Source organism: Streptomyces inhibens (assembly GCF_022221585.1).
Classification (GTDB): domain Bacteria; phylum Actinomycetota; class Actinomycetes; order Streptomycetales; family Streptomycetaceae; genus Streptomyces; species Streptomyces inhibens.
Genome location: NZ_CP084681.1, coordinates 916417 through 973863, shown reverse-complemented (window position 1 = coordinate 973863; position 57447 = coordinate 916417). Strand labels below are relative to the sequence as shown.

Annotated in this window: 48 protein-coding genes and 4 pseudogenes (1 of these 52 only partly in view); 28 read left to right on the top strand and 24 right to left on the bottom strand. The window is 68.1% G+C overall.

Going from position 1 to position 57447, the window contains the following annotated elements:
- Window positions 1-343: 343 nt before the first annotated feature.
- Window positions 344-613, top strand: coding sequence for a transposase (locus KI385_RS04640; protein WP_238570951.1), 270 nt, complete (start codon window positions 344-346; stop codon window positions 611-613).
- A 335-nt stretch (window positions 614-948) separates the two neighbouring features.
- On the opposite strand, the gene KI385_RS04635 is transcribed toward KI385_RS04640, so the two are convergent.
- Together KI385_RS04635 and KI385_RS04630 are read right to left on the bottom strand one after the other, a co-directional pair.
- Window positions 949-6288, bottom strand: coding sequence for a tetratricopeptide repeat protein (locus KI385_RS04635; protein ID WP_238570950.1), 5340 nt, complete (start codon window positions 6286-6288; stop codon window positions 949-951).
- On the bottom strand, window positions 6285-7088 hold the full coding sequence (locus KI385_RS04630; RefSeq protein ID WP_238570949.1) for a hypothetical protein: 804 nt from the start codon (window positions 7086-7088) through the stop codon (window positions 6285-6287). Before KI385_RS04630 ends, KI385_RS04635 begins: the two co-directional genes overlap by 4 nt.
- A gap of 297 nt (window positions 7089-7385) precedes the next feature.
- Here KI385_RS04630 and KI385_RS04625 point away from each other — a divergent pair, with 297 nt between their 5' ends.
- Entirely contained in the window at window positions 7386-7919 is a 534-nt protein-coding gene (locus tag KI385_RS04625; protein ID WP_238570948.1) for a Pycsar system effector family protein, read from the top strand.
- Between the two features lie 11 nt (window positions 7920-7930).
- Here the strand turns inward: KI385_RS04625 and KI385_RS04620 are convergent, their stop codons facing one another.
- Entirely contained in the window at window positions 7931-8638 is a 708-nt protein-coding gene (locus KI385_RS04620) for a Crp/Fnr family transcriptional regulator (protein ID WP_238570947.1), read from the bottom strand.
- Window positions 8639-9115: 477 nt separating this feature from the next.
- Here KI385_RS04620 and KI385_RS04615 point away from each other — a divergent pair, with 477 nt between their 5' ends.
- Window positions 9116-9409, top strand: coding sequence for a peptidase inhibitor family I36 protein (locus KI385_RS04615; RefSeq protein ID WP_238570946.1), 294 nt, complete (start codon window positions 9116-9118; stop codon window positions 9407-9409).
- Window positions 9410-9777: 368 nt separating this feature from the next.
- Here the strand turns inward: KI385_RS04615 and KI385_RS04610 are convergent, their stop codons facing one another.
- The gene (locus tag KI385_RS04610; RefSeq protein ID WP_238570945.1) at window positions 9778-10518 is read right to left on the bottom strand and encodes a DUF6333 family protein; all 741 of its coding nucleotides are present in this window, start codon (window positions 10516-10518) and stop codon (window positions 9778-9780) included.
- Between the two features lie 264 nt (window positions 10519-10782).
- Window positions 10783-11583 (bottom strand): serine/threonine-protein kinase, encoded by an 801-nt coding sequence (locus KI385_RS04605; protein WP_281066973.1) that lies wholly within the window; start codon window positions 11581-11583, stop codon window positions 10783-10785.
- 119 nt (window positions 11584-11702) lie between these two features.
- On the opposite strand from KI385_RS04605, the gene KI385_RS44505 reads away from it, so the two are divergent.
- The 4 genes from KI385_RS44505 (at window position 11703) to KI385_RS04590 (ending at window position 16734) form a co-directional block, all read left to right on the top strand.
- Window positions 11703-12140 carry a class I SAM-dependent methyltransferase gene (locus tag KI385_RS44505; protein ID WP_425356867.1) on the top strand — a complete coding sequence of 146 codons (438 nt, stop codon included), beginning with the start codon at window positions 11703-11705 and terminating at the stop codon, window positions 12138-12140.
- Window positions 12100-12327: a class I SAM-dependent methyltransferase gene (locus tag KI385_RS04600; protein ID WP_238570943.1), complete on the top strand. Its 228-nt coding sequence runs from the start codon at window positions 12100-12102 to the stop codon at window positions 12325-12327. Before KI385_RS44505 ends, KI385_RS04600 begins: the two co-directional genes overlap by 41 nt.
- Before the next feature lie 571 nt (window positions 12328-12898).
- Complete coding sequence (locus KI385_RS04595; protein WP_238570942.1) at window positions 12899-13369, top strand: hypothetical protein; 471 nt, start codon at window positions 12899-12901, stop codon at window positions 13367-13369.
- A complete protein-coding gene (locus tag KI385_RS04590) occupies window positions 13366-16734 on the top strand; it encodes a tetratricopeptide repeat protein (protein WP_238570941.1) in 3369 nt (1122 codons plus the stop codon). Before KI385_RS04595 ends, KI385_RS04590 begins: the two co-directional genes overlap by 4 nt.
- A gap of 150 nt (window positions 16735-16884) precedes the next feature.
- On the opposite strand, the gene KI385_RS04585 is transcribed toward KI385_RS04590, so the two are convergent.
- From KI385_RS04585 to KI385_RS04575, 3 genes are all read right to left on the bottom strand, one after another.
- Window positions 16885-17160: a hypothetical protein gene (locus KI385_RS04585; RefSeq protein WP_238570940.1), complete on the bottom strand. Its 276-nt coding sequence runs from the start codon at window positions 17158-17160 to the stop codon at window positions 16885-16887.
- Between the two features lie 150 nt (window positions 17161-17310).
- Window positions 17311-17940 carry a hypothetical protein gene (locus KI385_RS04580; protein WP_238570939.1) on the bottom strand — a complete coding sequence of 210 codons (630 nt, stop codon included), beginning with the start codon at window positions 17938-17940 and terminating at the stop codon, window positions 17311-17313.
- A 1705-nt stretch (window positions 17941-19645) separates the two neighbouring features.
- The gene (locus KI385_RS04575) at window positions 19646-20209 is read right to left on the bottom strand and encodes a GNAT family N-acetyltransferase (protein ID WP_238570938.1); all 564 of its coding nucleotides are present in this window, start codon (window positions 20207-20209) and stop codon (window positions 19646-19648) included.
- Window positions 20210-20360: 151 nt separating this feature from the next.
- Between KI385_RS04575 and KI385_RS04570 the strand changes: the two genes are divergently transcribed.
- Window positions 20361-20909, top strand: coding sequence for a helix-turn-helix domain-containing protein (locus tag KI385_RS04570; protein WP_238570937.1), 549 nt, complete (start codon window positions 20361-20363; stop codon window positions 20907-20909).
- A gap of 14 nt (window positions 20910-20923) precedes the next feature.
- On the top strand, window positions 20924-21523 hold the full coding sequence (locus KI385_RS04565) for a transposase (protein WP_238570936.1): 600 nt from the start codon (window positions 20924-20926) through the stop codon (window positions 21521-21523).
- Window positions 21524-21586: 63 nt separating this feature from the next.
- Here the strand turns inward: KI385_RS04565 and KI385_RS04560 are convergent, their stop codons facing one another.
- Entirely contained in the window at window positions 21587-22246 is a 660-nt protein-coding gene (locus KI385_RS04560; RefSeq protein WP_238570935.1) for an HAD family hydrolase, read from the bottom strand.
- Window positions 22247-22908: 662 nt separating this feature from the next.
- On the opposite strand from KI385_RS04560, the gene KI385_RS04555 reads away from it, so the two are divergent.
- The 3 genes from KI385_RS04555 to KI385_RS04545 all read left to right on the top strand — a co-directional run bounded on the left by KI385_RS04555 (window position 22909) and on the right by KI385_RS04545 (window position 25400).
- Window positions 22909-24159, top strand: a complete 1251-nt coding sequence (locus tag KI385_RS04555) for a competence protein CoiA (protein ID WP_238570934.1) — start codon at window positions 22909-22911, stop codon at window positions 24157-24159.
- Between the two features lie 144 nt (window positions 24160-24303).
- A complete protein-coding gene (locus KI385_RS04550; RefSeq protein ID WP_238570933.1) occupies window positions 24304-24729 on the top strand; it encodes a hypothetical protein in 426 nt (141 codons plus the stop codon).
- Window positions 24660-25400, top strand: coding sequence for a phosphotransferase family protein (locus KI385_RS04545; RefSeq protein ID WP_238570932.1), 741 nt, complete (start codon window positions 24660-24662; stop codon window positions 25398-25400). The genes KI385_RS04550 and KI385_RS04545 overlap by 70 nt, the downstream gene beginning before the upstream one ends.
- A gap of 75 nt (window positions 25401-25475) precedes the next feature.
- On the opposite strand, the gene KI385_RS04540 is transcribed toward KI385_RS04545, so the two are convergent.
- Window positions 25476-26276, bottom strand: a complete 801-nt coding sequence (locus tag KI385_RS04540; RefSeq protein ID WP_238577560.1) for an IS5 family transposase — start codon at window positions 26274-26276, stop codon at window positions 25476-25478.
- A gap of 234 nt (window positions 26277-26510) precedes the next feature.
- Between KI385_RS04540 and KI385_RS44155 the strand changes: the two genes are divergently transcribed.
- Together KI385_RS44155 and KI385_RS04530 are read left to right on the top strand one after the other, a co-directional pair.
- Complete coding sequence (locus KI385_RS44155; RefSeq protein ID WP_342593433.1) at window positions 26511-27497, top strand: endonuclease domain-containing protein; 987 nt, start codon at window positions 26511-26513, stop codon at window positions 27495-27497.
- On the top strand, window positions 27469-27738 hold the full coding sequence (locus KI385_RS04530) for a hypothetical protein (RefSeq protein ID WP_238570931.1): 270 nt from the start codon (window positions 27469-27471) through the stop codon (window positions 27736-27738). The genes KI385_RS44155 and KI385_RS04530 overlap by 29 nt, the downstream gene beginning before the upstream one ends.
- A gap of 448 nt (window positions 27739-28186) precedes the next feature.
- On the opposite strand, the gene KI385_RS04525 is transcribed toward KI385_RS04530, so the two are convergent.
- The 6 genes from KI385_RS04525 to KI385_RS04500 form a co-directional block, all read right to left on the bottom strand.
- The gene (locus tag KI385_RS04525; protein ID WP_425356866.1) at window positions 28187-29338 is read right to left on the bottom strand and encodes a substrate-binding domain-containing protein; all 1152 of its coding nucleotides are present in this window, start codon (window positions 29336-29338) and stop codon (window positions 28187-28189) included.
- A 70-nt stretch (window positions 29339-29408) separates the two neighbouring features.
- Complete coding sequence (locus KI385_RS04520; protein ID WP_238570930.1) at window positions 29409-30449, bottom strand: ABC transporter permease; 1041 nt, start codon at window positions 30447-30449, stop codon at window positions 29409-29411.
- Window positions 30446-31981, bottom strand: a complete 1536-nt coding sequence (locus KI385_RS04515) for a sugar ABC transporter ATP-binding protein (protein ID WP_238570929.1) — start codon at window positions 31979-31981, stop codon at window positions 30446-30448. Before KI385_RS04515 ends, KI385_RS04520 begins: the two co-directional genes overlap by 4 nt.
- Before the next feature lie 170 nt (window positions 31982-32151).
- Entirely contained in the window at window positions 32152-35007 is a 2856-nt protein-coding gene (locus KI385_RS04510) for a SpoIIE family protein phosphatase (RefSeq protein WP_238570928.1), read from the bottom strand.
- A 253-nt stretch (window positions 35008-35260) separates the two neighbouring features.
- Complete coding sequence (locus KI385_RS04505; protein ID WP_238570927.1) at window positions 35261-36229, bottom strand: cyclase family protein; 969 nt, start codon at window positions 36227-36229, stop codon at window positions 35261-35263.
- Between the two features lie 136 nt (window positions 36230-36365).
- Window positions 36366-37883, bottom strand: coding sequence for a glutamate synthase subunit beta (locus tag KI385_RS04500; protein ID WP_238570926.1), 1518 nt, complete (start codon window positions 37881-37883; stop codon window positions 36366-36368).
- Between the two features lie 408 nt (window positions 37884-38291).
- On the opposite strand from KI385_RS04500, the gene KI385_RS04495 reads away from it, so the two are divergent.
- The gene (locus tag KI385_RS04495) at window positions 38292-38741 is read left to right on the top strand and encodes a DUF2871 domain-containing protein (protein ID WP_238570925.1); all 450 of its coding nucleotides are present in this window, start codon (window positions 38292-38294) and stop codon (window positions 38739-38741) included.
- Here the strand turns inward: KI385_RS04495 and KI385_RS04490 are convergent.
- Window positions 38683-39165 carry a carbon-nitrogen hydrolase family protein gene (locus tag KI385_RS04490; protein ID WP_238570924.1) on the bottom strand — a complete coding sequence of 161 codons (483 nt, stop codon included), beginning with the start codon at window positions 39163-39165 and terminating at the stop codon, window positions 38683-38685. The genes KI385_RS04495 and KI385_RS04490 overlap by 59 nt on opposite strands.
- 145 nt (window positions 39166-39310) lie before the next feature.
- Between KI385_RS04490 and KI385_RS04485 the strand changes: the two genes are divergently transcribed.
- The 6 genes from KI385_RS04485 (at window position 39311) to KI385_RS04460 (ending at window position 43907) form a co-directional block, all read left to right on the top strand.
- Complete coding sequence (locus KI385_RS04485) at window positions 39311-39598, top strand: FCD domain-containing protein (protein ID WP_238570923.1); 288 nt, start codon at window positions 39311-39313, stop codon at window positions 39596-39598.
- A gap of 355 nt (window positions 39599-39953) precedes the next feature.
- On the top strand, window positions 39954-40136 hold the full coding sequence (locus tag KI385_RS04480) for a hypothetical protein (protein ID WP_238570922.1): 183 nt from the start codon (window positions 39954-39956) through the stop codon (window positions 40134-40136).
- Between the two features lie 58 nt (window positions 40137-40194).
- Window positions 40195-41199 (top strand): DUF2278 family protein, encoded by a 1005-nt coding sequence (locus tag KI385_RS04475; RefSeq protein WP_238570921.1) that lies wholly within the window; start codon window positions 40195-40197, stop codon window positions 41197-41199.
- A gap of 427 nt (window positions 41200-41626) precedes the next feature.
- On the top strand, window positions 41627-42223 hold the full coding sequence (locus tag KI385_RS04470; protein ID WP_238570920.1) for a TetR/AcrR family transcriptional regulator: 597 nt from the start codon (window positions 41627-41629) through the stop codon (window positions 42221-42223).
- 199 nt (window positions 42224-42422) lie between these two features.
- On the top strand, window positions 42423-43448 hold the full coding sequence (locus KI385_RS04465; RefSeq protein ID WP_238570919.1) for an IS630 family transposase: 1026 nt from the start codon (window positions 42423-42425) through the stop codon (window positions 43446-43448).
- A 21-nt stretch (window positions 43449-43469) separates the two neighbouring features.
- Window positions 43470-43907, top strand: coding sequence for a cytidine deaminase family protein (locus KI385_RS04460; protein WP_238570918.1), 438 nt, complete (start codon window positions 43470-43472; stop codon window positions 43905-43907).
- Between the two features lie 255 nt (window positions 43908-44162).
- Here the strand turns inward: KI385_RS04460 and KI385_RS04455 are convergent, their stop codons facing one another.
- Window positions 44163-44987 carry an SDR family NAD(P)-dependent oxidoreductase gene (locus tag KI385_RS04455; RefSeq protein WP_238570917.1) on the bottom strand — a complete coding sequence of 275 codons (825 nt, stop codon included), beginning with the start codon at window positions 44985-44987 and terminating at the stop codon, window positions 44163-44165.
- A 647-nt stretch (window positions 44988-45634) separates the two neighbouring features.
- Here KI385_RS04455 and KI385_RS04450 point away from each other — a divergent pair.
- Both KI385_RS04450 and KI385_RS04445 read left to right on the top strand, forming a co-directional pair.
- Window positions 45635-46588 (top strand): hypothetical protein, encoded by a 954-nt coding sequence (locus KI385_RS04450; protein ID WP_238570916.1) that lies wholly within the window; start codon window positions 45635-45637, stop codon window positions 46586-46588.
- Window positions 46589-46832: 244 nt separating this feature from the next.
- Window positions 46833-48389, top strand: coding sequence for a GMC family oxidoreductase (locus KI385_RS04445; protein ID WP_238570915.1), 1557 nt, complete (start codon window positions 46833-46835; stop codon window positions 48387-48389).
- Between the two features lie 431 nt (window positions 48390-48820).
- On the opposite strand, the gene KI385_RS04440 is transcribed toward KI385_RS04445, so the two are convergent.
- Window positions 48821-49213: a nuclear transport factor 2 family protein gene (locus KI385_RS04440; RefSeq protein WP_238570914.1), complete on the bottom strand. Its 393-nt coding sequence runs from the start codon at window positions 49211-49213 to the stop codon at window positions 48821-48823.
- Between the two features lie 80 nt (window positions 49214-49293).
- Entirely contained in the window at window positions 49294-50514 is a 1221-nt protein-coding gene (locus KI385_RS04435) for an alpha/beta hydrolase family protein (RefSeq protein WP_238570913.1), read from the bottom strand.
- Between the two features lie 90 nt (window positions 50515-50604).
- On the opposite strand from KI385_RS04435, the gene KI385_RS04430 reads away from it, so the two are divergent.
- Both KI385_RS04430 and KI385_RS04425 read left to right on the top strand, forming a co-directional pair.
- Window positions 50605-51198, top strand: a complete 594-nt coding sequence (locus KI385_RS04430) for a TetR/AcrR family transcriptional regulator (protein ID WP_238570912.1) — start codon at window positions 50605-50607, stop codon at window positions 51196-51198.
- A gap of 511 nt (window positions 51199-51709) precedes the next feature.
- On the top strand, window positions 51710-52519 hold the full coding sequence (locus KI385_RS04425; protein WP_238570911.1) for a hypothetical protein: 810 nt from the start codon (window positions 51710-51712) through the stop codon (window positions 52517-52519).
- A 224-nt stretch (window positions 52520-52743) separates the two neighbouring features.
- Here KI385_RS04425 and KI385_RS04420 read toward each other — a convergent pair.
- Window positions 52744-52986: pseudogene (locus tag KI385_RS04420) on the bottom strand (transposase family protein); the annotation flags it as partial.
- On the opposite strand from KI385_RS04420, the pseudogene KI385_RS04415 reads away from it, so the two are divergent.
- A pseudogene (locus KI385_RS04415) lies at window positions 52966-53685 on the top strand (IS481 family transposase); the annotation flags it as partial. The pseudogenes KI385_RS04420 and KI385_RS04415 sit on opposite strands and share 21 nt — an antisense overlap.
- Here KI385_RS04415 and KI385_RS04410 read toward each other — a convergent pair.
- Window positions 53682-54548 carry a class I SAM-dependent methyltransferase gene (locus KI385_RS04410; RefSeq protein WP_238570910.1) on the bottom strand — a complete coding sequence of 289 codons (867 nt, stop codon included), beginning with the start codon at window positions 54546-54548 and terminating at the stop codon, window positions 53682-53684. The pseudogene KI385_RS04415 and the gene KI385_RS04410 sit on opposite strands and share 4 nt — an antisense overlap.
- Window positions 54549-54686: 138 nt before the next feature.
- Here KI385_RS04410 and KI385_RS04405 point away from each other — a divergent pair, with 138 nt between their 5' ends.
- The gene (locus tag KI385_RS04405; protein WP_238570909.1) at window positions 54687-55271 is read left to right on the top strand and encodes a TetR/AcrR family transcriptional regulator; all 585 of its coding nucleotides are present in this window, start codon (window positions 54687-54689) and stop codon (window positions 55269-55271) included.
- 83 nt (window positions 55272-55354) lie between these two features.
- Window positions 55355-56487 (top strand): annotated as a pseudogene (locus KI385_RS04400) (IS630 family transposase).
- Between the two features lie 87 nt (window positions 56488-56574).
- Here the strand turns inward: KI385_RS04400 and KI385_RS04395 are convergent.
- Window positions 56575-57117 carry a DUF1707 SHOCT-like domain-containing protein gene (locus tag KI385_RS04395; protein ID WP_238570908.1) on the bottom strand — a complete coding sequence of 181 codons (543 nt, stop codon included), beginning with the start codon at window positions 57115-57117 and terminating at the stop codon, window positions 56575-56577.
- Window positions 57118-57271: 154 nt separating this feature from the next.
- Window positions 57272-57447 (bottom strand): annotated as a pseudogene (locus KI385_RS04390) (IS5 family transposase); its annotated part runs 628 nt beyond the window's last position; the annotation flags it as partial.

Here is a 57447-nt window from a genome sequence, read left to right as displayed (position 1 = left end):
TCGACAGGGGCCAGAAGGTGTTCGGCGAGGTCGACGGACAGTGAGGTCATGCCGACCGCGAAGGTTTGGCACGATCCAGGTGGGAGGCGCGCCGCCGCGTTGGCGGCCGCCGAAGAGGGGCCTGACGAGCAGATGCATGAATGCGTTGAGCGGCAAGGCACGGAGATACATTTTCGGCTTCCATTGGCACCAGGTTGGCGGCGGTGTTGTGGGTGTAGCGGGTTGGCCAGCCTCTTTGCAGCTCAGAGGTGGTACAGGTCGGATTGGTGCATGTGTCGCCACCTGTCACCACCTCTGGCAGGGTCCATGCTGACTCAATGCTGACTTTGTTCGGATGCCGAGAATGAACTCGCTCATGGAGCGGTGGGTGCAGACCTGCCGGCGTGAACTGCTGGACCGGACCTTGATCTGGAACCAGCGGCACCTGCTCCACGCGCTGCGCGAGTTCGAGCAGTTCTACAACGCTCATCGGCCGCACCAGGGCATCGCGAATGCCCGTCCGCTGAATCCATTACCCACGCCGATCGCCGCTCCGGACCAGATCGCCAGCCTCAACATACGAAGACGCGAACGCCTCGGTGGCATCCTCCACGAGTACCGACATGCCGCATGACCTGCACGGATGAGGATTCCGGCAAGGACAGGGTCCGAGACGCGGACCACGGACGTGTTTCCCTCAGGCGAGCAGGAAGTCGAACTTCTCGTCCTCCGATCCGAGCGCCCGGGCCACTGCATAGCGGGCACAGGCGGCCACTCGTTCGGAACATTCCGCCATCCACGACCTGTCGTAAATGGCGGAAGCGCATCAGGCGGTGTCGTAGACGTTGTGCTCGGCAAGTCGGACGCCGCCGGGAACACTGCGGTAGTCGACATCTTCGTCACCGTCTGACCAGCTCTGTGCGTATGGTTTCAACGACAGCGGCCTCTGCGCGAGGCGGGGGCGTGGTGTCAGGGCAGGCGGTGGTCGCCGAACCTCAGGCCGTGTTGGGCTTTCCCCAGTTGGCTCAGGGCCAAGTTCAGGCCCTTGGAGTTGTCCAGCTCGAGGCAGAGGTGGACGGCCTGCTGGTTGACGGGAACGGCTTCCACGTACTGCCGTGCATCCACCAGTGCACCGCCCAGCATGACGAGCGCCCAGCTTTCCTGAAGCCGGTCCCCCATCTCCTGGCAGACCAAGAGGCACCGCCGCAACACAGGAATGCACTCTTTGGCCCGGCTCCCCATTGCGAACAAGGAGCTGAGCTTGAACAGCACCCAGCGCGCGTGATCGAGGCTCCCTGCCGTGCTGTACAGGTCGGCGGCCCGCAGGCCGAAGGTGACGGCCTCCTCGAACCGGCCCACCTTCACGAGCGCCTCACCGGCGCCGAGCAACGCCATGCCCTGGGGATCCACCGCGCCAATCTCGCCGTACGCGGTGGCGGACCGCTGGTAGGCGTCGGCGGCGTCCTCGTACCGCTCCGTCTTCAGGAGCGTGTGACCGAGGTGGAGACGGGCGTTGCCCTCACTCTTGAGATCGCGGATTGCTTCGTAGACATCGGCGGCCTGACGCAGGACGACGATGCATTCCCTGAGGCGGCCCAGCGCCCGGTGGGCGTCGGAGAGGTGGAGTAGCGCGGCTGCTTGGAGGGAGGTTGAACCGAGCCGCTGCATGATGTCAGCGGCTCCCTCGTAGGCGGTGATGGCGTCCTCGTACCGTTCCTCGCCCAGGAGGAACGTGCCGAGGTTGTAGAGCGACTTGCCTTCGCCTCGCTCGTCGCCTGACTCCAGGTAGCAGTCGATGGCCCGCTGCGCGGTGGTGATGGCCTCCTTGCCCCGCCTCACCGACGACAGGGCGATGCTCAGGTTCTGCAGTGCGTTGGCCTCACCCCGCCGGTCGCCGTGCTCGCGATAGAGGGCCGCGGCCCGCGAACTGGCGGTGACGGCCTCCTCGTCCTGCTCATTGCTGTGCAGACCGATACCGAGGTGGTACCAGGCGAGAGCCTCGTGGGCGCCGTCACCGAGCTGCCGGTAGAGCTCGGCGGCCCGCCTGCTGGCTTCGACGGATTCCGCGTACCGGCCCACCTTGCCCAGATCGGTGCCGAGTTCGCCCGACGCGCCGGCTTCGCCGACGAGGTTGCCCGTGTCGCGGTATGCCGCAGCGGCCTCTCGGCGGGCGGTGATGGCCTCCTCGACCCGGTCCAGCTTCGCCAGCGCGGTTCCGAGGCACGTCCACACCGCCCCCTCACCGCCACGATCACCGGTCTCGCGCAGGAGGACGACGGTCTGCTCGCAGACGGTGACTGCCTGTTCGAAGCGGTCCAGGTACACGAGGGTGAGGCCCAACGCGAGGAGTACCTCGCCTTCGCTGCTGCGTTCGCCGGTCTCCCGGCAGCTCACGAGCGCCCGTTCGTAGACGGTGACGGCCTCGGCGTACCGTCCCGCCTTGAAGAGATGGGTACCCAGACCGTGCAGCACCGCGCATTCGCGCGAGCGCCTGCCCACCGTGCGGTAGAGGGCGGCGGCCTGCTCACAGGCGCTGACGGCCTCCCCGTACCGTTCCGCCTTCGCCAGGGCCCCGCTCCGGTTGGCCAGCGCGTCGGCTTCGCCGCTGTGGTCGCCAGTCTCACGGAAGAGAGCGGCGGCCTTCCCGCACGCCGTCGCGGCCTGGGCGAACCGGCCCGCCTCGGCGGCGGCATTACCCAGATTGATCAGTGACCGCGCCTCACCCTCGTGGTCGCCGGTCCCACCCAGGAGGACGGCGGCCTGCTGGGCGGCGGTGATGCCTTCCTCGAATCTCCGCAGCTGGATCAGGGCGGGGGCGAGCAGTTCGAACGCCCGGCCCTCCCCTCTGGGGTCGCCGATCCCGCGCCGGAGGGCCGCGGACTGTTCGAAGGCGGTCGCGGCCTCCTCGTACCGTTCCAGCCTGAACAGGGCGTCGCCCAGGTAGTCCAGGGAGTCGGCCTCGCTATCGGGGTTCCCCTTCTCGTGGTAGACGGCGGCGGCTTGCCGGAGAGGCGCGACACACTCCTCGAAACGGTCCAGCATGAACAGGGCATGGCCGAGGTTGTGTAGTGGCGCGCCCATGCGGCTTTCGCCGCTCTCTTCCAGGACGGCTACGGCGCGTCGGCTGACGGTGACGGTTTCCTCGTGCCGCTCCGCCGTCGTCAGCGCGTTGCCCTGATTGGTCAGCGCTCCGGCCTCAAGGCGCGGCTCACCCGTCTCCCGGTAGACGGCAGCGGCCCGCCCGGAGGCGTCGGCGGCCTCGTCGGGCCTGTCCCGGCCGGCCAGGGCCTTGCTGAGGTTGGTCAGCGCCGCGGCTTCCAGACTGCGGTCGCCGATCTCGTGGAAGAGCGTGGCGGCCCGCTCGCTGACGGTGACTCCCTCCTCGAACCGCCGCATATTCCCCAGTTTGCTGCCGAGGTTCAGGAGCAGTGTCGCCGCGCCATCCCGGTCGCCGGAGTCGAGGCGGACGGTGGTGGCCCGCTCGACAGCGGTCGTGGCTTCCTCCACTCGCCCCAGCTCGGCAAGGGTCATGCCGATATCGGCCAGCGACGTGGCGAGGTCGGAGAGGTCGGTGCCGGGGGTGGCCGTGTCCAGTCGGCGGTGCAGTTCCGTTGCCTCCTGCGTGGCCGCCCGGACCTGCTCCCGACGTTCCCTCTGAGGAAGGGACAGCCGATACATGACTTCCGCGTATTCGGGGAGGTCGATGGTGGGGTGAGCCACAGCCAACTGCTGGAACAGGTCGGCGGCCTCCTGGGTGGCGGCCAGTGCTTGTTCCTCACGGCCCAGGTCCCCCAGACACTTGCCGAGGGTGTTCAGCGAGTGGGCAAGATCGAGGCGGTGGGTACCCAACGCAGCCTCGGCCAGCTGCCGCTGGATCTCAACGGCCTCTTGGGCCGGAGCTAGCGCCTCTTCGTTGCGGTCCAGATCCGAGAGGAACGTGCTGAGGTTGCGCAGTGCGATGGCCAGGTCGGGCTGATGGGCCGTGGGGTTCGCGGCCGCCAGTTTCCGAAACAGGTCGGTGGCCTCCTGGACGACCACCAGGCCGTCCTCGGCACGGCCCACGCCGAGCAACGCGCGCCCGAGGTTGTTCAGCGTCCCGGCCAGGTGGTGGGACTCGGCGGCGGGGTTCGCCTCAGCCAGTTTCCGGAACAGCTCGGTGGCTTCTTGCGCGGCGGCCAAGCCCTCCTCCTCACGACCCGCATCGGTCAAGTGCATGCTGAGGTTGGCCAGCGATCCGGCGACGTCGCTCCGTTGAGGCGCTGGGGCGTCGGCGGCCAGTTGCCGCTCCTGACCGGCGGCCTCTTGGAGAGCGGCCAGCGCCTCTTCCCGGCGGCCATGCCTTGACAGCCTGTTGCCGAGGCTGGTGAGTGACCTCACCAGGTCGCTCTGGTAAGCGACGGGGTCCGCCTCGGCCAGCCGCCGGCTGATCGCCACGGACTCCTCGGAGAGGAAGAGCGCCTCCTCCGGGCGCCCCACGTCGGACAGCCGGTCGCCGAGGTTGGCCAGGGAGGTCGCCAAGCGGCTGAGGTTGCCGAGGCGATGGGGATGGTCGGGACGGTCCGGGGCGTCCTCGACGAGTTGCCGGTGCAGACGGACGGTCTCCTCGGCCGCGGCGACCGCTTCCTCCCGGCGACCGGCGTTGGCTCGGCGCCACGACAGGGTGCCGTACAGCCAGGCCCGCTCGCTGAGGTCGGTGGTGTCGGCCAGGCGGTGAGCGATCAGGACCTCCATGACCGCGAGGATGCCGATGTCCAGGTTGACGTCGCGGCCCGCGGGCAAGCGGGACTCGACGGCCTCCAGTACGGCCAGCAGCTCTGGGTCGATGGATCCGCCGTCCGGGCCGCCCATGTCTCCGAGGGAGGCCAGCGTGGTCAGAGCGGGGCTGCCAGCGGCGATCGCGAGGCCGGGATCGCTGCGCAACAGCGGGTACAGGACCTTCTCCCGGACATGGGTCCAGCGGCCGGCGGCGGACGCCAGAAAGGTCACCGCGCGCGGGGCGATGTCAGCCCGGAGATCCTCTTCAGCGGTCAGGCTGCGGGGAACATCGCTCGCCCACGGATCGGGTTCGTAGGAGGTGATGTCATGCCCGGGGGTGAGCAGGCCGAGGAAGTCCTCCGCGAGCCGGTCGGGATAGAGGGGTTCCAGGACCAGAGCCCGGTCGGCGGGCGGGTAGCAGAACCGGTGATCCTTCAGGAGATACCCGGAGTGTTCTGGAAGGTCCAGCGTCAACAGGGCTCGCTTCCCCGTGATGTGGTCGACCGCTCCGGTGAGTACGGCGGTGAACACGGTCTGAGCCATGACGTCGGGGTCGGTACGGTAGGTCTGCCCTTCTTTTCCGGCGTCGTAGAGCCGCTGCCACGCCAGGCGTTCACGGTCCAGCAGGTACGCCGACAGCTCATGCGGCTCGGTGAAGGACGGCTTCTTGCCCTGAGCGTGGGCGTCGACGGCGACCAGCGCGGCCATGTGCAGGTTCAGCGTCAGGCCGAAGTCCGGGAGATCGAGGGAGCCCGGCGGCTGGATGTCCGCGGTGTCCCCCAGGCCGTACAGGTCGGTGGCGCCGTAGCGGTCACGGGCGGCGGTGAACATCCGCAGCCGGTCCGCGGCCAGCGAGGGCAGGATCAGATCACCGGAGTCGGCTCGGCGTTCGCCGAGCTCGGCGCGCAGGGCGGCGAACCAGCGGACGGTGCGGCCGATCAGCAGGACACGTGTGGGGCTCTCCCGGTTGAGCACAGGGTGGGACAGCAGGCGTTCCAGTTCACTGTGCGCCCACCGGTCGGCGTAGTCGACGACGAGCAGCACTCCGGCCTCGGCGTCGGCTTGTGCGGCTTCGCCGACCGACGATGACGGGCCGACGGGGGCACCCCGGAATCCCGCCTGCAGGACCCGCCATCGCTCGCCCGCCGGCAGTTCTGGGCTCCGTGATCGTTCGGCGAACTCCGTGGCGAGCCGGGTCTTGCCCTGCCCGCCGGGAGCATGCAGCAGCAGGACCGACAGTCGCGCGCCGGGGGCGTCCCGCCATTGACGCAACCGCTCCAGTTCGGCTTCCCGGCCGATGAAGGGCACGACGTGGCTGCGGGCGTCCAGCAGACGGCTGGGCTGCTTCATCAGCCACGCTGATCTGGGAGCGGACGGGACGGGGAGTTTCTCGATGGCGTGCAGGCGCGTGCCATAGACGTTGACGACCGACGCCTTGCCCCCATGCCCCACGACGATCGCGCTGCCGTCGCCACCCGCCACGTTGTTGGCGCTCGGGCCCTGGCTTCCCGCCCGGCCGTCCGCCTCATGCTGCCCAGAGGCGTTCCCGGTCACGGCCGGTCACCCGCGGTTCCGGGAGCCTGACCGGGACGACCGCCAGCCCCATTGGTGACCGTCGCGCTGGCCCCATGGCCCACGGCGATCGCGCTGCCGTCCCCACTGCGCAGGTTGCCGACGGTGGGCCCGGACCCCGGTGCGTGGTTCGGCGTGATCTCCTGCGGGTCCGGCTCCAGGTCCAGCTGCCGTACATCGGCGCCCGGGACCCAGATCCAGGACTCCCCCCGGTGCTCCTTCTCCTCGACACTCACGCGCCGGAACTCGTTCGCCGGAATGCTGGTGTACGCCTCCTGTACGACATCGTGGAAGACGGTCGCCGACACCGCGACGGCCAGGCAGGCGTACGGCGCCCGAACCAGGGCGGTGCGCAGGGCCGCGCAGTCGAGGATGCGGCCGACCTCGACCGGAGCCCGGCCGACGAAGCCGTTGGCGCCCAGCGAGGCCGAGCCGAAGTGGACGGCCGCTCTCAGTCTGAGCCAGGGCCGCCGCCCCTGACCGAAGTTGAAGGCTCGCAGTCCGGCGTCGAGGGCGCGCATGAAGTCGTCGACCAAGGCCGGCTCGGAGGCATCCCCGGGCAGGACGGCGAACAACGAGTCCCCGCCCTCCTGCGTCACCCATTCCCCGCGGTCCAACTCGGCGGTGTCGGCTGCCTCGTTGAGCAACCGGACGATCGCTTCCTGGAACTGACGCTGCGTCTCCGCGTCGACGCCGCCGTATCCCTTCGCGTCGACCGCCAGCAACAGCCTGCGCCGGAACGCCCGTACGTCGCCCAGCTCGTCCACACCGTTCCCTACCATGACACCTCTCGGTACACGAACCTCGGAGGGGAGATTGGCGTATCTCTCAAATCCCCTTCAAAGGAGTTACTACACAGATCCCGCCGGGGAAACCGACGCCCGCCCGCTCCCCCGAAGGCGAGCGCCGGTACACAGCATTCGTACACCTTCATTCCGGTGTGAACCCCGTGAAAGTACAGGTTGCTGGGAAGTGCGACCGCTTCTGAAGTCCGGAGAACCTGCAGAAGTGACTGGTCCGGTGGGGGCCTTCGCCCGCTTACTGGACGGAGCTCGTGCTCGTCGACCGGAGGAGACTTCATGGCACCGACCAGGCAGGCAGCCGACAGCCGCCCCGCGCAGTACATGTTCACCGCGCTGCAGACGACCCACCAGCACGCGGACGCGAAGGCCGGGATCCTGGCGGCAGTGCAGGCGGCGCTGGTCGGCACGACGGGAGCGTGGATTCGACAGTCCGTGCTCGTCTGCGGGCAGGGCAGCGTGGCCGGGGCGTTTGCGGGGACGCTGCTGGCCCTGTTCGTCTGCGGTCTGGTCGGGGGCGCGGTGAGCCTGGCGGCGACACTGCGTCCCCGGATGCTGCGGGGCCCGGCCGGCAACCGGTACTGCTTCGTCCAGCTGGCGTCGGGCCCCGACATCCTGCCCGCCGACGCGCCGCCCGCTGACGGCGCGTACCCGGACGACGCCGCGGATCGCCGGGAGTTGTCGCACACCGTGCGGTTCCTCGCCCACGTCGCCGTACGCAAGTACCGCTGGTTGGCGGGCACGGTGGTGTGCACGGCCGTCATGGGTGTGAGCGCGGGACTCAGCGTGACCCTGCTGCCGGTGTTGATCTGACGTCGGCTCGACTACGGCTGCGGAGGTGACAGGTCCGCGAGCCTGGTGAGCCGGGGCAGGTCCAGGATGGTGGCAGTTCGGTAGCCGGTCTTCAGCAAGACGTCCTTGCGTAGTTCACTCAGCACCTTGTGGATGGTCGTCTCGGCGGCGCCGACCATCGTGGCCAGGTCCGGCTGCGTCAGCGAGCAGCCGATCTCCACTCCATCGGCCCGGTCGGCTCCGTAGCAGTCGGCGAGTTCCACCAACAGCCGGGCCAGCCGCACCTTCGCCGGATACCCGCGGAAGTCAAGCCGCCGCCGATTCGCCCAGCGCAGCCGGTTGGCGATGATCCCGGTCAGGGTTATGGAGATCTCGGGCCGGTTCAGCAGCAGCTCCCGCAGCACGTCGGCTGGCAATTTCCGGGCGGTCAGCGGGCCACAGGCGGTGACCGTCGCCGAGCGCGGTGCTCCGTCCATGGCCGCCATCTCGCCCACGGTGTCTCCACCGGCCCTGACCGCGAGGAGCGAGGTTTCACCGTTCTCCACGGTCGCCGTGACCTTGACGGACCCGGACAGCAACAGCAGTACGTGTCGGTCGTCCCACCCCTCTCTCAGCAGCACGTCACCCGCATTGAACCGGGCCTCGGTACCCAGGCCGAGCAGTTCCATCCGCGCCGGGAGCGACAGCACCCCCAGCAGACTGCGCGCGGGCCACTCCTCGGACCCGATGGGAACATCCACGGGCATCCCCCTGTCTCCGTATGCCTGCAGGCGTGGCTGCCGAGCCGCGCTCCCCTTCCCGTACTGTTGGAGAGGGGCTGCAGCCGCCCACCACAGGACATCATCGTGCAGCCTTCCGCGGAAGCGGTTCCACTGGGTCGATGTGCTTCAGGTCGCGCCCGTGGTGCGCCCACCTGCCGATTGAGTCATCCGTCAGACGAGGGCGCGTCGGCGTCGCAGTCGGCGGCCGACAGCCTGCCCGACATACGAGTTGCGAACAGCTACCCGGACGACGTCCGCGGCATCGATGGAGCCAGCACCGGCTTGTGGACCCACTCCGCTTATTGGGATTCCCCAGAAGTCGCCGCAGCCATCGGCCGTGCGATGCGGGCCGACACCGCACCTGCCGATGCGGCGGCCAGGCCCGACGGCAGTCCGGCCGTAGGGTCGTGAGACATGCCAGGGTCTGGTAGCGCTCCACACGTCAGAAGGAGATCAATGCGCAGCCGTTGTCTGCGGACCGGTGTCCTGGTGTCCGCCGCGGCCGCCAGCCTGCTGACCCTCGGCCTCGCGACCAGTGCTCAGGCGTCACCCGGCGACGTACGCCAGAGCGAGGTGAGCCGGGCCAAGGCTGCCTGCCCGGTCGACCATGTGTGCTTCTTCCCCGAGCCGAACTTCGGCGGGACCCCGGTGAACGAAAACCTGGTGAACATGCCGATATGCGGAGCGACCCCGAACATCGCGAAGTCGGTCGTCAACCATACCGCCGAGGTCTACTCGTTCTACGACTGAGGGATGCGGTGGCGGGAAGGTGACGCTCAGCCCGGGCCAGGAAAACCCCAACCTCACCGCGGTGAGCTGGCGCTGAGGGCGATACCCCTTCGTGGCTAACGGGCCGGCCCCGTACGAGCGGTCCGACGCGAAGCACACGAAAAAGGAGCAGGGGTCCCGCGACCAGCGCTGGTCGCGGGACCCCTCGCTGCGAACCGTACGGGGCGAGGCCCCCCTTGCCAGGCAGTGTCCGGCGGGTCGTGTGACTGAGTTGCGCCTGTGTCGTTCCGATCCCTGTGGGGCAGGTGATCCTTCGGATCCAGAGTGGGCTCACAGTCACCCTCGCCGCGATCCATCTGTGGCTACGGACGTGACCCACCGGACAATCCCTAGCGCGTCCACATCCACATCTCCTCCATCATCGAGGTGTAGTCCTCGGTGTGGCGGACGCGGAAGACGGATATCTGGGGCCCGGTTCGGAGCCTGCGGCCACAGTGCTCAAGGACCAGTCCTCCCAACATCCCCCAGTTGGTGAGGTGGGGTTCTTCGTCCAGGCAGAGGTATTCGCGATCTTCGTCGGTCAGATCGGTCAGGTCGATGCCGAGAGCACTCAGGATGGTGTGGGGGTCGCCGTCGACGAACCACGGGGTTTCGTAAGCGGGGAACCCGGAAGCGAAGAGCGTCAGACCGTCGGGAAGACAGATCACGTCCTCCGTGTGCGTCTCGCCGAAGTCGGGGGCAGCGGACCCCACGATCAGGGCACTGGGGTAGCGCTCGTGGAGGGCTGTGACCTCATTCAGGACCGGAGTCATGCCGGCGTCGTAAGTGGCGAGGGCCGGATCGGATATGCAGGTCACGTTGCCCCAGCAGCCGATCGTGATCAGATCCAGGTCTGAGAGCGTCTCCGCAAACAGAACCTCGGACGCAGGCATGGGAGGAAGTTCTTCCAGCACCGCGTCGACCGTAGGGAAGGCTTCAGCGAACGCGCGTGCCCGCACGTGGTCGTGAGGCGACAACTCGGCGGTGCTCTCGGGCAGCGGCGGGTCCAGGAGGGTGATGATGTATTCGTCGGAGTTCGAACTGCGGACGGCCGTCTCGGGCGGGTGCGTCCAGAAAGAGATGTCGGTCATGACGGGCACCGTAGCGATGACGACTGACAGCGGCGCGAGCCCTGCCCATTGACGTCGCGTCAGCGTGTTTGTTCCTCCAACGCGAACCGGGCAGGAGCCATCCCCGGTCGACCGCCCTCTGCGTCACACCGCGACCGCAGGACGATGGACCCACTCCGTGTACTGGGGTCCTGCCAGAACCAGCCTCCGCGATCAGTGACGCGATGCAATCACCCACATCATGACCTTGAGGACCAGCATCCATGAGTGCTCCGAGGTGCTTCCTCAGTCAGCGGCGACGGTGGAGGCGGTGTGCAGCTCGACCATCGTGCGGACGGCGGGTGGAAGCCAGTCTCCGGACGAGCGGATGCCGGAGAGCTCTTCGACCACTTCGGTCGGGGTCGGGCGGCGTTCCGGGGCATGGTCGAGGCAGCGGGTGACGAGGCCGGACAAGGTGGACGGCAACAAGCCTAGGTCCGGCTCGGAGGATCCGCTGTCCGCCGCGGGCACGGCCCCGGCCGCGTGGCACAGCACCATGCCGAAGGTGTAGACGTCCGTGGCGAACGATACCGGGGCGCCGGTGAGTTGTTCCGGGGCGAGGAAACCCTGGGTGCCGATAACGTGATCGGCACGGGTGATCCGGGTGCTGTCGAGGGCCCGGGCGATGCCGAAGTCGATGACGCGGGGCCCGGTATCGGAAATGATGATGTTGCTGGGCTTGAGGTCGCGGTGCACGATGCCGCAGGCGTGAATGCCTTCCAGAGCCTCGGCGATGCCGACCGCGAGGGTGTGCACGGTCTTGACCGGTAGGGCGCCGTGCTGCCCGAGGACGTGGTGCAGCGACGGGCCGGGGATGTAGTCGGTGACCAGCCAGGGCGGGTCGCCCTGCGGGTCGGCGGCGACCACCGACGCGGTGTGGAACCCGCCGACTCGGCGCGCGGCCTCGATCTCGCGGCCGAACCGCTTGCGGAATGTGGGATCGGCGGCCAGCTCCCGTTGGATGACCTTGACCGCGACGAGGCGCTCTCCGGGTGAACGGCCGAGGTAGACCGTCCCCATGCCGCCCTGTCCCAGCCGGGCCGTCAGATCGTAGCGGCCGATACGGCGCGGATAAGGTGGGTTTCCTGCCGGCGTCCGGGGCGCCTCCCGGGCTGGGTCCGGTGGTCACAGGCGCTGCGGTCGGCTGCGCGGCAGTGGTCCACTCGATGATTCAGCGCCTCTTCCGCCTCCGCAAGAGCTGCCCCCACACGAACTCCGCCCGCAGTTCCCCCACCCGCAGCAGAGCAGCCTGCTCACGGCCCTCGAGTACTGCCCGCATCGACGGCATCCGCCACCTCCACGCCATCCAGGACGAACAAGACGGCCACAAGACTGCCTCGACAACGCGGACATCACACCTGACCTGCGAAAATCCGCACACCAGATTCGGAAACGAAACGGCTACTGACACGGCCCTCGAACTTGGCTGTGGCAGTGGCAATGAAGTCGCCTATCTCGCCCGAAGGGGCATCGAGGCCACCGGGCTCGACCTCTCACCACTCCAGATCAAGTACGCCCAGGAGCGTTGGGGCGACGTGCAGGGGGCTCGGTTCGCCCTCCGGGATGGCGGTGGACTGCCTCAAGACGACCGAAGAGCGGTATGACGCCCTCTACTTGGTGTGGGGAGCCTTCTGGTTCACCGACCCGAGTCGACTCATCCCCGCCATCCGGGACCGGCTCAACCCTGGCGGCACTCTGGTCTTCTCCCAGGTGCCAGCCGTTGACGGTTGCTACGGCGCGCAGGGCATGTACGGAAACGGATTCACAGGCAAGGTGTTGCCGATCCAGTGATGGGCGTACTCCGAGGACATATGGAAGGGCATCCTCATGAACTACGGCTTCCTGGATGTAGAAGCCCGCGTCCTGGAGGCCCCGGACCCGGACAACCTCGGAACTCTCATCGTCCAGGCGCGGGTACCTCACTCGGCTGGTGTGTAGGGTCTCATTCGGAACGTCCCATTCCGGTCCGGTGGCCTGGACTTCGCCGAATTGTCTCATTCGCGGGCTGCGCCATCCTGTCTCAGGATCTTGGCCCTTGAGCTCTGACCACGGACTCCTCGGGACGGTCCGATGCGTCGCGCCGCAGCCCCCCATCCGCTCCCACGCAACTGTTCGACTTCGCCTGAGCCTCATCAGTCGTTGCACGGCTGCCTGGGCATGCTGGTCGACAGAAGGTTCTGGGCTGGGCGCTGCTCATGCCGCACTGTAACGAGCTGGTCATAGCACTCGGCACTGTCAGGCTTCAACCAAGAGCAGCGTGCCAGGATGCAGAGGCAAGGAGAGAGAACAACGTCCAGTGAACAGAGATGAGTTGGCCGGGCGCTGCGCTCCCATTTCCGATTCCTGACGTCGAGGAGTCTTCGTGCTCGAAGATGCGGCCGCCCTGGCCATGACGGGAGCGACAACCGTGGTGGCAGCAATGGCCACCGATGCTTGGACGACGGCGCGCGCACGGGTGGCTCGGTTGTTCCGCCGCGCCGGACTCGCTGAGCAAACAGCCATCGAAGCACAGATGGACGGGCATGCCGCATTGGTGGCGCGGTCCGTGGATGCCGACGGCGCCCGGCATGACCTGGTTCCCGTCTGGCGGCTGCAACTTGCGGAGTTCTTGCGCGAGCACCCTGATGCGGCGGAGGAACTCCGGCGGCTGGTGGGTGAGGTGCAAGCCGAACTGCCACCGGCGCAACAGATCTGGCAGCAGACGAATGTTGCGCGCGACAACGGTCAGGTCTTCGCCGCTCTGGGCGGCAACGTGATCGTGCGTCAAGGTCCCATGGAGCAGCCGATTTCGCGTCAACTGGTCGCCGGTGAAGAGCCCGAGGTTGCCGAATGACGCAGGAACCAGCAGCGGTCCAGCAGGTCGTTCACGTCGAGAGCGGCTTCGGGTACGGATGCGTCGGCGCGGACATCCATGTCTTCGGCGACGGCAAGCCGGTGTATCTGCTGTTCGGACACCGGCAGGTGACGGGCCTGGAATCGCAGTGGCTGCGGGCCCAGCCCAGCCGGATGCTCGACGCACGCGCGGAAGTCGTCGACTTCACCGGCCGGGCCGACGAGCTGGAAAAGCTGGCTACATGGCGGGACGCGGACACTCGGTTCGCGGTGCGGTGGGTGCACGGTGAGGGCGGCCAGGGCAAGACCCGGCTGGCGAACCTGCTCGCCACCGAGTCCCAGCGCATGGGGTGGAAGGTCGTGGACGCTGTGCACGGCACCGACGCCCACCCACCGGCAGAAGGCAGCCAGGACCTGCGCCTGGACGGGCACAAAGGCGTTCTGCTGCTGGTCGACTACGCGGATCGCTGGCCCATCTCGGACCTGAGTTGGCTGTTCCACAATCGACTCCTGCGCCGGTCGGTCCCAGCAAGGATCCTGTTGATCGGCCGATCGGCGAGCGGGTGGCCCGCACTGCGGGGCAAGCTCAACCAGCTCCGGGAGAGCATCGACACCTCCGACCAACACCTGCCGCCCCTGCCTGACGACGGCAGCGCGCGCGACCGGATGTTCACCACCGCGCGTGAATGCTTCACCCGCCACTACCCGCATCTCACCGATCCGCACGCGATCACGCCCCCAGGCCCATTGGGCCACCCGGACTTCGGGCTGACGTTGGCGGTGCACATGGCCGCGCTGGTCGCCGTTGACGCCGCGGCCCATGGCCGTCGCGCGCCCGCCGACGTAGTCGGCCTCACCGTCTACCTGCTGGACCGGGAGCACGAAAACTGGCGGCAGCTGTACGAGAACGCCGAGCGCGGCCTCGGTTTCCGCACGCCCGACGCGGTGATGGCGCGCACGGTGTTCGCCGCGACCCTTGCCGGGCCCACTCACCGCCAGGCCGCTCGGACCGTCCTCGAGTTGCTCATGCCGCAGGCGCCCACCGAGCAGATCCTTACCGACCATGCCGTCTGCTACCCGCCCACCGACCCCGCCCGAGCCCACACCCTCGAGCCCCTGCTGCCCGACCGGCTCGCCGAGGACTTCCTCGCCCTGATGCTGCCCGGAAGCCCGATCACCGGCTACCCGACGGACGACTGGGCGTCCACCGCCTCTGCCGCACTGCTCCGCCGCAACCTCGACGGCACCGCACCGGCCTGGACCCCGCGCGCGGTCTCCTACCTCGCGGCCGCTGCCGACCGCTGGCCCCATGTCGGGGACGGCCACCTATACCCCGTCGTGAAGGCTGACCCCCGACTCGCGCTGGACGCAGGCTCGGCCGCCCTCACAGTGCTCGCCAGGATCGGTGATGGGGAGTTCCTCGACGGGGGCCTCCTGGGTGTGCTCGAGTCGATCGACGCCGTGCTACCCGGCCGCCACTTTGACCTCGACGTCGGCATCGCCTCCGTGGCCGAGCGCCTCACTGCCCGCCGCTTGGCCGACACCAGAGACCCCGGCGATCAGGCTGTTCTGCACAGCAATCTCTCCACGCGGTACGACAGCGCCGGCTTGGGCAGCAAAGCCTTGATATCCGCCGAGGAGGCCGTCAAGATCTTTCGTCCACTGGCCGAGGCAGCCCCGGACAAGAATCTGGGCGGCCTCGCCGGATCCCTGATCAACCTCAGCAGCTACCTGTCCGCGCAGGGGCGGCGGGCCGAGGCACTGGTGGCGACTGAAGAGGCCACCGGGATCTTTCGGCAGCTGGCAGAGGCCGACCCGGACAAACACTTGCCCGGCCTGTCCGGAGCCCTGCTCAACCTCGGCAACGAGCTGTCTGCGCGGGGAGAGAAAGAACGAGCTCTGCGGGTCACTCTGGAAGCAGCAGCGATCTTGGACCGGTTGGCCAAGACCGAGCCCTCGCGCCACATGCTCCCGCTCGCCCTGTGTGTGGACAGTCTCAGTCTCCTGTTCTCCGACGTGGGGCGGCCAGAGCACGCGTTGGAAGGTTCCGAAGGGGCCATCGGTCTGCTCCGGTTGCTGTCGGAGACAGATCCCGGCGCCTGCCTGCCCGACCTCGCCAGAGCACTGCGTAACCGCTGCCTCTTGTTGTACGACCTCGGACGGCTGCAGGAGGCACTGCAGGCCGCGCAAGAGGTTGTCACGGTCCACCGGCGGCTGGTCGAGGCCAACCCCGACGCCCACCGACCCGCCCTCGCCGCGTCCCTGGACAACTTCGGCGGCTACCTGGTCAGCGCAGGGCGGCTGGATGAGGCGTTGCCGGTCCTTCAGGAAGCCGCCGGCATGTATCGGCGGCTGATGTCCGAGGTCAACCCCGACGTCTACCCGGCCAACTTCGCCAAAGCGCTGAACAACCTCAGCGCCGCGTTTGCCCGCCTGGGACGGCTGGACGAGGCGCTGCCAGTCCTCCAAGAGGCCACCGACATCAACCGTCGGCTGGCTGAGGCCGACCCGGACGCCCATCTTCTCGACTTCGCCGGCGCATTGGACAACCTGGGTGCTCTCCTGGCCGGCATGCAGCGGCCCGAGGTGTTGCTCGCCGTCCAGGAGGCCGTCGTGGCGCGGAGGCGGCTGGCCGAGACCGACCCCGATGCCCACCTGTCCCGCCTCGCCACGTCTCTGAACGACCTCGCTGGGCGGCTGAGAGCGTCGGGGAGGCTGCAGGAAGCACTGTCGGCCACCCGCGAGGCTGTGGTGGTCCGCAAACGGCTGGCCGAGGTCGACCCCGACGTCTACCAGGCCGACCTCGCCAAGACCTTGGTCAACCTGGCCGGTCTCCTGTCCGACCTGGGGCAGGATGGAGCGCTGCCGGCCGCGCACGAGGCGCTGGGAATCTGGTGGCGCCTGGTCGAAGCCGACCCGGCTACCCATCTGCCCAATCTCGCCGTGTCCGTCAACAGCCTCGCCGGCCTGCTGACCAAACTCGGGCGGCGGAGCGAGGCGCTGGCGGCGGCCGAAGAGGTCGTCGAGACCTTACGGCGCTTGGCCGCGGCCGACCCGGCCGCCTACCGTCCCTTCATCGCCAACGCCTTGTGGGGAGTAGCCCGCATGCGGGCAGCCGATGACAGCGGGCTCCCACACGCCCGGGCCGCGATAGAGGAAGCGGTCTTCCTCTTCCTGCAGTTGGCCTCGCGCTCGCCACAGGCGTATGCGGATGATCTGCGGGGTGTCCTGGGCAGTTACGTCACAGTGCTCGACAAGCTCGGCCTCACGGAGAAAGCGGACAAGATCCGGAAGGTGGTCGTTGCCTCAGCGACGATCCAGGACGTATACCAAGCGCTAGCCGACCGTACCGGTCCCCGGACCTGACTTGGACCCATTCGTCCAAGCCATACGGAGGGCGCGCGGCGAGGTCCAGCAGCAGGTCGGTGCACTCCTCTTGGGTAGCCAGGCAGCGGGCGCCACCGAGAGGTAAGCCGGATGCCCGGTCTCCGACATACGGGGGAGAGATCGACGTCATCATTCATCCGGATGAATCCGTTCCGCCCGCGCGGTCCGGTCGATCCGTATGGCGGTTCTGGGTTTCCGCGGCTTCCTCCGGTCGAGGACGCCCTCGTGCAGAACGGCGAACGCGATTTCAGCGACAAGCTCGGAGAACACCGCTGCATAGATCGAGACCTGGACTGCACTACTGAAGGCGATCGAGCAGGCAGGGCCGCCTCCCGCGCCAACCGCGCACCCGCGGCCCATCGTGGCAGGAACATGCAAAGCGAGCTCCACGACGACGAGGGACATGCGGATATCGCGGGGGATTCCGCGGCGGCTGGCACGGCGATGCGCGGCAGTGTTCCCATCGATGGGAGAAAACAGGTCTGGGTCGCTGTGCTTCGAGCTGTACGCCGAAGAGGCCGGGGGCAGGCGCGCCGACCCCCGGCGGCCGCGCCGCTAGGCCGACGGGCCCATGATCGGCTCTAGCTCCCCCGGCACCTCGATCGTGAGCGTGCCGTCTCTGTTGTCAAAGGCGGTCAGCGAGGTCAGGGTTCCGTCACGCCACCAGTACAGGTACGGGGAGATGGGGCCGTTCCCATCGTCGGCGTCGTTTTCGTACGATTCGAGGCCGAAGGACGCCAGGGCTTTGACGGCCGTGCCCGCATGGTGGTCCATGATCGGGTGGAAGGCGAAGTGGTGCCGGCCGGGGACGGCGACCAGCACGCCTTCGGGCGGCGGCGGGTGTCCGTGCGTGGTCCGCATAACTTCGTCGAGCACCAGCACCTGGCTCCCCACGTAATGGGAGTCGCCGGCGACGAGGTGGAGGACCGTGCCGTCATCGAGCTCGGCCGTGTCGTACTCGAACGGATCCTTCAGGAGGTTGGCCCGTCCGGCCGCCCGCAGCTTTTCCAGCCCGCCGTACTGCGCCACGTCACAGTCCCTGAGCATGCTGACGGCGTCGCCCAGGTCGAGGGAGAGGGCCTCGACGAGACCCTCCGCCACGGGCCGCACGTACTCGTAGGCGTCGACGATCTCCGGCGGCAGCATGTCATCGGCTATCAGCCGGAGATAGACACGCTCTGACATGTTGTCAGGATTGCGGTCGGGATGGCTGTTGGGGTTATGGAAGAAATTCACAGCAGGAGCGTAGGGCGCCCCACTGACAGTCCCTCACCGCGAAGCCGACATCGGCCGCTGCACCCGGATCGACTACAGCAGCCCTATGGCGATCCACCAGACGGTCTCCACCCGCGCCCAGTTCAGCCCCGGCACCCGTGTGCGGGCCGTAGGACCTGCCAGGCCAGCTGAGCAGCGTGTTGCCGCCAGCAGGTGCCTCTGCACGACGTGGCCGTCGACAGCGGAACCACATGGCACAGGTTGTAAATAGCGTCCTGTGGGGTCCAACTGGTCCACGCATGGCGCGTAAGTGCAGGTCAGACGCTTGGGTCCAGGAGCGTCGCCCCTGTTGGTGATACGTGTGTGATACGGCGTGAGAGGTGAGGAGCCCCCGTCGGCTGGTGCCGGCGGAGCTCCTGCGTTTGGGGGTGGGCCCGGTGGGTGGTGGTTGACGCGGCCTTGCTGCGATTCCAGACAGGTCCTGTGGAGAGTTGTGGCACCTGGGTGCAGCCGTAGACGGCAGACGGCGAAGAGGTGCTGGCTTCTTGCAGGGCCGTGGGATCCGACGGCGGTCAGGGTGATTGGCGTCGATAGCGCATTTGGGCGGCAGAGTTTGGGGCGCGCGCAGGCGCACTTTCATGAGCCGATGGAGATTGCCGGGTGGTCCATGCGCCGTTGTGCTTCTTCGGGGGATCATTCGACGAGGGGGAGTGGTGTACCCCGTTGCGTGCGGTTGGGAAGGAAGGGCGTAATGCCGCTGTGAACCGGGATCTGGCTCCTGGGATTTTTGTACCGGAGTGTCCTTCGATCCTACGTCGCTCACCGGGGCGGGGCGGTGTGCACAGACGCTTTCTCGGGAGGATGTCTGGAGGATTGCCTTGCACAAGGCATTTGCACTGTCTCACTGATGACCGCTCTTCCGGGCCAGTGGCGACACTGATCTGTAACCATCAACGGGGGAGGAACAATCGACCTTGTTGGCGCTCTCCATCCCGAGTGTCATCCGTCGGCCGCGGACGAAGCGATTCTTGGCGTTGACATGCACCGAGACGCTCATATAGCTGCTGTGATTTCCATGACGGGGAAGATTTTTGCTGCTACAGAGTTTCCCAGCCGCCACGATCGGATATTGTCAACTGGCGCAATGGGCAGCCCAGTTAGGCGGCGTGCGACGTGCCGGAGTGGAAGGGACGGGTAGTTACGGTGCGGCCCTGTCCCGGTATCTGCTGTCGCAGGACGTCGCCCTGGAACGAGAATCCCAGGCCCTTTCGATGGACCAAGACCGCCGACGAGATCCTTCACTCCCTCGCCGACTACCTCACCAAGATCGCACTGTCAACTCCCGGCAACCAGCAACAGACTTAAGATCGCGATTTCCGGCGCATCACACTTAGTGGTCAACGCTCGAATTTGTTCGGGGGTTGACCCCAGAACAGGATTTGTGGCGAGACCGGTCCGGGTGTCTTGGTTGCAGAGCGAGGCTGCTGCCAGGGTAGGGCCGCCGTGTCAGCGCCGCCGCTACTGCTGCCGGCCCAGTCGCTGATCGCCCAGTAAGGGGTGTCGTTGACGGTAACCAACAGTCCGTGGCGGGCCCCGGGTTCAACCTGGTACGACTCCTGCCTTCCACCTACCGATTCCGGTGGGCGTGGATGCAGAACGGCCGTTCGCACCGTGGCTACTGCTGCTCCCACTGCTCCTTGGTGATCTCGTACCGTACGCCTCCATGCCCGGAGCCCTCGATCATCTCCATGTCGGAGGGAGTAGGGATGGTGTCCGCGAGCATCATTCCGAGCTTCTCCATGATGTTGCGCGAACCGTGGTTCACGGACATCGTCGCAGCCCAGACCATGCGCACACCGAGCTCCGTGAACGCCTTGCCCAGCAAGGCCCGCGAGCCCTCGGTGGCATAACCCTTGCCCCAAGCCGCCTGCCGCAGACGGTAGCCGAGTTCGGCTTCGTACAGCGGGCCCTCCGGCTCGGGACGCAGGTGGAACCAGCCGATGAACGCGCCGCCGTCCTTCTCGTGCGCGGCGAATAGTCCGAGGTCGCCGCCCCACTTCTCGTAGCCGGCGAGGATGTTCGGCAGGCCGCGCTCGCGGACGAGCTCCGGCGCGGTCGGATTGCCGCCGGTCAGGTAGCGCATCACCGCCGGGTCACTGTCCAGCTCGATCAGCAGGTCCGCGTCATCGGCAGTGAAGCGGCGCAGGGCCAAGCGCTCGGTCTCCAGGTAGGTGTCCACGAGTCGATCATGCCTGGAGCAAGTCGGACAGCCCAACGGTTTTCCTCGGCAACTCGGGGGCTTTGCCATGACGCCGCAGGATATAGAGACGGGTGCGGCCTGGTGCCGGCCCGTTCCCCGTTGCCCCCGAAGGATCGGTCGCTTTCCTCCCATGCCCCTCGCCTCCGCCGTGCCCGTCGTGCTGACCGCCTCCGAGCGCCACCGGCTGAAGAAGATGGCTTACGGCCACAAGACCCCGCATCAGGCCCGGCAGCGGGCAACCATAGTGCTATTGGCGGCCCGAGGGCGTCCCAACGCCCGAATAGCCGTGCAGACGCGGCTGCACGTGGACACCGTGCGCACCTGGCAGGGCCGCTTCGCCGGCGGCGGCCTGCCTGCCCTGGCCGACCGCAAGCGGTCCGGCCGACCGGTCTCGTTCACCGCGCTGCAGGTTGCCGAGGTCAAGGCGCTGGCCTGTCAGTTACCCGCCGAGACCGGCGCGCCGCTGTCGCGCTGGTCGTGTCCGGAGCTGGCCCGGGAGGTGGTCGCCCGGTCCATCGTCGGGTCGATCTCCACTTCCACCGTGCGGCGCTGGCTCAAGCAGGACGCGCTCAAGCCCTGGCAGCACCACTCCTGGGTCTTCATCACCGACTCCGGCTTCCGCATCAAGGCGGCCCGTGTGCTGGACTTGTACGCCCGCACCTGGACGGTGTCCCGCTGAGCGAGGACGAGTACGTGATCTCCGCGGACGAGAAGACTTCCATCCAGGCGCGCTGCCGCTGCCACCCAACCCTGGCACCCGGGCAGGCCCGGGCTGTGCGCGTCAATCACGAATACGACCGCGGCGGCGCGCTGGCCCACCTGGCCGCCTACGACGTCCATCGCGCCCATGTTTTCGGCCGCTGCGAACCCAGGACCGGTATCAGGCCCATGACCTTGGTCACCCAGGTCATGACCACCGAGCCCTACGCCAATGCCAGACGCGTCTTCTGGATCGTCGACAACGGCTCCTCCCACCGAGGGAAGAAAGCCATAGATCGCCTGACCAGGGCGTTTCCGAACGCTGTCATGGTCCACACCCCCGTGCACGCCTCCTGGACGAACCAGATCGAGATCTTCTTCTCCATCGTCCAGCGCAAGGTCGTCTCGCCCAACGACTTCACGGACCTCAGCGAGGTCCGGGACCGGCTCCGAGCATTCGAAGCCCGCTACAACGCCACGGCACAGCCATTCCAGTGGAGGTTTACCACCTCCGACCTGGACGATCTGCTGGCCAGGCTCGACCGACACACGCTCGATCGGCAGGAAGAATCCTCCGCCCGTCCCACCGCATGATCAACCCCCGAAGGAATTCGAGCGTTGACCACTAAGTGGTAGCGGGCGAGGTGCTGCGGAAGTTCAGTGGGTAGCGGTGACCAGTAGCTTGGGTAGGTCACGCATATCGTCGAACAGGGTGGTGCCGGGTCCTTCCAGCCGCGAGGCTGGTGTGAGACCGCCGCAGTAGCCGAAGGCCCGCATGCCGGCGGCACGGGCCGCCTGAACTCCGTAGGTGCTGTCCTCGATCACCGCGCACCGCCCGGGCGCCACGCCCATGGAGCGAGCAGCGCGCAGGAAGAGGTCGGGGGCAGGCTTGCCTCGGGGGACGTCGGCTGCGCTGAAGATGCGCCCCTCGAAGTGATCGTTCAGCGCGGCGATCTCCAGGTTTCTCCTGATGCCGGCGTGATGAGTGTTCGATGCGACGCAGACGGGTGTGGTGAGGTCGTTCAGAGCTTCTACGACGCCATCGACAGCGGTCAGTTCCGCTTCGAAGGCCGCCTGATACAGATGCTCGTATTGCTGCAGCCAGTCCTTCTCCAGACGCCGCCCAAGCTGTTCCTCCACGGCAGCCGTGTAGACCTCGGTGGACGAGCCAACGAACTTCTCGATGATCTCCTCCTCAGTGAACATGCACCCCAGGTCAGCCATGATCATCGCGTCCACTTTGACGCATATCCGCTCGCTGTCCACCAGCACGCCGTCACAATCGAAGATCACCAGCTCAACAGGGCTCCGCGTCATGATCGGCAGTGTAGACCTGTGGTGATCAACCCCCATGCCGCGTATGGCCGTTGTCGGGCTTGCCGTCTCTTCAGTGTCTGCCGTTGGCACCGCTCGACGTACTGGCTGACAGGGTGCGGAGTCGGCGGATCTCGCCGTGGGCGGTTTCCGGTTTCCGGGCAGACCAAGCATTTGCCAGGCGGAGCGCCATCCTGGACCACGCGTGGTGGTGAGTTCGGGGATCACCCGTCCGTCCACCGGTTGAGGTGTAGCAGTGGCGCTGGCCCTCGAGGCACGGCGGGCGATGTGTCCGCGCTCGCCGCTGGCTGCCCTTGACCGGTTGGTCCAATCCACAATCCACCGGGCCAAAAGTCGCCGCAGATCCAATGGGTGCATCTCCACGTCCGCGGACATGCTCCGGATGCCGTGCGCCTGGCGGCGGTTGGCAATCATCACTGTCAGACCCCGCTGTCACCATCGGGGCTCGTTCATGCTGCGTCCGTAGATCCCATCGCAGGCTCCACCCCCGTGCGAGTGAATGAGCGAAGATCGGTGGACAGGCTTCCGTCACGTCCACGCTGATCACCGGTGCGAGAAAGCCGCGCGCCGTGCGACGGCGGGGCGTCCGGACAACCGAACACCGGCCCGGCCTCGCCGTCGGACCATGACAGAGGGGGATGAGCGTGGGGTTCACCGCACAGCACGACGAACGCGGCCGCCTCGATGCCACACAGCCCGATCTCGGCTGCGGCTGGGCGTGGGATGCCATCCACCGCGTCCGCCCACGCGTCGTCATGACCTGCCCCGAGTGCGCGCACCCGCTCCATGCGAAGGTTTCCCGCTACGGCCTGCGGTTCTTCGCCCACGACCCCGGCTCGCCCACCTGCGCGCTGGCCGGGGAATCCATGGAGCACCACCTGCTGAAACTGGAGCTGGCCACCGCCGTGCGTGCCGCCGGCCACCACGCCGAACTGGAGGTCCGCGGGCCTGACGGCGACTGGCGAGCCGATGTCATGGCCTCGTCCCCGGACGGCGCTGTGCGCATGGCGTGGGAAGCGCAGCTGTCCCCGATCACCGCCGAAGAGATCCGCGAGCGCACCGCCCGGTTCACCAAGGACGGCGTACGAGTGTGCTGGGTGGGGACCAAGCTGCGGCCGTGGGTGGGGGAAGTGCCTTCCATCTACGTCCGTCCGCCCGGCGACAACCAGCCCGGGTGGGCGGTCGCGGGCGGGCTCGTCCGTTTCACCGTCAAGGAGCGGGACGGGATCCTCCTGAAACAAGCCCTCGGACGCGGTGTATGGGAGGGCACCACCGCTGACCTGCGGTCGTTCGTCGCATGGACGCTCACGGGTCGAACAGTGCCGCACCGGTTACGCCGCTACACCGACGAGCACTACTGGGAAGGCGTGTGGACTGCGCCGCAGTACATCGACGCCGCCACCGCCTACGACGCGGCCGTGGCGGAGAGGCGCGCCGAACTGGAACAGCAGCACCGTCGTGAGGAGATTGAGCGGCGGCGCCGCGATGTCCAGCTGCGAGCCGAATTGGCCCGCCCGACGCCGGTGGTGCCGCGCCAGCGTGGATCGCGTGGCGCCCCGGGGGTCGAGCCGGTGTGGGAAGAGGACCTCCCCCGCGGAGAACGCGAGCGCCTCCACCACGCCACCGTCGCCAAGGCCCGCATCCTGCTCAACCTCAGCGCCCCCGTCCTGCGGTACACCGACGGCGACCGCCGCTGGGCCCTGGGCACACCCCTGTACTCAAGTAATCGGCTCTACGGCGTCCTTCGCCCCCATCCGCAGTTCATCGACTGGAACCTGCTCAAGGACCTGGTCATCTTCGTCCGCAACTACGACGAGCTGCGCATGCTGGGCAGCACCGCCCCCAACGGTATCCACATCATCGTCGTTCTCCCCGACGGGCAACCGCCCGACTGACCCCCGCAGCTGAGCTGCACTGTCACCAGGTCACCGATCCTGAATCCGCCGGCGGCGAGCGAGATTCCAATCCCAGTACGAAGTGTCGCTCGCCTGTACGGATCTACCGCTGACGGTGTCAGACCCCGCTGCCACCATCCGACCATGCTCATCAGCCCGAAATCAGCCCGCGCCATCTTCATGGACCTCACCCAGCACTGGGCCGTTCTCCTAGACCCGGCCGTCCTGCTCCGCACCTACCTCCTGCACCACCACGGCCGCACTGTCATCGGCGACGTCGCGCTGCGCAGCTACAAGCACAAGGCGCGCTGGACGTATGACGAACGCGACGTCCGCCGCGCCGGCCGCGCCTTAGGACTCCTAACAAAAGTGGTGGACTTGACCTGGTCGGAAATCGGTGTCGCGCACGAGGCCGCCGGGTATTGGGACGCAGTCAGCCGCGTAATCGCACGCGATAAACCCGGCGACGTCGGCGATCATCCCCGGGATACTGGTCGCCCATGGATGAGGTCAAAGTCGTTGTCGCCCATTCCGAGCGCGCGACCCTGCGCGTCGGCGACGTGTTCCTGAAGGTGGACGCCGATCAGGCGCGCATCGACGTCGAGGCAATGTCCCTCGCGCCGGTCCCGACCCCGGAGGTCCTGTGGCGCAAGCCGCCCGTGCTCGCGATCGCCGCACTCCCGGGGACGACGCTTGGGCGCCTCGGCGGGCCGTCGACCGGGTCGTCGGCGGCGTGGGCCGCGGCGGGCGCCGCCATCCGGAAGCTGCACGACGCGCCGCTGCCGCCCCGGCCCGGCCGGGCCGGCCGGAGCATCGTCGCGCTGGCGGCGGAACTCGACGACGAGTGCGAGTTGCTCGTGACGAACGGCCTCCTGCCCGCTGACCTGGTCACCCACAACCGCCAGGTCGCCGAGGCCGCGCTCCGGCCCTGGACTCCGGCGTTCACGCACGGCGACCTGCAGATCGCGCACGTCTTCGTCGACGGCGGCGAGGTCACGGGCATCATCGACTGGTCCGAGGCGGGCCAGGGTGATGCCCTGTACGACCTCGCCACCTTCACGCTCGGACACGAGGAGCACCTCGACGACGTCATCGCCGGCTATGGCACCGACATCGACCTCGACGTGATCCACGCGTGGTGGTCGTTGCGAAGCCTGCTGGCAGTTCGCTGGCTGATCGAGCACGGCTTCGACCCGTTCGCGCCGGGCTGTGAGGTCGACGTGCTGAGGTCCCGGTTGTGAGGCTGCGCGGGCCCGACTGCTACGAATGCGTTCTGACGCATCGAGCAGGCCATCCCCTGGGCTGATCGCCCGCCCTTACTCTCGACAAAGTGCGGTGCGCAGTCGTCGCCAGCAGATGACGGCGCAGCCGAGGGTGACGAACGCGTGGTGGATGTCGTCGCGGATCTCCCAGCGGATACGCAGGCGGCGGAACCAGTGCAGCAGCGCGATCGCTCCTTCCACGACCCAGCGGTACACGCCCGGACCGGAGCCGTGCCCGGTGCCGCGCCGGGCGAGGTGCGGGGCGATCTGGAACCGGCGGACCTTGTCCCGGTAGACCTCGTGGTCATAGCTGCGGTCGGCGTACAGATACTTGGGGCGGCGCAGTGGCTGGCCGCGCTTGCCGCGGATCGGCGGGACGGCCTGGATCAGCGGGATCAGTTGGGTGACGTCGTTGCGGTTGCCGCCGGTGGTGATTGCCGCGAGCGGGATGCCGTGCGCCTCGACGATCAGGTGGTGCTTGCTGCCGGCCTTGCCCCGGTCCACCGGGGACGGACCGGTGGCCGGCCCGCCCTTCATCGCGCGGATGTGGCTGGAGTCGACCGCTGCGCGGGAGAAGTCGAGTAGGTCTGCGGCGCGCAGCTCGGACAGCAGCAGCTCGTGCAGGTGCTGCCATACCCCGGCCTCGTTCCAGTCCCGCAGCCGTCGCCAGCAGGTCATCCCCGAGCCGAAGCCCAGCTCCTGGGGCTGAAACTCCCAGCGGATCCCGGTGTACAGCACGAACAGGATCCCGCACAGCACTTTGCGACTATCCAGGCGCTTACGACCTGGACGCCGCGGATTACGTGGGACGACCGGCAGCAGCGGATCGATGCGCGCCCACAACTCGTCGTCGATCTCCCACGGTCTGGCAGCGGTCTTCCTCGTCTCGACTGGCTCCCACCCCCTTCGGCCAGCATCAACGAGAACTGACACGCAGTCATTCCCGGAGGTCCAGAAACCTCCTTTTGTTAGGAGTCGTTAGCCGAGCTCCGCATCGACCTGGATGACCTCGCAGAGGTCTACCTGCCCGAGTACCGCGACAACCGAGCCCCAGAGGAATGGGACCGTCCCGACTGGCGCCGCCAGCTGATGTCCAGGATGTTTGATGCCGCCCACCGCAAGGCGTTCCAGGAACACCGCCCGTACGACGAGAACTGGGACTCCTGGAAGAGGATCGGGGACAACGGCCTGCCTGGCGGACTGACGATGACCGAGTTCATCCAAGCCCGCAGCAACAACTCGTACATGCAGAACATCGCAGGCACCAAGCCGCGTCCACTGCTCTCCTGGTCGGGCGAACACTGGCTCCTGCCCCGGGCGTACGCGGACCTGCTGGACCGCTGGGAACGGCTGGAGGACGACCTGACCAACCAGGCCCGGATCTGCTCCGGCTGCAGAACCCAAGGCCCACGCTGGGCCTGGCGCACGCCCACCGCCAACGGCTACATCACGCTGTGCCCGACGTGCTCGGGCGCGGCATACCAGACCTACCGAGGCCACCTTCGCGGCGTGCCGTACGAGTCACTGCCACGCACCATGCGCGCTGACGACTACCTGTGCCGGCTGTGCGGCCAGAGCCGAGCGTTCACCTGGGACCACTGCCACGACCACGGATACGTCCGCGGCCCACTCTGCGCCAGCTGCAACACCTTCGAAGGCAAAGGCGTCAGGTTCCTCCTCCGAGAAGGAAGCGTGCACGAGCGATCGTCGTACTGGAGCCGGGCGGCGTCGTGCTCGACAACGAGGAACAGGGGCGGCGAGGGCCTCGTGCCCGGCATCCACGCGGCATTCGCCCACGGCAGACGAGAAACGGGCCCAAAGGACTGGAACCTCCTCCGGGACCATGTCAACGTACAGCGTCCCGTAAAACACCAGGTCAGCGCAGAAGTGCGGACTTCCGCACGGCCGGCAGCAGGCCAGCCGTGCGGAGGTCCGTACCCGCGTCCCACTCGGTCTCGCCGAGGCCCAACCCAAGGAGGCCCACCTGTCGAATCCCGCACTCCGGTCCGCCCGCTTCACTGGCCCCGTCCTCTTGGCGCTCGGCGCCATGAACGCGTGGACCGCACAGCAGCGTGATGACTACGGCGCCCTGTCCACGGCACTGTGCCTCTGCGTCTGTGCGGCCGGGCTGTTCGGCGAGGACCTCGTGCAACGCGGCTACCGTCGTGATCGAGCGATCCTCGCGCACATCGCGAGGCGCCCCGGCGCCGCCCCCGACACATCGCCCGCGCTGTCGGCGCTTCCGAGCGTGCCGTGGCTCGCAACCTCGACCGGCTCATCCCGAACCGCCCGTCAGACCAAAGACATCCACCTCTGACACGTCCACGGCCACCCGCCCCCTCAGCAGCGCCAGGCCGACGGACCGCGCCATGCGCGCGGCGAGAGCTGCGTCAGCCGCCTTCGGCATGCGGCCTGCAGTGGTCGGCGCGCGGGCCGGCCCCCGTTCGATTCTCCCCAGATTCTCCCCAGGGCCCATGAAGCGGCGCAGTGAGCCCAGAGTCGAGGGACGACCGCACGGTTGCTGGCCTTGCTGGTGATTACTCAAAGTGACTGCCAGGGCTTGAAGGGAAGGTGCAAATTTCGCACACTGCTGCCGTCCTGAGTCGCGTTGCGTAGGGGTTGCTGGAGGCCCGGTGCAACGCCGGTATGTGTCGGCGTTCGTGCGTAGATCGTGCCGACGAGGGTTGGCGCTAACGAGATCGCCGCTCACGACGAGATCGTGGAGTGCACTCTGCGGGGGGCCCGAGTGTGGTGGGTCCCGGGGCCTACTTGCCCCAGATCTTCCGGTACGCCGCGCGGTAGCCAGGTGGGTCCCACGATGTGAGCCCGCCGCTGTTGGCGGCCGTGGCGATGTGCACGGGGGCGATGTATCCGCTGGCGGGCTTTCCGGAGAAGGCGCGGTTGAATTCGTCGATGATCTGCCAGCCCTGTTGGGAGAGTGGTTCGGGGACGGTGGCTGTCTGGAACTGTTTGCTGTTGATGCGTTGGAAGGCGGAGGGGTCGCCGTCGCCCGCGCCGATGTTGTAGGGGGCGGCGCCGCCCTTTTTGCGGGCTGCGCGCAGGGCCGGGGCGGCGTCGGCGAAGTAGACGTCGTTGATGGCTACGGAGTGTGTCCAGGTGTCCGGAAAGCGGGAGAGGAGTGAGGAGACTTCCTGGGGGGTTCGGCTGCTGGTGTCCGAGATCGGGATGTTCTCCTCCGCCAGAAGCTTCACGCTGGAGCAGGTGGCGAGTTCTTTCTTGATGAGTTCGGACTTGTTCCTTGCGAACGGAATCGAGGCATCGGTGAACACGACGACTCCGGCGTTGCCGTGGGAGTGCGTGATGATCCAGTCCGCGCTGATCTTCGCGACATCCTGGACCTTGGTGGTGATGTTGCTGAAGAGCTCGGGGGCCTTGCTCGGGCCGGGGGAGTCGACCGCGTGCCAGCCGATGAGCGGGATGTGTTCCGCGTTGGCCTTCGCGACCTGTTGGGACGTCAGATGGGGGTCGAAGCCGCCGATGACGATGCCCGAGGGCCGGAGGGCGATGGCTTGGCTGAATGCCGCTTGGATCCCGGCGGGGGTGCCCTGGCCGTCGATCACCCGGACGTTCCAGCCGATGGCTTGCGCGGCTTCCTTGACGCCCTTGGCGGCGCCTGCGACGCCGGGGTTGGTCATGGTCTGCGCGACATAGACGATCTTTTTGCCGGAGGCTGCCCTGGGGCCCGTGGTGGGGCCTTTCCAGGTGAAGTCGGTCTTCTCGGCCCGCTGGACGGCCGCCTTGTCTCTCGCCAGGACGGTGGGGCAGCCGGCTTTTGTCGGCCCTGCCGAGGAGGGCCCGACGCCGGTCGATGCGCCACGCTCGCAGCCGACGAGGACACTGGCCGCCACTGCCAGCACGACTGCGTTGCTGACCGCGGCCTTACGGTTCGGGTGCACGGGCGCTCCTGGCGGAGGGGACGACGCGGCAGGGACGGCAGGGGGGCGGCCGGGTGGGGACAGCCGGAGGTCACGAGGTGACTTTGGGCAGGTCATGGAGTGTTCGGGGAGGTTCTGTCCGTCGTTGGCGCAGCTGTCGGCGAGCGGCATAGCCGGCCATGCCGACGGCGATGAGCAGGGTGGCGCCGTTGAACAGCGGGGTGACCCAGAATTGGGCGCCGAGCTGGCCGATGCCGGCGAGGCCGATGGCGAGGATGACGACGGCGACCAGGGTGCCCAGGGCGTTTGCACGGCCGGGTTTGATCGCGGTGGAGCCGAGCAGCGCACCGACGAAGGCGGGCAGCAGGTAGTCCTGGCCGACGGTGGGGTTGCCGATGCGCTGCTGCGCGGCTAGCAGCACACCGGCGATGCCGACGATCAGGCCCGATCCGGCGAAGGCGTAGATGACGTAGCGCCGGGTGGGGATGCCCACCAGGTCGGCGGTGCGGGGGTTGGAGCCGATGACGTACAGGTACCGGCCGAGCGGCAGTCGTTCCAGGAGCAGCCACAGGACGGCGGTGAGGGCGAGGACGTAGAAGGCGGGCACCGGCAGGCCGAGGAATCTGGAGTCGTAGAGGTCGGTGAAGGCGGCCGGCAGTCCGTGCGGGCCGGGGACGATCCGGGCCCCGTTGGTGATCCAGCCGGTGAGCGCGTACAGGATGCTGCCGGTGCCAAGGGTGGCGATAAAGGAGTCGATCTTCGCGAATTCGACGACGACACCGTTGAAGGTGCCGACGACCGCCCCGCCGAGGACCACCACGAGGCAGGTGAGTGGCCAGGGCCACGCTTCGTTGGCGATGAGCTGCATCGTCATGACGTGCGCGAGGCCGAGGCCGTAACCGATGGACAGGTCGAACTTGGCGGTGACGATGGGGATCATCGCGCCGAGCGCGAGCATGGCGGGGATCGACTGGTTGGACAGGACCTCGGAGATGTTGTCCAGGGTGGGAAAGGTGTCCGGCAGGGTGAGGGAGAAGGCCAGGAACAGCAGGGCGGTGAGGGCCAAGAGGCCGTAGGCGCCGATGAGGTGACCGAAGCGACGGCCCAGCGGGGAACGGGGGGAGGGGGTCATGGTCTCGTTGTCCAGGTCAGGGCGGCCATGGCCGAGGAGGCGTGGGCGAGTTCGGTGACGGTGAGGGCCTTGCCGCTCAGCTCCACCGTCACCGCCCCGCGGACGAATACCAGGGCTCGATGGCACACGTTGGCGACCTCCTCGAAGTCGGTGGAGATGAGCAGGACGGCGAGGCCTTCGGCCAGCGCGTCCTGGAGCAGGCGGTAGATCGCCGTCTTGGCGCCGATGTCCACCCCGGCGGTCGGCTCTTCGAGGATCAGCAGGCTCCGGCTCATCCTGAGCCACCGGCCGACCATGACCTTCTGCTGGTTGCCCCCGGACAGGGTGGCGATCGGTGCCTCGCTGTCCCGGGGGTACACCGAGAACCGTTTGATCAGGTCAGTGGCCTCGGCCCGCTCGCGCCGGGGGCTGATCCAGTGCAAGGCAGGCAGGCCGTCCGCCCGAGGGTTGGCCAGGAAGTTTTCCCGTACGGTCAGTTCGGCGGCGCAGCCCTCATCCTGACGGTCGCTGGTCACGAAGCCGACGCCGGAGCCGACGGCGGCCGCGACCGTGCCCGGTTCGTACGGTCGGCCGTCGAGCAGGACCCGCCCGTCCACGATCTGCCGGGCGCCGGCGAGGGCGCGGCCCAGTTCCATGTGTCCGGCGCCGGTGAGGCCCACCATGCCGAGGATCTCACCGGCGCGCAGCTCCAGGCTGACCGGTGCCGTGTTGTCGGTCCGTGCGCGCTCAAGGCTCAGCACGGCAGGGCCAGCGGCGGGGGCGATCCGGTAGCCGCCCGGTTCGTGTCCCACGATGTCGTGCACCAGCTGGGCCGGACTGTGGTCGGCGAGCGGGCCCTGGCTGATGAGGTGGCCGTCGCGCAGGACGGCGAAGACGTCGGCGACCTTGTACACCTCGTCGAGCCGGTGGGTGACGTAGACGATGGCATGGCCCTGGTCGCGCAGGGTGTGCAGTACGTCGAAGAGCCGTGCGCAGTCCGCCGCCGGGAGGCTGGCGGTCGGCTCGTCAAGGACGATGAGTTCGGCTTGAGTGGACAGTGCGCGGGCAATGGCCACCAGGGAGCGTTCGGCTCGCGGGAGGTCGGCGAGGGTGGCGCGCGGGTCGAGATGCGCGGCGACGATGCCCAGGGCCTCGGTGCATCGCTTCTGGGTCTTCCGCCAGGACAGCAGTCCGGCGCGGCGTGGATAGCCGGTGCCCAGGGCGATGTTCTCGGCGACCGTCATCCACTCGACCAGTCCCAGGTCTTGGTGGATGAAGGACATGGTGCGGGAGGCCGCTTCGGTGCCGAGCGGGTGTCCGGCAACGGTCACCTCGCCCTCGTCCGCGTGGTGGATGCCCGCAAGTACCTTGATGAGGGTGGACTTTCCGGCACCGTTGGGGCCGAGGAGGGCGAGGATGCTGCCGGAGTGGATGTCGAGGTCGACCGCGTCCAGCGCGAGTGTGCCGCCGAACCGCTTGCTGAGACCGCGTATACGGACGAGAGGCTCCGGGCCATGGCGCGCGGGAGGGGTGCTGTCAGGAGCGTCGTGCACAGACTTCTCCGGGGGTCGGCCTCTTGGTACTTCCCGACTGAATCGGCAATGCTGCTGAGCGCTTCGCGGTGGTGATTGCGCCGTGTGGTGTGGTCTTGCGGCGTATTACCGGGACCGGTTACCGCATTTCCGCCATGCTACGACCCCTTTTGACTTCGAGGCCGGATGGGCTATTCGATGGCGGGAATGTCGTCGAAGCATATTTCGAGGGTTTCGGGCTTTCCCGCGGACACTTCCAGCGCGCATTCGGCCCATATGACCTTGCCGTTGGGGGTGTAGCGGGTGCCCCAGGCCTGGGTGAGTTGTGCGACGAGGAACAGCCCGCGGCCGCCCTCGTCGGTGGTGGCCGCGTGGCGCAGATGCGGGGCGGTGCTGCTGGTGTCGGAGACCTCGCAGGTCAGCGTGCGGTCGTAGAGCAGGCGTACCTGGATGGGGCCGGTGCCGTAGCGGATGGCGTTGGTGACCAGCTCGCTGAGCAGTAGTTCGGTGGAGAAGGCGACCTCGTCCAGCCCCCATGTGGCCAGTTGGTGCGTAACCGCGGCGCGGATGCCGGAGACGAGTGCCGGGTCGGCCGGCAGGTCCCAGGTGGCGATGCGTTGCGGGTCCAGGGCGTGGGTGCGGGCGACGAGCAGTGCGATGTCGTCGGCGGGGTGGTTGGGCACCACGCTCTGGAGAACTGCCTCACAGGTCTCCTCCGGTGGGCGGTTCGGGTGGGCCACGGCTCGGCGCAGCTGGTCGAGGGCCGTGTCGAAGTCGCGGTGGCGGTCCGCGATGAGTCCGTCGGTGTAGAGAACGAGCTGGCTGCCTTCGGGGAGGTGGAACTCGGCGGTTTCGAAGGGGAGACCGCCCAGGCCCAGCGGCGGACCCGCGGGCAGGTCGGGGAGGGTGACGGTGCCGTCGGGGCCGACCAGCGCGGGTGGGAGGTGGCCGGCGCGGGCCATGACGCACTTTTGCGAGGTCGGGTCGTAGATGACATACAGGCAGGTGGCGCCGATGATGCCGGTGCCGCCGGCGGAGCGTTCCTCGCCGCCCTCGTCCCGGTCGAGGCGCCCCACGAGATTGTCCAGGTGTGTGAGGACCTCGTCCGGGCCGAGGTCCAGTTCGGCGAAGTTGCGCGCGGCGGTGCGCAGTCGGCCCATGGTGGCGGCGGCGTGCAGCCCATGGCCGACGACATCCCCGACGACGAGCGCGACACGGGCGCTGGAGAGGGGAATGACGTCGAACCAGTCCCCGCCGACTCCGGACTCGGCGGCCATATAGCGGTAGGCGACCTCGACGGCGTTCAGCTCGGGGAAGCTGTGCGGCAGCAGGCTGCGCTGCAAAGCAAGGACCATGGTGTGCTCGCGGGTGTAACGGCGGGCGTTGTCGATGCAGATGGCGGCGCGGGTGGTGAGTTCCTGGGCCAGCGAACGGTCGTCGTCCCCGAAAGGGGCAGGGTCCCGTGAGCGGTAGAAGCTTGCGACGCCCAGGGCGATGCCGCGGGCGAGGAGGGGGACGGCGATGAGGGAGTGGACGTTGTGGTCGAGAAGGTCCTGGGCGTGCCCGGGGTCTTGGGCGATCCAGCCTGTTGCGGTCCTCAGGTCGGGCTCAAGTACCGGCTGCCCGCTGGCCAGACAACGGAGCTGGGGTGTGGAGGAGCGAAGGTCGACCCGTCCACCGGCAGGGTAGAAGGGGCAGTCTTCGCGGATGCCGTGGACCACCGTGCGGTAGAGACCGGTGCGGGGATCGGTCGGCTCCTCGCCGCGCAGCACTGCCTCGGGAAGGTCGATGGTGACGAAGTCGGCCAGGCGCGGGACGGCCATCTCGGCGAGTTCCCGGGCGGTGCGGCTCACGTCCAGGGTGGTGCCGATGCGGGTGCTGGCCTCGGACAGCAGCTCCAGGCGGCGTCGGGCCGCCACCGCGTACTTCCCCACTCCCGGTTCGCCCACCAGCACCAACCCACTGGTCGCCCTGTCGGTGGTGATTCCGGCGGCGCCCGGCGTGCCGGGCCTGCGGACCGTCGTGGCCGCCCGGCCGGGTACGGCGCCGGGAAGGTGCCCGGGCAGCGGGGCGGTGCGGGCGAGGGCCTGCGGTGCCAGGGGGCGGGGCGATACATCGGCTTCGACGGGGACGGCGAGGCGCTGTTGCGGTGAGGGGAAGACCGCTTCGATGACGACGCCCTCCACGCCGGAGGGGCTGGTCACCGGGCGGCTCAGCAAGGTGACCCGCCGTCCGCCGGGCAGGGGTACCTCGACGGCGGCTCGCTGCGGCGAGGAGATCAGATCGGCGGCCTTCTCCTTGAGGATCAATTCGTCACGCCAGTCCAGTCCGCCCTCGGAAAGCTCGCCCAGCTGGCCGTTGTCTGTCGTTTCGCTGGTCGGGGCACGGCGCCTGGCGTCGAGGTACGCGTCGAGCAGGGCGCGTTCCCGCGTCGAACTCTGCTCCAGCAGCCGTCGTTCGATCGCGCGGGCTGCCTTGCGGATCACGGAATTCAGCGCCACATCCGCATCGGTGAGCGGATAGCCGAAGCAGAGAATGCCTTCTATGCGTCCACTGAGCAGGTCCCGGACGGGAATTGCCGAACATGCATTTGATTGCGAGCGTTCGGCGAAGTGCTCGGCGCCATAGACGTTGATCAGCTGTCTTTCCGCAAGTGCCAGACCGATTCCGTTGGTTCCGCCGAACTGCTCGGCGAATACGAAGCCCGGGACACTCTGGATCGCGGCCAGACGCCTCACCAGAGAGGCGTCACCGAAACGGCGTTGCAGCACTGCCCCGCGTGCATCGGCAAGGGACACATTCATGTTCCTGCCCTCGAACCTGGACTGCAGCCGGTCCATTACGGGCGCAGCGGCGCGGACGAGCCGGCCGTCCAGATCGAGATCCTGGAGGAAGGGAAGCTCGCATCCTTCCGGCGAGAGCCCCAGCGATCGGGAACGCTGCCACGAATTCAGGATCGGGCTTCTCACGTTCCCTTCGACCGACCCACCGCGAAGGAACTGCTCACGGGCGCGTGCGGGGCCGATGCCATCTGCCACGAGCCCCATCCAAATCACTTCCCATATAGGTACGTGCCGCTATGGCCGCCCGTACGTCGGAGCAGCTGTACCGTTTGATCCAATTGTAGAGCTTTGCACATATAACGGTACTGAGTGCGGACAGGGAAGAGAAGCGCCGGGCGTTCGCATTCCGGAGCCGGGGCATGCCGACGGTGACGACCTGGCCCTACCGGGCTTACCGGGCTTGCCGGACGCCGTCGGACACTGCCGGCCGTGGCATCGGTGCCATGCGGCTCGGCCCTCACAGAACCGCGACCGGAGTGACGGGCGAGCCCGTGCCGCCGGGGATGTTCAGGGGGGCTACCAGGAGTAGGAACTCGTAACGGCCCGTCTCGGTGCCGGCGGCGGAGAGCGCTTCGAGGTCGAGGTTGTCCAGGAGCGGCACTCCCATCGCGGCGACGGCGAGCGCATGGACCGGAGAATGCAGCCCCTCGACCGGCGAGGGCCGTACGTCGCTGTCGCCGTCGCCGCCGAGCAGGGCGATGCCGCGCTCGGCCAGTAGAGGCAGCGCGTCCACGTGGAAGCCGGCGCTCGCCGTGTCGGGATCCCAGGCGCCCAGCTCCTGGCGACGGCGGAAGCAGCCGGACCGCAGCAGCACCGCGTCACCGTCGCCGATCGTCACATCGAGCGCCTTCTCCGCGGCAACGATGTCCTCGGCGTGCACCGCCCGTCCGGGTTCCAGCCACTTGCCCCCCAGGACAGCGGGCAGATCGAGAAGCACGCCTTTGGTCGCGAGGGCGCCAAGCGCTGATACGGCACCGAAGCGGGCACCTCCGGCGTCGATGAGCTCGCGCGCGGTGCGCCCGTCGTAGAGCTGCCCGCGGTAGGCGACGTGGGACAGTGCGTCCAGATGGCTGACGGCCTTGCCGTGGTAATCGACGGCGATGAAGTCCTTGTGGGTGGAGGGTTCAGCAGGCTCGACATCGCCGAGAGCGGACATGTAGTGCAGGGCGGGCTTGCTGTTGTCCGGGCCGGGCACCGTGTTCCAGGGGCGCGCCATCGGGACGACCGTTCCGCTCCGGACCAGGGCGGCGGCCCGCCGTACGTGGTCGGGAGTCACCCGGTTCCAGGCGCCGCGGTCGGCAGGGGCCCAGCGGCCCCACGTACGGACCGTCGCGAACAGCGCGTCGAACTCCTGGCGGGAGACGGCGGGCCCGTTACCGGTGCCGGCCGGCGGGGGAGCCGGTACATCGCCGGCGTTGCTGGTCATCTGCTACTCAGCGCTCCAAGGGGGACAGGGCGGGCGCCGACAAGGGACCACCCATTGAGCCGGGCCGCCGGATTCGGCGGTCGGTAGCGCGCGAGGCGTCTGGTGGTGCCCGCGGCGGCAGCGGCTGCCCGTGGCATCACGCCACCAGGGGCCGGTCCATCGGGGTGATGGGGGCCGGGAGCTCGGTGGAGCCGGTCAGATAGCGGTCCGTGGCCGCCGCGGTGGCCCGTCCCTCCGCGATGGCCCACACCACGAGGGACTGGCCGCGCCCCGCGTCACCTGCCACGAAGACCCCGTCCGTCGTGGCGCGGACCGCCGGCTCGGCCTGCTCGGCCCGCTCCGCCGTTCCGGCCGCGAAGCCGACGTCCCGGGCGAAGTTTCCCCGGTCGTCCAGGCTGAGCCCGAGCTGCTCCATCAGACCGGTGCCCCGTTCCGGGCCGGAGAAGCCGAGGGCGAGCAGAACCAGCTCCGCCGGGATCACCTGCTCGGTGTCCGGCCGTGGCCTTCTGGCCGTGGGCTCCACTTCCGTCAGACACAGCGCGCGCACATGGCCTGCCGTGCCGGCTTCGAAGCGGAGGGTGGCGGAGGAGAAGAGCCTCGGATCCGTGCCCTCCCGGCCCCGGGCCTCTTCATGGGCGTGGGAGATCCGGTAGACCTTCGGATACGTGGGCCAGGGCTCGGTGTCCGGCCGGGTGTCGCCCGGCTCCGGGTTGATGTCGAGCTGCACCACGGAGGCCGCGCCCTGACGCAAGGCGGTGCCCAGGCAGTCCGAGCCGGTGTCCCCACCACCGACGATCACCACATGCTTGCCCTCGGCGGTGACGGGGGACGAGGCGTAGTCGCCCTCCCCGACCCGGTTGGCGAGGGTCAGGTAGTCCATGGCCTGATGGATGCCGTGCAGCTCGCGGCCGGGAACGGGGAGCTCCCGTCGTTCCATGGCTCCGACGGCGATGACCACCGCGTCGTGGCGCCTTCTGAGCTCGGTGGCGTCAAGATCGCCGCCGACGTCCACACCCGTGCGGAACTTGGTGCCCTCCGCCCGCATCTGCTCGATGCGGCGGTTCAGATGCTGCTTCTCCAGCTTGAACGAGGGGATGCCGTAGCGCAGCAGTCCGCCGATGCGGTCGGCGCGCTCGTAGACGGCGACGGTGTGACCGATGCGGGTGAGCTGCTGCGCTGCCGCCAGTCCCGCAGGTCCGGAGCCGATGACGGCGACGGTCTTCCCGCTGAGCCGCTCCGGCGGATGCGGGGGCGCGTACCCGCGCTCCCAGATCTGGTCGGCGATGGCCTGCTCGACGTTCTTGATCGTCACCGGATCGGCATTGAGGGCCAGCACACAGGCGTCCTCGCACGGCGCCGGGCACAGCCGTCCGGTGAACTCGGGGAAGTTGTTCGTCGCGTGCAGCCGCTCGGCCGCGGCTCGCCAGTTGCCCCGCGTGGCGTACGCGTTCCACTCGGGGATGAGATTTCCCAGCGGACAGCCGCTGTGGCAGAACGGTATGCCGCAGTCCATGCAGCGGCCCGCCTGCTCCGACATGAGCGGAAGCAGCGCCTGTCCCGCGTAGACCTCGTCCCAGTCGTTGAGCCGTTCTTCGACGGGGCGCGGCGGGACGGGCCGACGGGGGATCTTGAGGAAGCCGTAAGGGTCGGTCATGCGCCGCCTCCAACGCTCACGCGTGGTGCAATACGGCGTTTTCGCCAGCGTACGCCTGCTTTGTTCCGCTTTCACCGGTCGGCGGGCCCGAGTCGGCCGGTCGTGCGGCCGACCGGGGCCGGGGGAGCGGCCGACGCGGACGGGCGTGCAGCCGACGCGGCCGGGGGAGCGGCAGGCGCGGACGGGTCGGAGTCCCAACGCTGTCCCGTAAATGATCTCCAGGTCGGAGCTGGGCGCCGGTCGCACGACGAGCCTTGAACGCCACAGCAATCCCCAGGGCACCGCAGAGGAGGCAGCCGCGGATCATCGGTCCTGAACGATCTCCGAAATCTGGAGACGGGCCCTGCCCGCGGTGCTTCAATATCCCCCGTCAGTACGGTAGTTGACCATCCGGAAGAGGGCGCGGGGATGCGGAAGTCCTACTATGCGGCACACGTCTACATGATCCTCGGGCTGATCTCCGGGCTGTACTACCGGGAGATCACCAAGATCAACGATTTCGAGGGCGACACTCAACTGTCGGTCGTACACACCCATTTGCTCGCGCTGGGCATGCTGGGCTTCCTCATCGTCCTCGCCCTCGACAAGCAGTTCCAACTGTCCGAGTCGAAGCAGTTCACGTACTTCTTCTGGTTCTACAACGCGGGCATCGCGATCACCGTTCTCACGATGCTCATCCGCGGCACCCGGACCGTGCTCGGCAACCCTGTCCCCGAGGCCGTGTCGTGGATCGCCGGCCTGGGCCATATCGTCCTCACGGTCGGGCTCATCCTGCTGTTCGTCCTGCTCGGCAAGCGCCTCAACGAGCACACGAAGACAGGGCCCGCGGAGGCGGAGCCGGTGAAGACCACGACCTGATCACTTCCGCGCCCCTCCACGCAAGGTGGCGCGCGACTTCGGGGAGCCACGCGTCGTAGCAGGTCGTGAAGCCCACGCGGCCGTCGCCCGGCAGGTCGAGGACGACGAAGCGGTCTCCGGGGACGTAGGGCTCGTGGGGCCGCCAGGGGAAGATCTTGCGGTAGGAGGCGGCCGGCCATCCCTCGGGCGAGAAGGCCAGCGCGGTGTTGAACAGTTCGCCGCCGAGTTCCCGCTCGCACACGCTCCCGGGCACCAGCCAGATACCCAGGTCGCCGGCGAGCCGGGCGAGCTGCTCGGCATGGTCTCGGGCCGCGGGGAACATCACCATGAAATGAGAGCAAGGTGGGCTCTTTTTCTTGCGGCAGCCGCCGAGGTCCACCGCCTGATCGATCACCGGCTCGTCCTCGAATGCGGCATCGCCCACCTGGCGGCCCTCAACGCCGACGAAGCGGCCCTCGCGACCTCCTCGACGGGCTGGTCGCGGACATGGACGGAGCACAGAGCCGGACCGAATTCCGCAGCTACGAGGAACGCTGTTCCGCAGCTACGAGGGACGCTTCCACCTCGCGGTGGCCGATGCCACCGGCGTCACCTTCGCCGCCGCGCCGTACGGCGCCGTATTGCAGGGCCTCTACCGTTACTACCTGCCCTACCCCCTGGACGCCCTCCGGCAGTCCAACTGCGAACACCGTGCACTGGTGGACGCCGTACGCCGCGGCGACCCGATGGGCGCGGTCGACATCGCCCGGCGCCACGTCGCGCCATTGCACCGCACCATGTTGCTCGGCCTCCCGGACGCCGCCCGGCCTGCGGTCGGCGAGCGACCACATCCGCCCGCCCCGACCGGTGATTCCTGAACGGACACCGCTGAAGCCGACGCAGCCTTGGCGCGCATCGGGGGCCCATCGGCGCGAGGATCCGCCCGGACGCTCGGCCGCACCCCACCCCCCGAAACTGCCTGACGCCCACGGCACGGCATCGTGCCCGGTTTGGGGTCACCTGCGGGGAATGAACCGGGCCACCCCGTCGCCGGCCGCGATGTGCAGATGCAGGTGGCGGTTGTGCTGCTCGTCTCCGAGGGACGTCGCGACGTTCATCCAGCAGGGTCCTGCGGCGAGCTGCCCGCCAGCTATGTCTTCGACGACCCCGAGCAGATGCGTCTGCGCACCTATAAGGGCATGCTGGTGAAGGGAAGGACCCGAGGACCAGAAGGTGATCGCCGCGCGGATCCGCCGAATGAATCTCGATGTGCTCGCCGTTCTGGAGATCGAAGACATCGACACGCTTCGGTTCTTCGACGCTCAGGAACTCGATCACTCTGCTCATTCACGACGTTCGTCGAAGGCAACGACGAATCGCCCGCATTCGCCGCGCTGGCAAGCTCCTCACATCTGATATTGGCCAAAGGGCCCGCCCAGCCTGACTGTTGGACAGCAATTGGGAGGACGGACACATGCCGCTGAATCAGTATGGTGTGTTGGCATGCAGGGCGGTCGAGCGACGGCGTGAAGGTGGCGACGATTCGCCCCACTATCAGGTCCACCTCACCGACAACGACGGCACCTCCTATCGCGCCGCAATCAACGTTCTTTCCCAGCAGTCCCCGTCCGAGCTCCTGTACATAGCTCTTGACGACTTCCGGCATCCGATGACCCAACTGCTCCCGCCGGCCGGCAGCGGTTGGACGTCATTGCCGTCGCGCGCGGGTACAGCCAGCCTCGACTTCATTCGCGGCAACCTTTTCGATCCGTCGCAGATGCGGACACTGCCACCTGAACTGCCCGGCGTGGACAACGACCTGGCCGACCTTCTCGACCACTCCGTGGAGCGGGCCATCGCCGATCGGACGGCATCCGTCTATATCTTCGGGCAGCGGTTCGGCGAACCGGCCGCCGTCGACAAAGTGTTCCGCTTCCGCCCGAGCGACGGCATCCATGACGTTCACATGAACCAGGGCAATACCGGGCGGTTCCGCGAGGACGACGGAGTGTGGCAGGACGGTGGCCTGCTCCTGCACTTCCCCGCCGAATCCCGGTGGATCGCCATCTTCCTGGCGTTTCAATCGCAGGCATGGCACACCGACGACACCACGGGCCACACCATCGCCGCCGCGCCTCCTCCGCCCGCCGGCGGCGAGGAGACCCTTCGCATCCTCGCCGCGTTGGTCAACCCCGTCGGCCCAGCACCCGAGGCCGAAACCGTCACTCTGGTCAACACCTCTGCCGCCCCGGTCGACCTGAACGGGTGGCACCTCTCCGACCAGCAGCAACAATTGCTGGCATTGCCCGCCGGGCGCCTTGAACCGGGAACCACCATCGTCGTCCCGGTTCACAACGGATTCCATCTCGGCAACCATGGTGGATCGATCACCCTGCTCGATCCGGCCGGACTCAAGGTCCACGGTGTGGCTTACACCGAACAACAGGCCCAGCGTGAGGGGCAGACGCTCACCTTCTGACATCACGGTCGGGAACGCTCTCCTGTCACTGCCAGGGCTTTGCGCGTCGACAAGCTGCGTGGACCTGCGGGCATCATCGACACCGGCGCCTGGCGTCCTGCACGGGCACTGAGGGACCGAGGCCACGGTTTCCCGGCATGCCCGTGTGGGGGCGACCGTTCGCTGCCGGAGGTCGGGGCGTTCTACTGATTGATCAACGAGCGGTGCAGGTGGTGGACGCCGGCTGAACCGTTCTGAACCGTTGCTACTGCCAGCCGGAATGCAGGACCGGCCGGCCACCGGGTCGTCCCAGGGATGAGTTCGCCGTCGCGGAAGATGTATACGTCACGCATGGCCCATCAGCCGGACATTGTTGAACGTCTTTCTAATGATTCCTTCTAGTTCTGATTGCATTAGGGTGTCTACATGACGTCGACGGGACCGCACCATGTCTCCTAAACAGCAGCGCGGCGAGGCCACCGTCGACCGCCTCCTGACCACCGCGCTCCAGGTGTATGCCTCATCGGGCCAGCAGGGGTTCACGGTGAACGCGGTCACCGCGGCCAGTGGCGTCAGCCTCGGCAGCCTCTATCACCACTTCGGCAGCTTCGACGGTCTCGCAGCCGCTCTGTACACCAGGTGCATGGGGCAGCTTTTCGACGAGCTGACCGCTGCCCTGACCCGTACCCGTACCGCTCGCACCGGCGTCCGCGCACTCGTCGGGGCCTATCTGCGCTTCACCGAAGAGCACCCGGACGCCGCTCTGTTCATCCATGCCTCCGCCTACTCCGGCTATCTCGCGGCCCACGCCGACCAGATCCGCGCGGCCAAGGCGGTCATGCTGGGGGGCGTCGTGGAGTGGATGCGGCCGCGGATCGAAGCCGGCGAGATCGCGCCCACCCCCGAGCCCCTGATCGAGGCGCTGGTCATCGGACCGGTTGCCGAGACCGCGCGCCGCTGGCTGTCCAGCACGTACGACGTCGATCTCGCCCAGGCTGCGCGGATCCTGCCCGACCGGATCTGGCGGTCCCTGCGGCCGGAGTAGCTAGTGCCGTAGCAGGGAACGTTTGCCCTGTTGTGACGTAACGCGCCGTCCAGGTGCCGTGCCGGGCGGCGCGTGCCCGTCACCCTGTCCGGGTGGCAGAACGAGTACGTGTACGCGAGATCGATGACGACGAGGGCGGACGGCTGTTGCGGATCATCCGCAGGGGTGCCTGGCGGTGGTGACCTGGCGGCGGGCCCAGATGGTGCTGCTGTCCGCGCAGGGCATGCCGGTGGCGAGAATTGCCGAGGTGTCGTTCACCAGCGACGACCGGGTCCGGGATGTGATCCACAACTTCAACGCCGACGGCTTCGAGTCGCTGTATCCGAAGTTCAAGGGTGGTCGGCCCAAGACGTTCACGCTGCCCGAGCGGCGCGAGATCAAGAAGATCGCGAAGTCCAAGCCGACCGAGCGTGACCGGCCGTTCTCGACCTGGAGCCCGTCAAAGCTGGCGGACTTCCTGGTCGCTGAGGGGGTGGTCGACGACATCAGCCACGAGGGCCTGCGCATCCTGCTCCGCGAGGAAGGTGTCTCCTTTCGGCGCCTGAAGACCTGGAAGACCTCCCGCGACCCCGACCACGCGGCCAAGAAGGCGCGGGTCGAGCACCTGTATGCGATCGCTGACGGAGAGGTCATACCCGAGGACGGCGAGCCCGAAGTCATCGTCAGCATGGACGAGTTCGGCCCGCTCAATCTGATGCCCCACCCGGGCAGGCAGTGGGTCGAACGCGGCGGCAAGCACAAGGACCCCGACCGCGAACCGCGCCGACGGCGGCGGGCGACCTACAACCGCTACGGCGGGTACGGCACCTGTTCGCCGCACTCGACCTGGCCAAAGACAAGCTCTACGGCCACATCAAGCCCATCAAACGGCGCACTCAGTTCCTGGAGTTCTGCCGCTACCTGCGCTCGCTCTACCCCACCGACTGTGCGGATCGCGATCGTCTGCGACAACTTCTCACCCCACCTGACCACGAAGAAGTGCCAGCGGGTCGGCTCCTGGGCGGCAGCGAGCAACGTCGAGATCGCCTACACCCCTACCAACTCCTCGTGGCTGAACCGCATCGAGGCTCAGTTCACCGCCCTGCGCTACTTCACCCTCGACGGCACCGACCACGCCAGCCACAAGGAGCAGGGCAGCATGATCCGCCGCTACATCATCTGGCGGAACAAGCACACAGTCGATATTCGCTTGCGCGCCATCGTCACTCGGGTCAACGTCGCCTGACACCTTACGAAGGCAGAGAAGATGACCACGCAGACCCACCACGTCGACCACGAACTCATCCAGGCCGCGGCGCAGGTCGCGCGCACTTGCTGCCGGGGCGACAACCACACCATGGCGGCCGCGGCCCGTGCCCAGGACGGCCGGATCGTCACCGCAGTGAACGCATACCACTTCACGGGAGGCCCCTGCGCCGAGCTGGTTCTCATCGGCGCGGCAGCCGCCCAGCGCGCCTACGAGCTGGACACGATCGTCGCCGTGGGCGATCGCGACCGGGGGGTCGTTCCCCCGTGCGGACGGTGCCGCCAGGTCCTTGTCGACTACTTCCCGGACCTGAAGGTCATCGTTGGGGCAGGCGACCGCCTCCGGACCGTTTCCATCACCGATCTGCTTCCCGAAAGCTACATCTGGGCCGACCACCAGCTCGACACTGAGCAAACCGAGCCACTCAGCACGAGCTGACATTGCCAGACTTCAACAGGGCGAACGTTGCCTGATGCGGCACTAGGGCTGCCCGTCCGGACGGCGTTTGCGGGCGAGATGGGCGTGTGCTTTTTCGCGGAGCGGGCGTACCGACCGGGTGGGCGGATGGGCAGGGGGGCGATCTGGGGGAGGAGTAGCCAGCGCATGCTCTGAACCCAGGAGTTGTCGAGGAAGCGCATGACGCCGGTGAGGGTGAACAGCCCGCCGAAGTGAGGCGGGCTTCCCGGCTGTTGTTCAGGCGGCACCACTGAGTCCCGTCAGCGTCATGGCCTGGTCCCACACCCGCTGCGCCACGGCCGGATCGGCTGCGATGGGCTCAAGGGGTACCTGCTGGTCGATGTCGAAGTAACGGCCGGAAGGGCCCCCGGACGAGAGGGCGAGCCGGACCACGGGGGCGGCGCCTTGCCCTGGTGCGGCCCAGGAGCGCTTCACCGCCTTCAGTAGCAGGCCACGCACCCCGCCGGGGTCTCCGAGGCCGGTTCTGATCACGCCCGGGTGTACCGCGTCGATATGCACGCCCGCTCCCTGCCAGCGTCTGGCGAACAGCGGGAGCATGAGGAGGTTGGCGAGTTTGGTGGTGCAGTAGGTGCGCATCCGGTGGAAGTCGGCTCCGACGGGAGTCCGGTTCAGATCGAGCCGCCCTTTGATGTACAGGCCGGCGCTGACTTGGACCACCCGGGTCCGGTTCGCCAGCAATCGCTCCTCCAGCAGGTGATTGAGGAGAAACGGCGCCAGATGATTTACGGCGAATGCCCGCTCCAACCCGTCCGGAGTGTGCACCAACCGGGACGGCCAGATTCCCGCGTTGTGCACCAGTACGTCGATGTGCCCGCACTGCCGTAGCAGCCCGTCCGCCACCGATCGCACCTCGGACAGTACGGACAGATCGCCGACCACGAGGTGGACCGATCCGCCCAGCGCCGCAGCCGCCCGTTCGCCCCGCTCCCGATCCCGTGCGATCAGCACAATCCGGCAGTTCCGCCGGACGAGTTCAGCGGCCACCGCGTACCCGATGCCGCGGTTGCCGCCGGTGACCACCGCCGTAGTGATGTCCTCCATGGCCGGCACTCTAGAGCATATCTAGAAGATCATTCTAGAAAGATGCTTCAACTCAGGCGTTCTGTCATGCACACTGGGCCGGGGCCGTTCCGCTGTGCTCTCCTTCGCTGCGCTGTTGTGCGAGGGCTCAGTTCACCGGCCCTGTTGACGGCCAGCCATCGTGATAACTCACGGCGTATATAGAGGATCCGGCATCGTGAATCTGAAGAATCGGATCCGCCGAGGCGTATTGGCGGGCTTACTCGCTGCCCTTCTCGCTGCCTTCTCGCTGCCCTTCTCGGCTTCCCGGCGCCGGAGAGTGGAAGGAGCGTGGCCGAGCCCGCCGCCTCAACGTGCTGCCGTCTCGTGACTTCAGCGATCCGTTGAAGCCGGCCACCCCGGGGGGAGGTGCACGACCGCCGATAGTGCGGAATTCAAGAAGGCGACGAAGGGGCGGAGCATCGAGGGCTGCGCCTGCGCCATCTTCCTCGCCGACGACGGTACGGGTGCGCCAACCGCCGTCGAGTGGACCCCGGACGACAAGGACAAGCCAATCGCCACCTGGATGTGAACTGAACGCTCAAGCCACAGCGCTCTGACGAGAGAATGCCGGACGGCTCAGCTCTCCAGGGGGATCAATGATTTTCTGGTCAATGGGAGGTAGCGGGATGACGATACGTGGGTTTGCTACGGCCGCGGCGGCAGGTCTGATGTCAGCGCTGTTGGTCGCCGGTACGCAGACGCCGGTGGCGGCATCCGAGGCGCGGGCCTCGGCGCGCACGGCCCTGAAGCCGTGCACGCAGCGTGTGAGTGTGGAGGTGTTCCGCGAAGGGGGCGTACCGCTCCTGGACTGGCGCGAAAACCTGGAGTTCGACGGTCACGGCACACTCTGGGTCGCGCATATCGCCAAGCACCGGGTCGAGGGCTATGCCCCCGACGGCACGCTCAAAACCAGCTTTCCGGTGAACGGTCCCGGCGGTATCCGACGCGGACCGGACGGATTCATGTACGTCAACTTCGGTGTGAATCCGCTGACGTCGGGGTTAGGTAGCGGCATCGTCCGTTTCGACCCGACCGCCGCCCATCCGAAACCCGAGAAGGTCGTCGACGGGATATCCGGCATCAACGGCCTCGCCATCGACACCGCCGGCAACTTCTATGTCAGTCGCGAGCTGGCCACCGGCATCCTCAAGATCCGCCCGGACGGTACAAAGGACGAGCAGTGGACGCGGGCCGCTTCCGTCTTCGGAACCAACGGACTGGAAATCGTCGGCGACCAGCTGTACGCGAGTGTCATCACCAGCACCGCGTCGCCCGTCGTACGCATCCCCCTGAACGACCCGGCCCGCCACACCACGGTCACGGAACTCAGCCCAAACCCCTGGGACGCCAAGCTCCTTGACGATCTCACCTCCTTCGGTGGCGACCTGGTGGTCGCCAGCTTCCGCGATGGCGAACTCATTCGGGTGGACCCGAAGACCGGCGGATCCTGTGTCCTGGCGACCGGTCTGCGTATGCCCTGCAGCGTCCGTATCCCCCGCGGCTTCGGCGACCATGATCCGCGGCGTGAGCTGTTCGTCGTAGAAGCCTCCGGCCGCATCATGAAGGTGACGGTCCACTGAGAGGGACGGTCCACTGGCGCTGGCCACTTGAGGGCTGTCGTCGTCTCGTTCGTGCTGATGTCCTGGAACGCCCCCTCCTGCTGCGGAGGCGGCTGCTGCGGCGGCGGGGCCAACTGATCAGGATCTTCAGGCCAACCGATCAGGGTCCTGCATCTGATCGACAATGGCTGGTTTCACGGTGTGAGCGGACGTGCCGATACGGCTTGGGTGGAGAGGTCCGCAGGGTGCTGGGTGAGGGGGACGGGTGTACGACTACATCATCGTGGGTGCCGGGTCGGCGGGATGCGTTCTGGCGGCCCGGCTCACCGAGGACGCGGACATCCGCGTTCTGCTCGTCGAGGCCGGGCCGGTGGACGACGCCCAGGAGATCCACGTACCGGCCGCCTTCAGCAAGCTGTTCCAGACGAAGTACGACTGGAGCTACCTCAGCGACTGCGAACCGGGCCTGGACGGCCGGCGTCGGTTCCTGCCCCGGGGCCGAATGCTCGGGGGATCGTCGTCGATGAACGCCATGATCTACATCCGGGGCAACCGACGCGACTACGACGCCTGGGCAGCTGCCGGCGCCGAGCGGTGGAGCTGGGACGACGTGCTCCCGTACTTCCTGCGCGCCGAGGACTTCCAGGGGCGCACGTCCCCGTGGCACGCCGGCGGCGGGCCGCTCACGGTCAGCGAGGGCCGTTCCCGGCATCCGCTGATGGCTGCCTACGTAGCCGCGGCACAAGAGGCCGGCCACGCCTACACCGCCGACTTCAACGGGCCCGAACAGGACGGCGTCGGCTACTACCACCTCACCCAGCGAGACGGTCTGCGCTGCAGCACGGCCGTCGCGTATCTGCGACCGGCGCTGGCCCGGCCGAACCTCGAAGTGCTGACCGGAACGCAGTGCACCCGCGTGCTGTTCGACGGTGATCGCGCGACCGGTGTCGAGCTGGAGCGGAGCGGTGAACTGCTGCGGCGGCACGCGGAACGGGAAGTGGTGCTGTCGGCAGGTGCCTACAACTCCCCGCAACTGCTCATGCTTTCCGGCATCGGCGCTGCCGACGAACTGGCGGCCCGTGGCATCGACGCCCGGGTGGACCTCCCGGTGGGGGAGAACCTCCAGGACCACCCGCACGTCGGCCTCTCCTATCTGACCGACACCGAGTCGCTGCTGACCGCCGAGACACCGGACAACGTGCGCATGCTGGAGGCCGAGGGCCGCGGCCCGCTCACCTCCAACGTCGGTGAGGCCGGGGGATTCCACCGAACCCGCGAAGGCCTCGACGCCCCTGACATTCAGGTGCACGCCACCCCGGTGATGTTCCACGAGGAGGGCATCAGCCCCGTCTTCGACCACGCCTTCATGTTCGGCGCGGTCCTGCTCACCCCCACCAGCCGAGGCAAGGTCTCCCTGCGGTCCGCGATCCCCAGCGCAAAGCCGCACATCCTGCACAACTACCTGACCACCGAGGAGGACCGCGCCACGATGGTCCGGGCCGTAAGGATGCTGCTGGACATCGCCGACCAGCCGAGCCTGCGCAAGCACCGCAGGGCCGACTTCCGCGTCCCCGACTCCCTGACGGACGCCGGCCTGCTGGACTTCGCCCGGCGCGAGCTGCAGACCCTCTACCACCCGGCGGGCACCTGCTCCATCGGACCTGTTGTCGATTCCCGGCTCAGGGTGCACGGTGTGAGCGGCCTGCGGGTGGTGGACGCGTCTGTGATGCCCACCGTGGTGCGGGGCAATACCAACGCTCCCACGATCATGATCGCTGAGAAGGCGGCGGACATGATCCGCGACCTCCCGGCGCCCGCCTGACCCTGCCCGCAAGGCCGCAGGCAGGGGGGCTGTGGGCCCTTCAGGCGCGACCCTGGCGGAGTCGCGGGTCAGGCCCAGGACGGTATGGCCCGCGCGTCGCAGGGTGGCGGCAATGTGAGTGCCGGCGTAGCTGGTGGCACCGGTGACAAGGGTCTTCACGGGGATCCCCAGAGGGAGGGCGAGGCGACGCAAACAATGTGCTTGCCTAGGGGTGCTGAGGGGATCCTCCCTGAGAAGTCGGCTTTGGTCGATCAGGTATGCGGTCGGCGAGAAGCCCTATTGGGCAGTTGCCGCTGGTGGCGTGAGTAGACCAAGCCTCTCCTGCCGGGTCGCCGGGCACGTGGCGGCCACCGGCCCGGGATCCGTCGGCCAGGGGCCGGTGGGGCGTGTGCCGACTGCGGGCGGGGGCCGGCAGTCGGCATGGTGGTGGGTCAGCGGGCGCTGCCGATGTTGCGGTCGGCGTCGGAGCCGCTCAGCATCATGGTGGTTTCCTCGATACGGTGGAAGCGGCCGTCGGGGGCGAGGTCGGCGAAGACGTAGACCTCCATGGTGACGGTGGTGCCGTCGTTCTTGGTGATGTGGCAGGTGTGCCGGTCGGCGTACTTGTTGCCGTCGTACAGCTCGTCGTGGACCTCGACCTTGCCTCCGGCGACGATGCCGCGCAGGTGGCTGATGTGGTCGAGGAACCCGGCGCGGTCGGCCCACCGTCCGTCCGTGCGCTGGCGGTACCCGGGGGTGAAGTGGCGTTCGGCGGCCTCCTCCAGGGTGATGTCGTGGTTGAAGAGCAGGTCGTTGAGGGCGGCTGCGATTCCGGTGCGGTTCATCGGGGCTTCCTTGTGGTGTGAGGCGGCGGTTCGGGAGGACCGGGTCTGGGTGACGGGGAGTGCCGGCGCTGGCCGGGGTTTCAGGCGACGGTCGCGAGGGTGGTGTCGAGCCAGTCGTAGATGCGGGCGAGGGCCAGGCGCATGGCACCGGGGTGGCAGTGAGCACCGGCACCTTCCTCGGCGGTGAACAGCATCAGGGTCCTGGGGCAGGTCAGGTGCTCGTAGAGCTGCTCGGGCTGGCCCTTGAAGAACTCGTCTTCGGCGGCGTCGCACACGAGGGTGGGGCACTGGATCAGCTCGGCGATGCCGCCGTCGAGGGTGTGGTCGAGGTAGGAGGCACTGAAGGCCCGGGGCGTGTCGACGCCCATCACGTACATACCGTGGTTGATCGCCCACCGCGCGGTGGCGTCCTGGGCCGTGATCTGCTCGAAGTGTGCGTCGAGTTCGGGGGCGGAGTCCGCGCGCAGGAGCCGTTCGGCCTGGTCGCGGTCGCCGGGGATGTGGCGGGTGGATATCTGGCCGAGGTCGTAGACGCCGTCGACGGCGATCAGGGCGGCGAGGCGGTGCTCGAACGCGGCTGCCCTGGGGGCGAGTACGCCGCCCATGCTGCTCCCGAAGAGCGCGATGCGGCCGTTGTCGACCTCGGGCAGGGTCTCGGCGAAGTCGACGACCGGGGTGATGACGTTCTCCCAGTCCGGGCGGAAGACCAGGCCCTGGTGGTGGCGAGGGCCGGGCTGCCCGGGGCCGTCGAAGGCCAGGACGGTGTACCCGCGCTCCACGGCGGCCAGCGCGCCGCTGAAGTGGAGTTCCTCGGCGGTGCCGTCGAACCCGCTGTGCATGATCAGTGTGGGGCGGGGCGTGCCGGTGTCGTCGGCCCGGTAGAGGTAGCCGGGCAGGGTGGTGCCCTCGTAGGGGATACGGACCGGTTCGATGCGGGGGGTGTAGAGCGCGGCTGCGGCCTGGAAGCAGGCCACGCTGCGGTCGTAGGTGTGATCGTGGCGGGGGTCGCACGGGTGGCCGTGCTGGAAGAACTCCGCCGACCGGTAGTAGTTGGAGGCGCGCAGGAATCCGTCCCGGGCGCTGACTGTGTGACCCGCGTCCAGGGCCCGCTGGGCCTCGGCGGCCACCCGGTCGGCGGTCGCCGTCCACTCCTCGTGCCAGCTGTCGTAGTCGCCTTCCTCGATACGCGCGCTGGTGGAGACGACCTCGCCGAAGTCGGCGCCGCCGTAGGCGATGTGGCTCATCGAGCGCAGGGTCTCGTACCAGAACTGGGGGTTCTCGGGGAACAGCAGCGGCTTCATCACGCCCTCCTTACGCACAGATCTGTGCGTACGGCAGGACTGTAGACCCGCGGGCGCCAAGAAGCAAATAAATGTGCTTACGATGTGTGGGTGACTCCGAAACAACCGGCCCCGCGCCTCCGCAAGAGCCCCGAGCAGGTCCGCTCGGCCGTCCACCAGGCCGTCATCGACCTGCTGTCCGACCCCCAGGGCGCGGACCTCACCATCCCCGCGGTCGCGCAGCGCGCCGGGGTGAACCACACCAGCGTCTACCGCCGCTGGGGCAGCCGGGAGGCGCTCCTGGCCGACGTGGTCGTCACCCGCCTCGAACGGGACTGGCCGCTGGCCGACACCGGAACCCTGCGCGGCGACCTGACGGCATGGGCCGAAGCGGGCGTCGCGAGCATCCGCACGCCCGAAGGGCGACTGCTCATTCGGGCCGTCGCCCTGTCGATGCCGGGCAGCGCCACGGCGCAGGGGGAACGCGCACAACAGTTCGAGCGCCGCATCGGCGCGATCGAGCGCATCCGCGACCGCGCTGCCGCCCGCGGCGAGGTCCCCCCGCCCCTCGATCAGATCCTCGACCAGCTCGTTGCGCCGCTCTACCTGCGGGCGATCTTCGGCATCGACCCGCCAGCCTCCGGCTACCCAGAACTCCTCGTGGACCGTCTCCTCGGCAGCACGGCCACGGCACAGCCGACCTGAGCGGGGACCACGTCTGCACCCCCAGCTCCGGGCACCACACCGGCGCGGAACGGGCGGTGCATGCGCCGAGTTCCACCGTTCCCCGGGGTGTGGGCCGACCCCGCGTGCGCGTGCGGCGGGGCCCAGCCGGAAGTCCGGGACGTCATCCCCGCCCCCGGACCATCACCAGCGCCAGTTGGTGTATCCGGTGCGCCGGCGGGGCCGGAGTGCGGCCCCGCCCAGCGACCGCAGTCTGCACTGCACGCGTCAACGGCCGCGAGGGGCTGTTCAACGGGGTAGCTTGCGTAGGTGGGGCCGTCCGGGGGTCAGGAAGCGAGCACCCCATGTGGTTCATCGGGTTGAGGTAGACCAGCGCGAAGAACCACGGCGCAGCCTTGCGCGGGTGTTCGATCCTCAGCAGCGAGGCGTAGGCGAACAGGGCGCGATGGGCCGGGCGGTTGGCGGTGTCGCCATCCAGTCCCCGTCCCGCCTGGCCCGGCAAGGTCCAAAGGAGTCAGCCTAAAATGATCAAGTGTCCATCCCTGTCGCCCGGCCGGCATTCGACCTGCTCGATGCTCACCTGGAAGCCCTCAACAACGGAACGGACCTCCCGCTCCCGGAGGGTCTTGCCGATCCTGCCGCGGACGAGGCGGGTGAGCTCGTCCAGTGGGCCCTCGACCGACTCCGGAGCATCCCCCGCGCGCCGAGGGACGTCTTCGCTCGCCAAGTCGGCAGCCTGCTGACGGAGTTCCGCAGCCGCATCTGTCCCTGGAACGCGGCGCTACTGCGGCTGCTCGACGATGTCTACACCTTCGCGGCCACCGGCCCCCGTCGGCACGAGGACTGGGCGCACGACGTCCTGGCGGTGCTGCACCGCTCCGTCCGCGACCCCCGTGGCTGGATCCGACTGGACCGGGACCGCACCAACACCGCCCGCGACACCGTGCCCGCCTACCCCTTCGACCCACCGGCCCCATCGCAGTTCCCTGACCTCCTGTACCCCTTGGAGGCGGAAACGGCTGCCGCGGCGCTCGCCATCATGGCCGAGGAGTGGCAAGCGGAATTCGCTCCCGTCCGCTCCCGCCCGGACCGGGACGCCGTTCTGGCGGACGCCCGCACGGTACTCGACCGATACGGACCCGACGCGCGCTACTGGACCAACGCGACGGCCGCCGCCTCCGATCCGGCCGCGGACTTCCTCGCCGCCGGCCTCGCGGGCACCCGCTCCAATCTCTTCCTCACCTCCGAGTACCTCAACGGCCTCGACCTCTTCGAGGACCTGGGTCTGATCGCCGTGACCGACAACGAGGTGGGCGTCTTCTGGTCGATCGGCGCCTACTGACGTACGGTCAGCCCCTTGATCACTTCGGAACCGCACAGAGGGTGGGGCAGGGCCGCACCCCACCATACGGACACCCGGCCGTCGCGTGAGCCTCGCACCCGCGCCCCGACACGCTGGGACTCCGCGAGCAGGTATCAGGCGGACTGCCGCAAGTTCCTCTGCCTAAAGCGTGTTGCAGAAGGCTGTGGTCAGTCAGGTTGAGCTGGACCGATGAGCCTGATGGATCACGCGGCGAGGGTGAGGTTGTGCATGTGGGCGACGGCTTGGACGGCGTGGTGGAGGCCGTCGCCGCGCTGTCGGCAGTCACGGAGGATCTTGTAGTTCTTCATTCGGGCGAAGGCATGCTCGACGCGGGCCCGGACTCTGCGGTGCTCCGCGTTGTCCTCCTCCTCGCCCGGCAGCAGTGGCCGGTCGGGGCGTTTGCGGTGCGGGACGATGACGCCGGTGTTGATGTAAGCGCCCTGCGCCGGTGGGGCCCTGCCCGCATCGCACACCTGCTGGGCCTGGTGCCCTCGACCGTGCACCGCGTGCTGACCCGCTTCGGCCTGGCCCGCCTCACCCACCTGGACCGGGCAACCGGCCGGCCCATACGCCGCTACGAACGCAACCGGCCAGGCGAACTGGTCCACGTGGACATCAAGAAACTCGGCAACATCCCCGACGGCGGCGGCCACAAGACCCTCGACCGCCAAGCAGGCCGCAAAACCCGCTCCGGCGCCGGCTACAGCTACATCCACACCGCCGTCGACGACCACTCCCGCCTCGCCTACAGCGAGATCCACGCAGATGAGAAGAAGGAGACCGCCACCGCCTTCTGGACTCGCGCCCAGGCGCTCTTCACCACCTGCGGAATCACCGTCGAACGCGTCCTGACCGACAACGGCGCCTGCTACAAGCCACACGCCTGGCGCGACGCACTCGCCGCGGCCGGGATCACCCACAAGCGAACCCGACCCTACCGACCGCAGACCAACGGCAAGGTCGAACGCCTCAACCGCACCCTGCTCGATGAATGGGCCTACGCAAAGCCCTACCACTCAGAGGCCGAACGCCGACAAGCGTTCCCGCAGTGGCTCCATACCTACAATCACCACCGCGGACACACCGCCCTGAAAGGCAAACCACCCGCCGGCCGCGTCCCCAACCTCACAGGGCAATACACCTAGAGCCTGTCCGATGGGTCGGCCGGGCGGTCCGCCGTGACCAGCCACGACGTGCTGAGCAGTCGGACCGTGCCGTCCGCCGCCTGCTGGGTGCGCAGATGGTCCGTCAGGGTGCTGTGGGCGCGAGCCCGCGCGGCCGCATCAGCCTGTTCCATCAGGTGGTGGCCGGGGCCGGTGCCCAGCAGAAACTCCGCCGCGTCCTCGGCTCCGTGTCCCCATGTCCCGTACGTCTGCGCTTGGTTGATGCTGATGCCGGTGAACCCGGACGTGGTGAGGACGTCGCGGATGCGGTCCGGGGCAGCCAGGGAGAACATGCCGGGCAGCCCCGGCCGCCCGAAGTCGCCGACGGGCAGGAAGTCGCGCAGTGACGCCATCGCCGCCACCCAGCCGTTGAGCGCGGCATCGGCCGGGCAGACGAACGCCAGGCGCCCGCCGGGCCGCAGCGCCCGGCCGACGTTACCGAAGGCCGCTACCGGGTCGGCAAAGAACATCACCCCAAAGCGGCTGACTGCCGCGTCGAACGCGCCTGCTTCGAAGGGGTACACCTGGGCGTCCCCTTGTGTGAAGGAAGCGTTGGCGATGCCCTCCCGTTCCACGCGGGCCCGCGCCGCGGCCAGCATCGGGCCGGACAGGTCGAGGCCCAGCGCATGCCCTTGGGGCGCCCTGAGCGCGGCGAGGCGTGTGGTTTGCCCGGAGCCGCAACCGAGGTCGAGGACCCGGTGGTCCCCGGTGATTCCGGCGGCGTCGAGCAGAGGCTCGTTGAAGCCCTCGTTCACGGCGTTCCAGCGGTCCTGGTTGCGGGCCCAGTGGGAGCCTTCGGGGCCGTTCCATGCCTGTGCCTGCTCGGTGTTGACGACGTCCGACACGGGTGCCTCCTGTGGTGGGTGACGGATGATGGGCACTCGCCCAAACGTTATGGGCATTCGCCCAAACTGGCAATCCCCGCTAATATGCGCAGAGTTGTGCCCCTTGAGGGCGGCGGCAGCAGAACGAGAGAGAGGCCCATGTCACCGCGCGGAGTGGCGACGCCGGACGTACGCGAGCGGCTGTTCGCGGCCGCCGAGCGTGTCGTGGAGCGGGACGGGCCCGGCGCGCTCACCAGCCGAGCCATCACCACCGAGGCGGGCTGCTCCAAGGGGCTGTTGCACGCGCACTTCGCGGGGCTCGATGAATTCGTGGCCGAGCTCTGCCTCGACCGGTTCGCGCGGACGGCGGCGAAGGCTCAGGCCCTGTCGGGGCTCGCCGGGCAAGGCACGGTGGCGCGGAACCTCAACGTCGTCGCCCTCGCGCTGTTCGACTCCGCCGGACCGGCCCTCTCGGGTCTTGCCATCAGCCGCCCCGCCACCACGCTGCGCATCCGCGAGGCCCTGGAAGGCGGGGCGCCGGGCCTCACCGCGATCCAGGAGGCCATCACCGGCTATCTCATGGCTGAAAGGAGGCTCGGCCGGGTGGCGGAGACCGTCGACCCGGGCACCGTGGCCCTCGCCATCGTCGGCACCGCCCACCACCTCCTGATGACCAGCTGGCCGGATACACCTGACCCACGGTCCTCTATGACGCGCCTGGTGGACGCGCTGGTGGACGGCTAGTGCTGTGACCGCATTGGTTCGCCGGGTCGGTGCTCGTGGCGGTTGGATGTGCGGTGATGCCCGATCCGACTGCTGGAGGCGCGGTGGCCGAGCCTGTCCACGTGCGCAGACTGACCGACCAGGAGGGGCAGCGGCTGCAGCAGATCGTGCGCCGGGGCAGCACGAGTTCGGTGCGTTACCGGCGGGCGATGATGCTGCTGGCCTCGGCCGGCGGGAACCGCGTGCCGGTGATCGCCCAGCTGGTGCAGGCCGACGAGGACACCGTCCGGGACGTGATCCACCGGTTCAACGAGATCGGCCTGCCCTGCTTGGACCCTCAGTGGGCGGGAGGCCGTCCCCGCCTGCTCAGCGATGACGACGAGGACTTCGTCATCGCGACGGCCGCCACCCGCCCGGCCGGGCTCGGCCAGCCCTTCACTCGCTGGTCGCTGCGCAAGCTCGCCGCCTACCTACGCAAAGTGCACGGCCGTGTGATCCGTATCGGTCGCGAGACGTTACGCGGCCTGCTCGCTCGCCGTGGCGTCACCTTCCAGCGCACGAAAACCTGGAAGGAGTCGCCCGACCCCGACCCCGACCGCGACCGCGACGCCAAGCTCGACCGCATCGAGCACGTCCTTCACCAGTTCCCGGACCGGGTCTTCGCCTTCGACGAGTTCGGCCCCCTGGGTATCCGGCCCACCGGCGGCAACTGCTGGGCCCAACAGACCCGTCCCGACCGCGTGCCGGCCACCTACCACCGCACTCACGGCGTGCGCTACTTCCACGGCTGCTACTCGGTCGGCGACGACAGTCTGTGGGGCGTCAACCGCCGCCGCAAAGGCGCCGCCAACACCCTGGCCGCGCTGAAGTCGATCCGCGCCGCCCGCCCCGACGGCGCCCCGATCTACGTGATCATGGACAACCTCTCCGCCCACACCGGTGACACGATCCGCCGCTGGGCGAAGAAGAACAAGGTCGAGTTGTGCTTCACCCCGACCTACGCATCCTGGGCCAACCCATCGAGGCGCACTTCGGACCGCTGAGGCAGTTCACCATCGCCAACTCCAACCGCCCCAACCACACCGTGCAGACCCGGGCCCTGCACGCCTACCTGCGATGGCGCAACGCCAACGCCCGCCACCGCGACGTCCTGGCCGCCGAACGCAAGGAACGCGCCCGTATCCGAAGCGAGAAGGGCATCCGTTGGGGCGGACGCCCTTTCGAAACCGCAGCCTGACAACCAGGCGAACCAACGCGGTCAGCACTTGCAGTCGAGCGGGGACGAAGATGTGCCGGACAGGTGGTCCTGGGGCCGGATGGAGCCTTAACGCCGCGCGTGGCGGATCTTCAACCGTCCGAACCCCATGGTCCCAGAGATCCGGATCTTCGGCCCGCCGGGACGGGAGCGCTGCCGGGTCTTGTAGAGCGAGTCCTTCCACCCGGTGCGCAGATCCTCGACGTCGACGATCGCGTCGCGAGGCACCGTGATCTTGGCCCTGCCGGTGCCTAGTTGCAGCTCGATGTCGACTACTGGATGCTCGATGACCGCCCGGGACAGGTCGAGATGCACCCTTCCGAATGCGGACGCGACCTTGAGGGTCCGAGGTACCCGCCATGCACCGCGCCGCTGGATCCGTCCGCCGGCTACGGCAATGGTGGACGTGGTGCCCGCATTCTCCTCCGGGAGCGAGGCCAGAGCCGACACGAGCTCGCTATGCGTCTTGGCGGTGAGCACCTGGTGGAGGCGTTCGTCCATCTCCTCGTGCGAGATGTGCCCTTCGGTGTACGCCTCCTGCACGCGCTGCACGGCCGTGCCACGGTCGTCCTCGCTGATCAGTGGCGACAGGTCTTCCGGAAGAGAGGTCACCGTCCCACCCTAGTGCCGTGCCGAGGATGTGAACACGCCAAGGTCCGTAGCGGGCAAGGCGTCCGATGGGGAGGCCGACCGCTCGTCATGATTGACCTTGATCGCCCAACCCGGCGAACCAATGCGGTCAAAGCACTGGAAACTGTCTGGTGGGTCATGTGCGGAGCCAGCGACGGATGGCTGCGACGGTCACGGTGCCGTGAAAGACGTATGTCCGCTTCTCAAAACGGGTGGCCACGGCCCGGAAGCCTTTCAGCGTCAGGATGGTCCGTTCCGCCTCGTTCCGTCTCCTGTAGACCTCCCGGTTGAATCCGGGGGGGGGGGCGGCCG

What these genes read in the sequence shown, in the direction of transcription:
- KI385_RS04560 (WP_238570935.1), bottom strand. Translation starts at nt 22,246, where the DNA reads ATGACGCGGAGCCCTGTTGAGCTGGTGATCTTCGATTGTGACGGCGTG.
- KI385_RS04610 (WP_238570945.1), bottom strand. Translation starts at nt 10,518, where the DNA reads ATGACCGACATCTCTTTCTGGACGCACCCGCCCGAGACGGCCGTCCGC.
- KI385_RS04520 (WP_238570930.1), bottom strand. Translation starts at nt 30,449, where the DNA reads ATGACCCCCTCCCCCCGTTCCCCGCTGGGCCGTCGCTTCGGTCACCTC.
- KI385_RS04590 (WP_238570941.1), top strand. Translation starts at nt 13,366, where the DNA reads ATGACGCAGGAACCAGCAGCGGTCCAGCAGGTCGTTCACGTCGAGAGC.
- KI385_RS04640 (WP_238570951.1), top strand. Translation starts at nt 344, where the DNA reads ATGAACTCGCTCATGGAGCGGTGGGTGCAGACCTGCCGGCGTGAACTG.
- KI385_RS44505 (WP_425356867.1), top strand. Translation starts at nt 11,703, where the DNA reads ATGATTCAGCGCCTCTTCCGCCTCCGCAAGAGCTGCCCCCACACGAAC.
- KI385_RS04545 (WP_238570932.1), top strand. Translation starts at nt 24,660, where the DNA reads ATGGATGAGGTCAAAGTCGTTGTCGCCCATTCCGAGCGCGCGACCCTG.
- KI385_RS04435 (WP_238570913.1), bottom strand. Translation starts at nt 50,514, where the DNA reads ATGAAGCCGCTGCTGTTCCCCGAGAACCCCCAGTTCTGGTACGAGACC.
- KI385_RS04580 (WP_238570939.1), bottom strand. Translation starts at nt 17,940, where the DNA reads ATGTCAGAGCGTGTCTATCTCCGGCTGATAGCCGATGACATGCTGCCG.
- KI385_RS04405 (WP_238570909.1), top strand. Translation starts at nt 54,687, where the DNA reads ATGTCACCGCGCGGAGTGGCGACGCCGGACGTACGCGAGCGGCTGTTC.
- KI385_RS04495 (WP_238570925.1), top strand. Translation starts at nt 38,292, where the DNA reads ATGCGGAAGTCCTACTATGCGGCACACGTCTACATGATCCTCGGGCTG.
- KI385_RS04470 (WP_238570920.1), top strand. Translation starts at nt 41,627, where the DNA reads ATGTCTCCTAAACAGCAGCGCGGCGAGGCCACCGTCGACCGCCTCCTG.
- KI385_RS04500 (WP_238570926.1), bottom strand. Translation starts at nt 37,883, where the DNA reads ATGACCGACCCTTACGGCTTCCTCAAGATCCCCCGTCGGCCCGTCCCG.
- KI385_RS04615 (WP_238570946.1), top strand. Translation starts at nt 9,116, where the DNA reads ATGCGCAGCCGTTGTCTGCGGACCGGTGTCCTGGTGTCCGCCGCGGCC.
- KI385_RS04460 (WP_238570918.1), top strand. Translation starts at nt 43,470, where the DNA reads ATGACCACGCAGACCCACCACGTCGACCACGAACTCATCCAGGCCGCG.
- KI385_RS04570 (WP_238570937.1), top strand. Translation starts at nt 20,361, where the DNA reads ATGCCCCTCGCCTCCGCCGTGCCCGTCGTGCTGACCGCCTCCGAGCGC.
- KI385_RS04630 (WP_238570949.1), bottom strand. Translation starts at nt 7,088, where the DNA reads ATGGTAGGGAACGGTGTGGACGAGCTGGGCGACGTACGGGCGTTCCGG.
- KI385_RS04465 (WP_238570919.1), top strand. Translation starts at nt 42,423, where the DNA reads ATGGTGCTGCTGTCCGCGCAGGGCATGCCGGTGGCGAGAATTGCCGAG.
- KI385_RS04530 (WP_238570931.1), top strand. Translation starts at nt 27,469, where the DNA reads ATGAACGCGTGGACCGCACAGCAGCGTGATGACTACGGCGCCCTGTCC.
- KI385_RS04475 (WP_238570921.1), top strand. Translation starts at nt 40,195, where the DNA reads ATGCCGCTGAATCAGTATGGTGTGTTGGCATGCAGGGCGGTCGAGCGA.
- KI385_RS04550 (WP_238570933.1), top strand. Translation starts at nt 24,304, where the DNA reads ATGCTCATCAGCCCGAAATCAGCCCGCGCCATCTTCATGGACCTCACC.
- KI385_RS04505 (WP_238570927.1), bottom strand. Translation starts at nt 36,229, where the DNA reads ATGACCAGCAACGCCGGCGATGTACCGGCTCCCCCGCCGGCCGGCACC.
- KI385_RS04585 (WP_238570940.1), bottom strand. Translation starts at nt 17,160, where the DNA reads ATGTCCCTCGTCGTCGTGGAGCTCGCTTTGCATGTTCCTGCCACGATG.
- KI385_RS04625 (WP_238570948.1), top strand. Translation starts at nt 7,386, where the DNA reads ATGGCACCGACCAGGCAGGCAGCCGACAGCCGCCCCGCGCAGTACATG.
- KI385_RS04450 (WP_238570916.1), top strand. Translation starts at nt 45,635, where the DNA reads ATGACGATACGTGGGTTTGCTACGGCCGCGGCGGCAGGTCTGATGTCA.
- KI385_RS44155 (WP_342593433.1), top strand. Translation starts at nt 26,511, where the DNA reads ATGTCCAGGATGTTTGATGCCGCCCACCGCAAGGCGTTCCAGGAACAC.
- KI385_RS04455 (WP_238570917.1), bottom strand. Translation starts at nt 44,987, where the DNA reads ATGGAGGACATCACTACGGCGGTGGTCACCGGCGGCAACCGCGGCATC.
- KI385_RS04510 (WP_238570928.1), bottom strand. Translation starts at nt 35,007, where the DNA reads ATGGGGCTCGTGGCAGATGGCATCGGCCCCGCACGCGCCCGTGAGCAG.
- KI385_RS04440 (WP_238570914.1), bottom strand. Translation starts at nt 49,213, where the DNA reads ATGAACCGCACCGGAATCGCAGCCGCCCTCAACGACCTGCTCTTCAAC.
- KI385_RS04600 (WP_238570943.1), top strand. Translation starts at nt 12,100, where the DNA reads ATGGCGGTGGACTGCCTCAAGACGACCGAAGAGCGGTATGACGCCCTC.